Origin of the sequence: Novosphingobium sp. (assembly GCF_036820275.1) — a bacterium.
Taxonomy (GTDB): Bacteria; Pseudomonadota; Alphaproteobacteria; order Sphingomonadales; family Sphingomonadaceae; genus Novosphingobium.
This window is the reverse complement of sequence record NZ_DAISLT010000011.1, coordinates 17,271-73,374: the sequence shown is the minus strand read 5'-3', so window position 1 is coordinate 73,374 and position 56,104 is coordinate 17,271. Positions and strand designations below refer to the sequence as shown.

Genomic DNA, 56,104 nt, shown 5'->3' with positions numbered 1-56,104 from the left:
ACGAACCGCAGCTTGGGAAAACGCTCGAAAATCCCGCCGAAGATCAGGACAGCAATCGGCTCCGCCATCGACAGCTTGCTCATGAGCATGTCGGGCAGGAAATGGGCCTTCTCGCCAAATCGGGGGACACGCGCCCCAAGGTGCACGGTCACGGTCAGGTCGAGTTCGCATACTTCCGCCCAGAAGCGCTCGAACTCAGGGTCCAGATAAGAGCGATCGCCGGTCGGATTTCCGGTCAGGGCAGCCCCTTGCCCCGTGGATATCGCCTTGACCGTCGCCGTGGTGCTGATGCCGTCGGCCGACTGGGGAAACGCGGGTATGTTCACTGTCCGAAACCCGAGCTTCGCAGCCTGGCGCATCAGGCGGATCGTTTCGTCCACATCGCGCATGGGCAGGTAGGCAACGCCCTGGAGACGCTTGCGATCGGCCCCGCAGAAATCCCAGAGCCACCGATTGTAGGTTTCGAAGCTGGCGATATAGAGTTCGCTGTTCCTGGTCCCGAGCGGCCCCCCGCCGAAGATGACAGCCGCCTCGATGCCATCCTGATCCATGTCGGCAAGGCGCTGGTCGGGCAGCCAGGCGGCCCGCATCTCGGACCGCTTCACATTCACCTTGAAATCCTTGCCGGACTTTCCGGCAGTGTTGTTCAGTTGCTTGACCGGGCGCCGGTTGCCCTCGAAGACGACCCAGTCATGCTCCTCGCCCTCCTCTATGTACGGCGCGAGCGCACGCAGGTGCTGGGGCAGGTAGTCCTTCCACATTTCATGGGGCGGATCGAGATGCGCGTCCGCGTCGATCAGCGATCTGCGCGTCTGCGCCGCGCTGTGTTGACCAGGCTGTTCCTCAATCCTGGAGGACAGGGTTTCCGTGCGTTCCTTTACCGCCATCGTCGCAGCTCCTCATTCCCATAAGTTCTCTATTTCGAATTTATATTCTTCAATTAGAATTTTTCGCACAACTTGCCCGTTTGTCAAGGTCGCGCTCCTCAGCCCCGCTTCAGGAGCAGCGCGCCATATCCATATCCGCCGTTGGCGACGAGGCAGGTACGCGCCCGCGCAACCTGGCGAGCGCCGGCCTTGCCCCAGAGTTGCAGGCATGCCTCATGGAGGTGACCGTAACCATGGAAGCGCCCCGCCGAGAGCTGGCCGCCGCTCGTATTCAGCGGCAATTGTCCTTTCAGACTTATGCGCGAGCCTCCCTCGACGAAGCGTGCCGCCTCGCCCTGGCCGCACAGGCCCAGAGTTTCCAGCCACAGCAAGGTCAGGATGGAAAAGCCGTCATAGATCTGCGCGAGATCGACATCGCCGGGTCTCAGATCGGTTCGTGACCACAGCATCTTTCCCACGCCCTCGGCCGGAAGGCTCGTGAAGTCGCCGACATGCCGCCCGACCCCGAGCCCGCCCAAAGCCATTCCCATCGCCTCGATCTCGATCGGATCACGCGCCAGTCCTCCGGCGGCATCGCGATGAGACAGCAGGATCGCCGTGGAGCCGTCGATATGCGTGTCGCAATCATAAAGACGCAAGGGCGAGGAAATCAGCCGGGAATCCAGATAGTCGTCCAGGCTTATCGGCTTGCGATAGATCGCATTGGGATTCAGGCTCGCCATGGCGCGGCTGTTGACCGCGATCGCCCCCAATTGGGCCTCGGTCATTCCGTAGCGATGGCGATAGGCCTGCGCGTAGAGCGCATAAGTGTTCGCAGGCGAAAGCGCCAGGAAAGGCGCCGACCACATGTTCCCCCGCATTGCCCGTGCGGGCGAGGAGGCGCCTTTCGCGCCTGCCTGAATCATGCGTGCGCTGGCTTCGGCCACCGTCCGGAACACCAGGACATGGCGGCACATTCCCGAGGCAATCGCCTGGATGGCGCTGAATATCGCGCTCATGTGACCATGCCCCTCTGTCGAGGCCCCGACCCAGATCGGCCTCATCCCGGAAGCCAGCATCACTTCGGTGGCGCCTACCGGAGAAAATCCGGAGCCATCGCCTGCCGGCCCCGGGTAAGTCGTCAGCCCGTCGATCTCATCTAGGGCGATGCCGGCGTCGGCGATAGCCTCCGCGCAGGCATCGAGAGTGAGCTGCAAAGCGCTGCGGGCGGATGGCCGCCCTACCAGAGACTGGCCCGCACCCGTAATGCGCACCAGCTTTTCGGCATGGACTGTCACGCCTTGTCTCCGCGCGGCCTGAACAGGGGGAGCCAGACATCCTCATGCTGGACGAAGAAAACCTCCACCGGCATGCCGATCGCCACGTCTTCAGGATCGCAATCGACGATATTGGTCAGCAGGTAGAGTTGCTCCTGCTCTGCCAGTTCGACGGCGGCAAAGACATAAGGGACGGGCAGTTCTCTCCGCCAGGGTTGATGGTTGATCGTGAAGGTCGCCACCCGCCCGACCCCCGAAACGTCCACGGGAGATACATCCCCGCCGCCGCAGGCGAGACAACGCGGCATCGGTGGATGCTGGTAGCGACCGCAGGCGCAGCGCTGCACGCGAAGCGAGCCGGCTTCACCCGCTTTCCAGAAGAAACCGGAATCGGCATCGATCACCGGCAGCGGACGCGGCCCCCAGGCGGCAATCTCGCGGCGCTGTACCATATCAGCGCAGCAGGACGGGAAGAGCCGAGATACCGCGCTGCTCCAGCCCTCCGGTCAGGAAAGGCGCAGGCGCTTCAGGATCGAGGCGCAGATCCGGAAAGGCGTCCAGAAGCGCATTGATCCCGACGTTGATCTCGCTGCGCGCGACATTCATGCCCAGGCATTGATGCTGGCCGATACCGAAGCCCAGATGCGGCTTTGCTGCGCGGTGCAGGTCATAGTCATCGGGATTGTCCCAGCGCGACGGATCGCGATTGGCCGCCCCGGTGCAGAGTTCGACAACGGAGCCCTCCGGTATGGCGACCCCTCCCAGTTCGACGTCCTCGGTGACCAGGCGGCTGAAAACCGGTGCGGTAACATTCCAGCGCACCGATTCCTCGATTGCCGCGTCCACGAGCGAACGGTCGGCCTTTACCGCCTCAAGCTGTTCGCGGCGGCTTAGCAGCGCCCAGAGCGTGATGCCGAACTGGCGCCAGGAGGTGCCTCCGCCGGCAACCATGACGAGCCGGCTGTTGATCGCGATCTCGCGGTCGCTCAGTGGACGTTCGGTTCCGTCGGGCAATTGCACCGTTGCCTCGATCAGCTTGGACACGACATCGTCACCCGGCACCTCGCGGCGGCAGCCGATGAGTTCCGCCAGCATGCGCCACACCGTTTCGGACGCCGCGGCCCGTACCTCGGGCGCGATTTGGCTGATTTCGCTGCTGCGCATCAGTGCCTGACGGAACACGAGGGCGTCATCGCCTTCGAGACCGATGGCCCGCGTCACCGTATGGACGGGAACCCGCGCGCAGTATTCCAGATTGAGCTCGGCGCGATCCTGATGCTTCAGACGCTCTATAAGCGTCTCGACAATGTCGTTGATCCAGCGCTGCCGCCACCAGGTAAGTGTGCGCGGCTTGATGAACATCGGCTGGAGTGTCTTGCGATAGGCCAGATGCTGCAGACCATCCATCTCCAGGATCCCCATGAGCTGTTCGTCGGTGGGGTTGGGGTGATGAATGATATGGGAGGAGTATCTGCCGTTTTCACGAAACGCAGTTTCGCACTCTGCAAAGCCCAGTACCGTGTAGCTCTGCCTGTCGAGACCGACCTTGTGCCGCTTCACTTCGGGCAATCCCAGCAAAGAGCGCAGGGAGCCCTTATGGACAGATCCGTGTGCCCGCAGCTCAGCCAGCTTGGGATTGACGTCCTCCTCGATCAGATTTCCCATTTCCATCGCTTCGCGGCGGACATCGTAGAGTTCTTCGTAAAGCGGATCATCGCGCGTCAGAACATCGGCCATTGCAAACCTCCTGCTAATTGCTGTGCTCAGGCATTGAAGGGGATCGGCCTCAGGTCGGCGGACGGCTCTCCCGCAGCCTGAGCCCGCGCGGCACGGGCCGCGGGCGTTTCATGGCGAAGCCTGCGCGCCGCCAGATACAGAAGAACCAGCGCCAGGGGGACGAGTAGCTGGACGCTGATCATGCCCTTGGCGAGCGATCCCGTCGTCGTGCTGACTTTTCCAACCCAGTAGGGCCCGGCACCGGCGGAAATCACGATGTTGACCAGGGCGAAAGCCGAAGCTGCCCCGCCCCGCATGCGCGGCAGCACCAGGTCCTGGATCATGGCCGCGAAAGCGCCCGCCCAGCCTGCGGAAAACAGCGCAAACAGAGCAAAACCCGGTAGAAAATCAGCGGCGCTGGACGCTCGCAGCATGATCGCCAGTGCCGGCAACGTACCGATCGCACTGATCGCCGCAATCCAGACGGGCGCACGCCGATCATGCTGCTTCCAGCGATCCGCGATCCAGCCGCCACCGATCACGCCTACCGCCGAGGTCGCCGCCATGCTGAGTCCCAGGGTGCCGCCCGCCAAAGCGGGCGACATGCCGAGTATCCGGATCGCGTAAGCCGCGGTCCAGGCGCTGACCGCTCCCGTGGAGCACGCAACCAAAGCGCCGCCCAACATGGCAAGGACATATGTCGGACAGCCGAAGGTGAGCCGATAGAACGGCAGGTCCCGTGCCTTCTGCGCCTGACCCCAGCTGACGATCGCATAGGCGCCCAGTGCAATCGCACTCCACTGCGCCGCGTCTCCGGTCATCAGGATCAGGGCCGTTGCCAATGCCGCCAGAAGGAGGATCAAGGCCAGATTGGCGCGGAGGGCCGCTGTATTGCCGGTTCGATAAAGACTGATCAGAGTGAACGGCGGAATGGCCGCCCCGAACTCGCGGATCAGCAAGCGTGGCAGCGTGATCACTTCCTTGCCGGGGCGAGCCGGTTCCCGCAGGTTCGCCACCAGCACCGCCAGCGGCAGTCCGGGCAGGCCGACGATCAGCAGTGCAGCCTGCCATCCCTTGATGCCGCATGCGAACGCGCCCGGAACGCTGCTGCACATGGTCGGCCAATGCTGGAGAATATAGCCTCCCAGCACCAAGGCCGCGGCGCCGCCGAGATAGGCGCCCGCTACATAAGTGCCCAAGGCGGCTGCGCGATTTCGAGCCGGAAAGTAGTCCGAGATCAAGGCATGCGAACAGGGGTTCGCCGTGGCCTCACCCACGCCGACACCGATCCGGGCCGCGCCCAGCCCCGCGAAACTGGTCGCGCCTGCCCCGGCGGCGGTCATGATCGACCAGGTGACGAGACCCGTCGCCATCAGGCGCGTGCGACTGAGGACATCGGCGATCCGCCCCATCGCGATCCCGACGACCGAGTAGAAAACGGCAAACCCGGTCCCGAGAAGAAAGCCCAATTGCGCATCGGTCAGTTGGAGATCGACCTTGATGCTCTGCGCCAGAATGGACAGAATCAATCGATCGAGGAAATTCAGCAACCCTGCCAAAGTCAGGACAATGAGAACGTAATAGGCATGAGGCCGGATACGTTCTTCACTCGCGGACCTGGTGGTTGCCGCCTGTTCCGTCTCGGCCGACCTGGACGCGCGCGCCGCTTCCGCGCCAGCCAACGGCATGGCCCCTGCGGTGCCCCCGCCGCCAAGGCCTGACAGTGCCAGGGAAGGTTCAACTTCTCCCGATGATCTCGACATGCCTGCTCTCCCGTCACGCAAATCGCCATGCTTATAATTCTATATGGCGAATATATTATCTATATATAGAATAATTGAGTCAACCGAAGTCCCCTTGCCGGGCCAGCAAACGGTCTCGAACCGTGGCCAAGCGCGCGCTGTCCACGCCGAGTTGCGCTTCAAGGTAGCCGCGAAAACACTCCGGATCCGGGGCGATCCGATCGAGCGCCGCGCCTAGATAAGCAGGGTCGGCGCTCAGGATCGCCCGGATTACAGCCTCCGGCTGTCGCCCCAGTACGCCACCTTGCGCCCTGGATTGTAGGACCAGCCCTTCCAGCCCTCCGACAACATCGGTCGCGGCGAAATCGGCCATGATCTGCTCGCGGGAAACACCCAGGGCCAGGAGAATGATTGCAGCTGCGGTCCCGGCGCGGTCCTTGCCCGCCGAACAGTTGAACACCAGCGGCAAAGACCCTTCATGGAGCTGCCGGAACAGTTCCCGGTAGGCCGGGGCCTGCTCGAACGGCAGGCGCCGATACCCCTCGATCATGGCGGCTCGGGCGCTTTCCACATCCGGCAGGTCCGAGGTCATGAGACGTCGCAGTTCGCCAAAGCTCGTCTCATAATCTCGCGACCAATAGCGCAGGCCCAAGGCGGAGTACCAATCGACCGGAGCAGAAGCGCGCTCCTGCGAAGTGCGCAGATCGCAGAGGCTGCAAATGCCCAGAGAGCGAAGACTCTGCCGGCCCACTGAAGTCAGTCCGCCAAGACTTCCCGAGCGATAGAGCAGGCCATGACGCACCGGACGGCCGTCCAGTCCTGTATAGCCGCCGAGATCGCGGAAATTGCGGGCACCATCGAGCCGAATGACACGCGGACCGGCATGCGAACCAAGGGTCTGCCCCCTCACCGGCCCATCACTGGTCATCGGCGACCCGCACCACCAGCTTGCCGACATGGCTGTTGCCGCTGAATATGCCCGCGAATGCGGCGGGCGCCTGCTCAAGGCCTTCGACCACGGCTTCGGTCAGTTTGATCCGCCCTTCCCTGTACCATCCGGCAAGGTCTTCGAGTGCCTCAGGCCCAGCCGTAAGGGCCCCGCCGAAGCCTCGGACCTCCAGCCCTTTCGACATGATGGTACGCATGAACCCCGGGAGGCGATCGGGACCGGGGCCCTCCAGGCCGATACCATAGTAGGCGATGAAGCCGCATACCGGCATCCGGGCCTGGTATTTCAGCAAAGGCAGCACGGCGTCGGTTACAGGACCGCCGACATTTTCGATATAGACGTCGATGCCGCCGTCGCAGTGCGCCTTCAGTTTCTGCGGGAAATCGGGGGACTTGTAGTCGACACAGGCATCGAAGCCGAGGGCTTCCACCGCCCGGCATTTGGCTTCGCCGCCAGCGATACCGATCACCCGGGCGCCCAATATCTTGCCGATCTGGCCGGCAATGCTGCCGACGGCGCCAGCAGCCGCCGATATGACGACCGTCTCGCCCGCCTTGACCCTGCCGATTTCGATCATGCAGGCATGGGCAGTCTGCCCGGGCATGCCGAGCAGCCCCAAGGCAGCGGAAGGCGGCGCGGCCTGACAATCCAGCTTGCGCAGAGGTACGAGCTGCGGATCGATCGCGGCATATTCGCGCCACCCGATCCGCCCCTCTACCCAGTCCCCCACCGTCCAACCGGCAGCATTCGACGCCTCGACCCGCGAGACGGCTCCGCCATAAACGACTTCACCGGGACGCACCTGCGCGCGTCCGGTAAGCCGCTGTTCGTCCAGAGCGAAGCGGATGAGCGGATCCAGCGAAAGCCAATAGGTCTTCAGCAGGACTTCTCCCGCCGAGGGCTCTGGAATGGCCAGGGTTTCGACGGCGAAATCTTCGGCTCTCGGCGCGCCCTGCGGATAGGCGCGCAGTACGATCTGCTTCATCGGCTCTCCCTCCATGCATTCCGGTCGCTCCTCGCAGCGATCGAGGCGATCAACCTTCCTCACCTGCGCAGCGGCACGCCGGCCGAAAGGCCGCCGTCGACCGGCAGGTTGACGCCGGTTATGTTGGCAGCCAGATCCGAGGCCAGAAAAAGCGCGGCATTCGCACAGTCCATGGGATCTATGGGCCGCCCCAGAGGATGAGCCGCGCTCATGCCCTGGCGGACCTTCTCCGCATTGGGCCCGCCCATGTCCATTCCGCCATACCGCGTCGGCATTCCGGCAGGACAAACGGAATTGATCCGGATCGCCTTGCCGGCCACTTCCATCGCCAGCGTCCGCGTAAGGCCGACGACAGCGCCCTTCGTCGCCCCATAAGCGACGCCGCCATAGCCGATCAGACCGGCGATCGAAGCGGTGTTCACGATGACGCCTCCGCCGCCCTGCTGCTCAAATGCCGTGATCGCCGCCTTGCACCCGTACAGCACGCCGTTGACGTTCACGGCCTGCACCGCGCAGATTTCCTCGGCGGAGGTCGTCGTCAGCCGCTTCGGCCCTTCCCCCGGCGCCCCCATGACCGTGATGCCGGCATTGTTGTAGAGAATGTCGAGCCGGCCATAGTGGGCCACCGCGAATGCGATCAGGCGCTCGACCTCTGTCTCGTCCGCGACATCGCACCGCGCGGCACGGGCTTCCCCGCCTTCCGCCGCGATCAGCGCCGCGGTTTCATCGGCCCGGGCGGCATCGATGTCCGCGGCCACCACGCGTGCACCATGGCGCGCAAACAGGAGAGACGCGGCCTGTCCGACCCCGGACCCTGCCCCGGTGATGACGGCCACCTTCCCGTCTACCAAACCTTTCATGTCAGGCCCCCATGTTGATGCAGCTGAGTTGCTGGTAAAGGCGGATCCCTTCCACGCCGCGCTCGCGCCCGATGCCGCTCATTCGCTGGCCGCCGGCCGACACGTAGCTGCTCATCATCGCGCCGTTGACGTTCACGGTGCCGCTCTTGATCCGGAGGGCCACATCGAGCGCCTGACGCCGGTCCGCCCCAAAAACATAGCCCGAAAGGCCGTAGGCGGAATCGTTTGCCATCGCGACGGCATGGTCGAAATCCCGGTAACCGATCAGGCAAACGACCGGCCCGAAGATTTCCTCCTGCGCAGCCGGATTCCGGTTATCGGCGATATCCAGCACGGTGGGTTCGAAGTAGTAGCCCTTGTCAGCCAGTCCAGCGGGACGGCTGCCCCCGGTGATCAGCGTGGCACCGGCATCGAGCGCGGCCTGGACGAAATGCTCGCAGCGCGCACGCTGCGCGGCCGAGACGACAGGTCCCAACTGCGTCTGGGGATCTTCCGCCGCACCGATCCGGATCTGGGCGAAGGCAGACCGTATCCGCTCGGCTATGGCCGCCTTCTCCGCCTCCGGAACGAAGATGCGCGTTCCCAGCGCGCACCCTTGCCCGGCGTGCGCGGTACAGGCGCCGACCATGACCGGCACGACCTTCTCAAGCGCATCCGGCAGGAATATCTGCGCCGACTTCCCACCCAATTCGAGCTGAAGCCGCTTCATCGTCGGGGCCGCCTGCTGCGCGACCATTACGCCGACGGCCGTCGAACCGGTGAATGCGACCATATCGACGTGCTGGTGGGTGGTGAGCAATTGCGCGCCCTCGACACCCCCTTCCGTCACGATGTTCAGCACGCCGTGAGGCAGGCCCGCTTCCAGCGCCGCCTCTCCAAACACCACGGCCGACAAGGGGGTGAGCGGGCTTGGACGCAAGACAACGGTGTTGCCGACCGCAAGCGCGGGCATGACCTTCCAGAGCGCGGTAAGGAAGGGAAAGTTATAGGCTGCGATGGCTGCCACCACGCCGATCGGCGAATAGCGGCGCAGGCTCTGGTAAGCCTGCCCCATGGGATTGATCCGCTCGCTGATCGGGAGGGGATTATCCTCGCATTCCGGCAGTGATTGAACGAGGTCCAATATCTGCCCCGCCTGCGCAAGAGGGGTCTGCACCTGGCTTCGCATCGAAGGCGTAAATCGCGGGCAACCGGCCTCTCGGGTGATGAGATCGACGATCCTGTCCGCGCGCTTTTCCAGGGAAGCGGCAAAATCGCGCAAGATTGACAGCCGCGCACCCATGGCGAGTTCGCTCCAGCCCGGCCCGTCATAGGCACGCCGCGCCGCCGCTATCGCTTCTGCAACCTGCTCCAGAGAGAGACCCGTCGGCGTAGCGATGACTTCGCCCGTAGACGGATCTTCGACCGGGAAAGGCGTGCCGCATCCCGCGACGAACCGCCCATCGACAAACCCTTCGCTCATGCCTCTCGCCTATTCGCAATTTCGAACTATTATTCGATATTTGTAAATAGGCGCATTTTTCCCCGCGCGTCAACCACGCTGAGAAAGAGTGAATTCAAACTAAGCCCGAATGGGCGGCCGATCAGGCCTGACGGCCAGCCATGAAATCGGTGAGGCGATCAGCGGCGCTGCGGAGGCGGCGCCCCATCGCCAGGATCTGGCTGCCGTTGAAAGAACCGGCAATGCCGCTCAGCACTAGCACAAAGGCGATCTGCTTGCGGGCGTCGAAGACCGGCGCGGCCAGTGATGCGAGAGGATAGTCCTCCCCCTCTTCCAGGGTCGTGGCCACTCGAATGCCCGATACTGCGTCCGGCTCGTCGAACAGCCAACCGATCGACCCGCGCTTTGCGTCGGCGGTGTGCAGGATGATCTGAAACCCGAGGTCACGGCTGAGTCGGATGCCGGCATGCAATTCGGCACGATACTCATCCGATACGCCGGGCAACGTGGCATCGATGAAAGCGTCCGCGTCTTCCTGCGGCGACCAGCTCACCCAATTCGTACCCGCCGGCGGTTTCAGCGGCAGATGGGTTCCGCGCGGCACGGACCAGCCGAGGTTCGAGCGCGAGGCAGCCCGCTCCCGCACGACGATCTCATTCCCCTCCCGAAACACGGCAGCGCAGACGGCATCGTACTCGTCTGCAAGCAAACGCATTTCCGGCAGGGCTATCCGCACGGGGGACAGATACTCGTCCGCCACACGCCCGATCGCCACAAGCGCAGGCCCCAGCACGTAGCTCTTGTCGGTTGTCCGATAGAGGTAGTTCGCTTCGACAAGGCTCGTCAGCAGGGCGTGGCAGGTGGCACGGCTGAGCTTCAATCCCCGGACGAAATCGGTGAGCGTGAAAGCTTCACCCGGATGTTCGGCCATGAAGTTGAGAATGGCCACCACGCGCGCCACGCTGGGAGATGTACGAGTCATACAGCCTGTTCAGTATTTCGAATTCTCCGGATTTAGGGGGCGCAACTGTCATGGGTCAAGAGGCAGGCAGGCGTCGGGTCGATAAATGCCGATCCACATTTCGACATTATATTCGCTATTGCGACACATGATTCTAACTGATAGTCACAGCAAGACCTTCAAACGATAGAATCAGAAATGTTGAAGGCCCCAAGCGATAGGGAGAGCGCTTTGGCGAAATATCTCATGCTTGCCCTCAATGGGCCGACCGGCGGCGAAGGCGACGAGGAGCGTTGCAACCGCTGGTATGAAGATGTGCATATGCCGGATTTCCGGAAGATCGACGCGGTGACGAGCGCACGGCGCTATCATGTCGTCCGGGGCAACCTGCCCGGCATGGAGGCGTGGCCCTACATCACCGCCTATGAGATCGAGACCGACGATCTGGCCGCCGTCTCGAAGCGATTGGCGACCGAGGTCGGCCCGGCCGATCCCAGCATGGATCGCGACCGCTCCGCCCATATCTGGGCCATACAGATCAGCGGCGACGACTGAACACGTCGAGGGTGCGTCGAGCAGGACGGCCCGCGCCCTAAAGTGGAAGTGCAAAAGAGCCGGAACACCGGCGGCCCTGCCGGGCCTTTCATCGGATGGAGAGGGTATGACCATGACAAAGGCGTCCGCGTTGCGGGCTTGCGTCTCTGCGACCGCGTTAATCGGGTGGACTCCCGCCTTGGCTCAGGAAACGGGTGACATCATCGTCACCGCCCGGCGCGTCGAGGAGCGCCTGCAGGACGTGCCGATCTCCATGACGGTTTTCGACCAGCATCAACTCGACGACCGCAATGTGAACAGCGGGAACGACCTTGCCCTCTACACCCCGTCCCTCAGCGCCAACAGCCGCTTCGGCACGGACAACGCCAGCTTCGCCATCAGGGGCTTTTCCCAGGAATCGCGCACCACGGCCTCCGTCGGCATCTACTTTGCAGACGTCGTCGCGCCGCGCGGCGGCACCGCTTCGATCGGTAGCGGTGACGGAGCAGGCCCCGGCTCCTTCTTCGATCTTCAGAATGTCCAGGTTCTCAAAGGGCCGCAGGGAACCCTGTTCGGCCGCAATACGACCGGCGGCGCGGTCCTTCTGGTTCCCCGCAAGCCCAGCGACCTGTTCGAGGGATATGTCGAAGGATCAATCGGCAACTACGACTTGCGCCGGCTCCAGGCCGTGGTCAACACACCGCTCGGCGACCAGGCGAGGCTGCGCATCGGCGTCGACCGCCAGATTCGTGACGGCTTCCTGAAGAACATCTCGGGCATCGGCCCGGGCGACTTCGGTGATCTCGATTATTGGGCCCTGCGCGCAAGTCTGGTCGTGGATCTGACGCCGAGCATCGAGAACTACACGATCGCGTCCTACCTACACTCCCGCACGAATGGCCAGATCCCCCAGGTCACCGTTTGCAACAGCGCAGTATTCCCGCAGGGCGCTCCGATCTGCGACCAGATCGCGCGGCGGCAGGGTCAAGACAAGTTCGCAGTCCAGTCAGCGATTGACGATCCGCTCAGCCTGATGAGACAATGGCAGGCCATCAACACCACGACCTGGCAACTGAACGATCAGATCACCATCAAGAATATCGCCAGTTACTCGCAGTTCTACAACCGGATTCGTTCCGATTTCTTCGGAGTCGACGCAATCGTTCCGGCCTCCCAGACCAACCCGCGTACCGGCGCCGTCGTGGCAGGCGGTGCGCTGACCGGCGCCCACGGCGCGTTCAACACGTCCTTTACCCCGCCGAACGGTTCGCTCGCAGACCAGGAGAACTTCACGGAGGAACTCCAGGTCCAGGGACGAGCGATGGAAGGCAAGCTCGACTGGCAAGTCGGTGCCTACATGGAACGCAGCGATCCTCTGGGAGACAATACCGTCTATGCCGCCACACGATTGATCTGCGAGGACCGTTTTGCATTCCAGTGCACGAATTTCCCCGGCGGAACGGGATCGCTGACCATCCAGAAGTTCCGGGCCTCCTTCCACAACCACGCGCTTTACGGTCAGGCGTCCTACCGGCTGAGCGATCAGTGGAACGTGACCGGCGGTTTGCGCTACACCTGGGACACCTCGCGCGCGCAGGCGATCAATGCCCAGTATCTCTTCCCGGCGGGCGCAGCCCCGACCGGTCGCTGCGCCAATCCCACCTTGCGCCCCCCGGGCAATCCGCCAATCACCAGTATCACCCAATGCCTCGACCGCCCCGTCCAGAAGAGCAACGCCCCGACATGGTTGCTGGGCCTCGACTATACGCCTTCCGATAACATCCTCATTTATGGCAAGTACGCGCGCGGCTATCGCCAGGGAAGCGTCAACCCGCTCGCGGCCGGCGGCTTCACGACCTATGAGCCCGAGAAGGTCGATGCTTACGAAATCGGCATGAAAGCAAGCTGGCACGGTGCCGCGCCCGGCAATCTGAACATCGCGGGGTTCTACAACGACTTGTCGAACCAGCAGATCGCATTGGGCTTAACGTCGTCACCCGCGCGCGGCTCTGCGCCCCCTAACAATGCAATAGTCAACATAGGCCAATCTCGCCTGCAGGGCGTGGAAGTGGAAGCCGGAATTGGCCCCATCGCAGGGCTCCGCCTGGACGCAAGCTATGCCTATATCGACGCCAAGCTGCGCTCGACGGTCACGCCGACATTCCCGCCGGAGAGCCCCTACGACGGCTTCATTCCAATCAATCCCGGCCAGCCGGCGCCCTACACCCCCAAGAACAAGCTTTCGCTGACCGGAACCTACACTCTCCCCGTGCCCGAGCGCTTCGGGACGATGTCCGTGGCGGCCACATACAGCTATGTCGACGAGCAGGTCATATTCAGCACGAACTACGGAACACTGCCATCCTATGATCTGCTCAATCTCAATCTGAACTGGCGGCAGGTTGCCGGCAGTCCTGTAGATCTGTCGCTTTTTGCGACCAACATTACGAATGAACGCTACGCCGTTGCGGTCAACGACATGGAAACGAGCGGTGGTTTCGTGTCGCTCCAGTACGGCCAGCCTCGGATGTACGGGCTTCGCCTTCGCGTGGCATTCGGGTCCTGAACCGGGCGTCACGCGCCAGGCTGCACTCCCCGAAGCATTTCAGAATGAACAAATTGCTTGCCAGCTCGTATCTTCCGGCAACCAATCGCGGAACCGATCTGACCGGGTCAATGCGAATATTACCCGCATCGACCCGGCCTTTCCAAAGCTCAGTCTTTGCTTTCCTCTGTCGTTTCGAACGACTGAAGCGATGTGTCCTCACGCTTCTTTCCGAGTCCGAGCAAGCGCGCGATCTTCTGGCGGAGAACAGCGAAAGCTGCGATCACCGCGACGATCAGCGGCTTCAGGAACTTGAGCAGGATGGCCAGTAGGCCCAGCTTCTTGGCTGCGGCCACGCCCACGCCAGCCGCGATCAGCCCGCCGATGCCATATTCGGCCTTCTTGTCGGACGAGGCGTCGAAATCCTCGTAGCGCGAACCTGCGTCGAACGAGGCATGTTCGGCAAAGGCCTTCGCCGCGCCGCGTACTTCGCCAAGCTTGTCCATCGACGAGATGAGGTTGAGGCTGAGCACGCCCTTGCGGCCCAGCGTTCGCACATCATAGTTTAGCGAGTGGACAGATTGCTGCGCGATGTCGAGATCCTGCGCCCAGACCACCGAATGGGTGCCCGCGTCGTATTTGGGCTGTTCCGCCCAGCCTGCCAGATGCATGGCGGGATAGCCTTCGGACTTGCGCTGCTCGTTACGCTCGCCCTCGCCTTCCTGCATCTGGTTCAAGATTTCGGCATAGTCCACATCCGCCGCGTCCTCGTCGGACACGAAACCGCTGGGGTCGTACGATACGACTGCCCCCCAGGAATCACTGAACGGCGAAGCGCCGGCGGGCATCACGATCCCCAGCACACCATCGGCGGATCGCGCCGGATTCCCCCATATGTCGACGAGAATCCGACGGGCATCCGCCGGGCCGTAGAAGTCATAGGCGGAGCCAAGATCGAGCGTGGCATTGGCCTCGGCGACCCGGATTTTCCCCTGCTGCGGATGCAACGCCTTCAACGCTGCCGCAACCGCAGGCGGCACTTCCGTCGTCCGATCCTGCGCCACCGCAAGCGAGCCGGTAACGAAAAGGCCCGCGAGAGCCGCGGCCATCATCAATTTTCGCATTTTGAAATCCCACGTTTACACAATGACATAAAAGCCATCGACAACGAGCGTCAACGCCGAATGAGACTGGGTGGGCGCCGCTGCGCCCTCTACCGCGTTACCAGAGAAGCGCTTGTCGCATCAGGAAACCGAATTGGCCTAATTCGTCATGGTGAGGCATCCGCTGGAAGGTCAGCTTTTGGATCGGCCAGATAGGCGGCGGGATCAGCCGCGCGGAGGCCAGGGCCTGTCGGCACGGCGGATCCGCGCGATCAGGCGGCGGCGCGCCTGTTCCTCTGGCACGGAGGTCAGATGCAGTTCCTGGGAGATGCCGCGCGCGGGCGTGGTCCCGTTACTGTCCGCCTGCCAAGGATCGGCGCCCGCTTCGATCATTGCTTCGGCAACCTGCATCGAATCCATGTCCACGGCGGTCTGCAACATCGAAACGCCGCTGCTGTCCCGCCATTGGGCATCCGCACCGTGCCGCAGCAGCACGCGGGCCGCTTCGACATTGCCGTGCCGCGCGGCGGTGAGCAGCGGGACGATTGCCGCATCCGCAGCCACCGGATCGGCCCGTGCCCCGGCGCGCAGCAGGCGTTCGGCCAGCGCCAGATGGTCAAGCTCGATCGCAAGGTCCAGCGCCCTGCCCGCAATCGCGCCGTCCGGGGAAAGCCCGGCATCGAGCAGCACCTCCACCATCGCCGCATCGCCCCGACTGACCGCGAAAGTCAGCAAGTCGCCGAACTGACCGTCAGGCGCAAAATCGGGATAGGCGACCGGCGGGACATGGGTGTCGCGCAGGGCCGGATCGGCGGCAAGGATGCGCCGCACTTGCGATACGTCACCTTCGAACACGGCGTCGGCCAGCGCCTGTCCGGCGCCGCCATGATTCACCGAGCGACGGACCTTTGCGGGATCGGGTAACATGACGTGCGATTGTCCTTCGTGACCATCCGGGTGCTGTGAGCAGGCTCCTGCCAGCACCGCCATGACGAACAGCGCAAGATCCTGCAATCGCGCCATTCCTCAGTTCGGCAAGCTGCTCAGCACCCAGTCGATACCATGGCGCGAAACCGGATTGAAGCTGCCGATGAAACCCGTCCCCTCCGGCGCGACCGCGTCGATGACATGACGGTTTCCATAAGCCTCGGGCAAGTCGAGGAACGGGCTTATCAGCCGGTCCCCGCCGTCCTGTATCAACGACAGGATCTCGCCCTGGACCTGCCAGCTGTCCACCTGCGCCTCAGTCGGTGACGCGGCAGCGGCATGGATCGCGCGGGCATCGGCGATCGTGTCGTCGTGCAGGCCCGCCGCGTTGAAGGTGTCCGCCGGTCGGCCCGACGCGATCGCCGCCGCCGATGCCAGTCCTCCGCCCAGCGAATGGCCGGTGAAACGCACCTGCTCCGCCGCGTCGGACCGGGCGATGCGCTCACCGATCGCCAGCGCGGCGCGATAGTGGGCGGAATCGAAGCCCAGCCCCTGCTGCGCGTTGTTCACCCAGTCCGCCGCGCTCTGCGATCCGCGAAAAGCGATGGTGTATTCGGTCGAAGCGCCCTCGCCTGTCGCGTAGACGCGGGCGCGGAACTCTCCCTGCCCCAGCAGCGCGGGCGACAGGCCAAGCACTTGCAGGTCCGCCGCATCGGCCACGCGGTAGCCTTCGGGCGGCTGCGCAACATCGTTGTAGACGTCCTGTGCCAACAGCGCCTGCCCGCGCAAGTCGCCGCTCGATGCGGCAGTGCCCGGATCGTTCGCGGCAATCAGCGTCAGCGGCTGGGCACGCAATGGATCGGCGCGCAGCAGCTCGAAAGGGGTGACGCCCCCCGCGCCGGTGCCGCGACCCGCAATGGCGTTGGCGGAGTTGGCGGCGGCCATGGCCGTGTTCTGGTCGATCCGCATCGGCTTATCCCTTCACCCTGTCGAGCAGCGCCCGGTTGCGCAGGATCACCACCGGGATGACCGGCGCTTCCTGCGGATCAACGACCAACGCGCCGAAGAACGCCTTGCCCGAGGAGAATGCATAAAGTTGCGCGCCATCCGGAGCCAAGCCCTCCACGGGTTCGGCGGTCCAGCCCGGCGGCATCCCCTTGCGCAGTTCTTCGCCGAGACGCGCGCGGCTATCGGGCGCGATGGTCATGATGCGGGGCTGCAATGCGCCCCAGCGCGGCTCCAGCCGTACCGCGACATCGCGCGATGCGCGCACCACGCGATGGTTGAGCGCGCTGCCGATCGGCGGATCGTCGTGTGACAGGAGGATCGCGGGAAGCTGCGGCTGCGCCCCCGCACCGCCATCGACGCCGACCACGGGCAGCTTCTCGTCGCAGCCCGCAAGCGCGCCCAGCATGAGGAGACTGGCCATCGCGGCGCGCATCAGGGCTTAGCGAACTGGCTGGTGAAGGACAGCGCGTCCTCGAAGTCGCTCGTCACCGCAGAGCCGACGCCGGTTTCCTTCGTAGCGGGATCGACCGGGAGCGCGGCGTGGGCAAGCGTCGTCGCGGCGTCGGCATGGGGGTTGGTGATCGCCGCGTTGACGCCGAACTGCACCCACTCCTTGGCGACGCTGGCCGCCGTGCCCACCGCCGCCGCCGCCGGTCCGCCAACCTTGGCCTTGTCCACGACGGTCAGGACCGACTTGAGCACGGCGGTCGTCATCGCCTGCTGCTTCGCCACGTCGACATCGATCGCCTTCACGCCGGCGGCCACCCCGCCCACGAAGTAGCCGAGCGAGGCGGCGTTGGGCAGCCGCGACTGGCCGTCACTGTTGGGAACGATTTCGGTGCGGGCGAGCCGCTCGACCGGGTTCTCGTTCATGTCGTTGCCCATCTGAAGCCGCGCCATCTGCTCGCCAAGGTCCGCCTCGCGGCCCTGGTTCAGCATTTCCTTGGCATAAGCCGCAAAATCGCTGCCGTCACGCGTCGCGGCGTTGAAGGTGAGTTCGCGCATGACGCCGGTGGTGTCGCTGTCGACGATCTTGGCCAGCCCGTTCGTCATCTGGCCGAGCGTGTCGTCCTTGCCCACCACCGTGAGGCCGCCGATCACCCCGTTCGTATCCCGCACCGAGCGCAGGGTGCCGACCCCAGCGTCGAAGATCTGCGCCTTGAGATCGGCATCGGACATGGTCGCCGCCGCGCCCATGATCGCCTCGAACTGGTTGGCGTTCCACGTCATCGACGTGGAGCCGCCCGGATAGGTCGCCATCGTCGTCATCTGCCCGTCGACGGACGAGCTGAGCACGTCGGACAAGTGGCTGCCCACGCGGTTGAAGCCTTCTTCGGCGTTGGCGCCGCGCAGGCTGCCGAGAACTTCACCGGCAGCACTGGCCTCGGCGTCGGCGAACGTGGTGCTGCTATAGCCGAAGCCGTAGTCGGACTGATGCCCGGCCTCGATGCCCGAAGTGATGGCGGACAGGTAATCCAGCTTCGCCTGCGGCCCGGCATGAGTCGCGATCGCCGAGCCGAGTTCGGTGACCGGGGTGAAGCCGCCCGAACGATCGTCGGTCCGGACGAAGGCGTCGCTCAGCGCGCCCAGGCTGTCGCCGTCGAGCTTGCCTGCCATGTCGGCGAAGAACGCCTGCCGCTCGTCCCCGCTCAGCCCGCCGAGGCCGAGGATGGAGCCGTCCATGATCTCCGCCGCGACGCGGTCCAGCGTGCCGTCGGCCGCCAGCGCGTCCACCACCTTGTCGGCATCGGCGGCTGGAAGCGCGCTGATCTCGCGCACCACGTCCTTGATGTCGGCATTGGTGATGGGGTTGAGGAAGCCCGTCTCCATCCGGTTGTGGATGGTCTGGGTGGCGTTCTGGACGGGATCGGTCATGACGGCCTCTCTCTGCACTGCTTCACGATTGCCCCGGACGATGGCCCAGGCAAGCCGCAATGCCACTGCGCGATCCGATTAGCGGACTAGTCTTTTCGATTAGGCGCAGGCGGTGGAAGCCGTCCTCAGCGCACCAGACGGCGCTTGAGGATGACCTCTACCGTCTGCGCCGCGTTTTCAAAACGCTCCACCTCCTCGCCGGAGATCCTGTCGCGCAGGACCGCTCCGAACCCGCGCGACAATCTCCTCCGCGGCAGGCTCAGTCGTCGTATTCGACGTCGAACTTGAACTTTCCGTCAGGGAACAGAGAGAAGGTGCAGCGGTTCCACGGCGAATGGCCGGGCTTTTGCATCTGCTTTTGCAGTTCGAACAACGCGCTGGATATCGTGAAGGCGTGCATTCCCCGGATGCGCGGACGCTCCACCGCGCCGTCCGCCTTCCGGCATTCCAACTGCACGGTAGCGACGTCGCCATCCTCCAGCGCACCGCTCAGCCGTGCGCTGGCAAAACCGGGCGGACAATGCTGGATGATCTCGGTGGCAAGGGTCTGGTACGAAGGCGTCAGGTCCACGATCATCCCCCGGGACGGTTCATAAAGGTCTTGGTTTCCGGAACACCGTCAATGACATAGTCGACGACGAAGGCATCCGGGCGACCGCTGGCGCCATTGTAGATGACGTCGATGTTCACGTCCACCGTCTTGCCGCTTCCCAGCGCATCGGCGAACGTGTTCTCCAGCGTCTTCCACGCGCCCATGTTGAAGTTGCCGTCCATGGGGACGAGGTTCACCCGGTCGCCCGGACCGTTGAAGATCGAGGCGATCAGGTGGCCGCCCTGGTCGTCCGGCAGACGATCGTCGCGGCCGGAAACGCGCTGCTGATAGCCGTTGCGATCCGCCGTATTGAGGTTGAGCGAGCCTTCCACGGTGGTCACGCGGCCTGCATCGTCGGTCTTGTAGGTATAGCCGTTGACCAGATAATCGGTGTCCGGCTTGAGGTTGCGGGCGTTGAGCTCGGGGGACCAGTTGCCGGTGGTGCCCCCGTCCGCGACCACCTGATCGCGCTTGACCACTGCCGCCGCCGCATCGTCCACCACGGACGCGGGCGGCGCGGAAGGAGAGAAGAACTCATCCAGCTGGCGCTTCATGCTTTCCAGCGAAGCCTTGGCATCGGCAGGGAGAGCATCGAGCGCGGACTGCGGGATCTTGTCCACCGCATCGGCGATGGTGCGCAGCCCCGGCTCCAGTGTCTCACGCAGGGCGGGGTTGTGGGCGATGGCACTGACGCTGTCTGCCACCGTCTGCGCCCACTTGCCGATCTTGCCTGCCTTGGCCAGATCGCCGAGGCCGGGCAGGATCCCGGCGGTGGAAAGCCCGGCGTTGAGCAGGTGCCCACCCGCATCGCCCCACTCGCCCGAGAACGCGGAGCCGATCGAGCGGCCCACGGAAATCAGCGCATTGCTGCCATCAGCAAAGGGCGTCGGCTCGAAGATGCCGACGATATCAAGCCCCATCTGCGTGAGGTCGAGGCCGAGCTGCACCGGGTCAGGCCCCTGCGAAGTGGGCGGCGCGCTATTGTCGTTGGCCGCGATGTCCAGCGCGGCGGCCAGTTCACCGCGCTGAACCGGCGTCATCATGCCTTCCAGTTCGGCGAGGGCGAGCGCGGCTCCTTGCGGATCCTGCTGCTGCCGGGCTGTCACGTCCTGCGCAAGGGCCGCCATGTCCAGATTGCCGAGCCCGCCGTGCTGCCCGGCGAGCGTCGCCGCCTCGGTGCCGGAGCGGGAGGTGATCGAACCGGCACCAGTGTTTTCCGCTACAGAAGTCATTGCGAACCTCGCCGTACTGGAAGGGTCCGGGGCCGTATCGGAGGGGGCGCCCCGGACAGGAAGTGGCTTAAGCCTCGGCCGCGAACATGTTCGCAAACGGACGGGCGGCGGGGCTGAACCCATCGCTGACGGTCTCGATCATGCTGTCGACGACGCCGAAGAACAGGAAAGTCGAGAACACATGGCTCAGTTCGCCGAAGCTGGGCATCATGCTACCCGGACCATAGATCTCGCCGGGGCGCGTCAGGTTGAGGTCGGCCTGGGTCGCGACTTCGCCAGTCAGTTCCGAGCGCCAGCCCGAACCGGTCGCGTTCTCGTTCAGCACGAAGCCGTCGCGCGTCATGTAATCCAGCGCACGACCGTTGTTCGACATCGTGACGGACAGATCGCCCTTCGTCAGTTCGCTGACACCGTCGACGACGATCGCCTGATCGCCCTTGGTGATGGTCAGCGTCTCGGCATAATAGACGTTCGGATTGTTCGCCGCCGCCTCGGTGTTGATGGTGATCTTGGTGCCGTTTTCGAGCGTGAAGGTCGTCGTACCCCAGAAGTCGTAGACGTGCTGACCATCGACATCGACGTGCGGATCGCCCCAGATGCGGGTGGTTTCGCCGGTGTTGGCGTTGGTGATGACGACTTCGGACGCGTTCTCGTTGATGTCGAGGGTGTAGCCGTCACCCAGGTCGATCGCCGCCCGGTCCTGGCCCTGCATCTGCGCGTTCCACTGTTGCGCGGGCTGAAATGCGCCCTGCGCCCAGGTGCCGGCGGTCACGTTGACGAAGCTGGGCAGCGCGGGCGTCGCCCAGGGGCCGGAGGGAAGGCGCGCGGAATACATGCCGACGATCCCGGCGCCGAGCATCATGGTCATGCCTTCCACCGCACGGCTGAGCGCACCAGCGGCATTGAGCTGGGCATTGGCATTCGCGGAAGAGTTCGCACTGAAGAGAATGTCGGTCATCCCATCGGTCCTTTCGGCAAGTTAGCGGGCCTCGGCGAGCAGGTTCGCGAGGGTGTGAATGCGGTCGGAAACATGGGTGGGCGTTGCAGGCCCTTCGTCGGGGCCGAGCGCGCAGAGCGCGGTGTCCAGCCGGTCCAGCGTGCGTCCGTCAGCCAGCGCGGCGACATCGACGGCGACTGCGGTGGCGAGTTCGCCCAGCGCCCGTTCGAGACCGACCACGTCCAGCGGGCTTGCCCCGATGGCCTGACCGATCGCTTCGGCAAGCGCCTCGATCCCGTAAGCCGCCGGGGAGGAGGTCAAAGGTGAGGAGGTCAACGGGGGGGCGCCCCGTCCGGTGACTACCGGGCCGGACAGGGGGGCGAGCAGGTATCCGCCCACCTCGCTCGCGACGCCCAGCGCCAGCGAGCGCGCACCCGCCGCCGCCACCGCGCCGACCGTGGGCGAAACGCCCGACAGCGACGACAGCGTACCCGATGCGGATGAGAGGGGATTGATGGTCATTCCGGTGGTCCGTTGCTCCGTGTGTCGGGAGCATAAGACCACAGGAAGACCGGGAGATCGTTGCGCGATCCGACTATGCGCCTTAGTCGGATCGACTAGGCGCGAGGCATCATGGACGCAGGCCGCGTTCGCTCAGTTGCAGGGAGCGCAGATCAAAGCCGAAGGTGTTGCTCGCGCCTTCCGCGACGGCGCCCTGCACCGCGCCCATCAGGTCGGGCCGCTTCTTGGCGACTTCGACGTATTGCGAAACGAGAATGGCCTGGACGATCATCGCTTCCGCCAGTTCCTGCTTCTGCGCATCGGTGGCCGAGCGGAATTCGGGAGCGGCGACAATGGCGGAGGCCATCTGGTCGCGCACCGCGCTCATATGTGCGGGCTCCGGATCGTCCGCGCTGCCGCGCGTCGCCAGCCACGCCGACGTAAGGTAGACGGCCGCAGCATCGGCGACGTTGCTTGTGGAAAGGCCGTAAGGCTGCATCCATTGCTGCGCCAGCCCCATGACGTCGGTGGAGCGGAACAGCTCCGCAAGCTTGGCCGCACCGTCCGGATCGGCGGCGCGCGACTTCTCGACGAAGCGCGCGAAGTTGGCCTTGCGCACCGATGCCGAGGGTCGATAGACCAGCGCCGTCTCATCGACGGGGGCCGACGACGCAGTGCCTCTCGCGACATCGGCGCTGAAAGCGCTCGCCAGCCCCGCCGTGAGCGAGCGCGAGCCGCCGCGTCCGGGCAGCGGGTCGCCCTCCCCCTGTCGGATCGCCCTCTCGCGGCTCTGTTCGATGACGGGGTCCATCGCCGCAGTCCCGGTCATCACGCCCATGTCGAAGACGCCGCCGATATCCAGCGCACTGGCCGAATAGGGAAGTGCAACGGCACACGACAGCGCCGCCAAGGCGACGCGCGATGAATGTCGCATCCTCAGTAGCCGCCCTGCTCGCACAGCGCCAGCAACCGCGCCAGTCGCGCCTTCTCCGACGGCTTGGGGGTGATGGTCCGTGCATGGGCGCAAGTGGCGCGTGAGTTGGCCGCGCTGGCCGTGCCCTGACGCTGCGCCGGAGCGCGCTTCCTGGTGCAACGGTTGCCCGAGCACTGGTTGTTGACCACGGGATTCATCGTCCCGCTCACCATGTTCGGATTGAAGGTGGACGGCATCTGCGCCGCCGCGGGAGTAGCACCTGCCAGAGCAAGTTCTGCACAAGTCAGACCGGCCCATGCCAGCAGAGTTCTGCGGATCATCTTGGCTCTCCTTCTCGTCATCTTGAAGTCACAAAAGATTCGGAACGAATTCAATGCCGTCATCAGAGTTTTACATGCGATTCCGGAAGCTTTGAAAAAGTTCTCGGCAACCGGAGCCATCGCCGGGACAAAGTGAAACCGGAGCGCGGGATTTCCGCGCTCCGGTCCGTGTTCGCCATGGGAATGACGTTGCCAGACAGTAGTACCCGGCGATCAGCCCTTGCGTGCCAGCGTGGTGTTCGCTTCGCCGATCGACTTGATGGTGTTGCTCAGTGCGTTCGACAGCATGTTCACTTCCTGGCCAAGGCCCTGAAGTTCGCCGGTCAGCTGGCCGAGCTTCGACTGGTTGCCCTCGTCGATGGTGCCCAGCTGGCCGATCTCGTCGGTGCGGTCGGCCATGTCGGTCATCTTCTGGTCGAGCAGCTTGCCGAGGGCGACCGCGATCTTCATGAGCAGGCTGCCCTTGCCGCTGGTCGAACCGCCGCCGATCTCGTCGCTCTCTTCGCGGACGCGGTCGTTCATCGAGGAGATCAGGTTGTCGATGGCGTCGCGGCCCTGTGACTGGGCGGCGCCGATTTCAGCCGGGCTGGAGCCGAACTGCGCGCCGACGCCGGCGATGGCTTCGTCGAGGTTGGCGTAGACGTTCTGGAAGTCACCCATCGAACCGGCGAAGCTCGCCTGCGCCATGTCGATCATCGGCTGCGGCAGGCCCAGCTGCTGGCCGAACTGCTGGATGAACTGCTGGCCGAACGACGACATCAGCGTCTTGGCGGCAAGCGCGGCCCAACCGGTCGGCCCCATCGCCAACATGGCGAGGCTGGAGGGATTGGCGATGCTGGAAAAGATGCTTCCGATAGACATTTGACGTCTCCTCTGTCGACGCGCCCGGACACGTTGAAAGCGGGCGGGCCAAGTTCGCTTTGGGGTTTGCTCCTGGGATCTCGTGGCCGACGTTTCCGTCCGGCTGAGAGGACTAGACCACAGCTTGCCGCCGCTCTCCCTCCCCGATCCGACTAGTCGCCTAGTCGTTTCGCTTAGGTCGTAAACTCATAAATGGCAGCATCGAGGTTTGAGGCAAAATGGCTCAGCGCAAGGAGGCAGGGCGAAGGAATATGTCGATATTTCAAGACCTGCCGACGCGGCGCTGGGCCATTTTGGTCAAATCCCTTCAGGACGCCCGGATGACGGGCGCCTCGATGCTGCCATTTATGAGTTTACGACCTAATTCACGGGGTAGAACAGCAGTCCCGCAAAGGCGTTCAACTGCCGCACGCCGTCGAGTTCGAGCTTGTTGCACATGTTGTTGAGGTGTACGCGCACGGTGTTCTCGCTGATCGCCAGCAACGTGGCGATGTCGGCGTTGGCGCGGCCCCAGCCCAGGAAGCGCAGCACCGCGATCTCGGTCTTGGTGAGCGCGGCCATCCCCTCGGCATGGCGCTGCGGGATGCGGGCGGCGGGAATGCGGAATTCGCCGAGCGTATGGTCTTCGCCCGCTTTTTCGTCAGCCTTGCGCAGAAGGCGCATCAGTTCGCGCAGGCGGGCTTCCTCGTCGATGTCGACCTGTGGCACGGGGTGCATATCGTTCATCGCGCCATGCCTGCGATGACATGCTCGACAAGACCCGCGCGGGTGCCGAGATCACTGATGACGGCCTGCGCGAAAACCGGCAGCAGCATGATGAGCAGCAGCGTGGCCGCCCAGTTCTTGATCGACAGCGACAACGAAAAGACGTTCAGTTGCTGCGCGAAACGGTTGAGCAGGCCAAGGCTGGCGTCGATCACGTAGAGGAACACCAGCACCGGCGCGGCGAACAGCGTCAGCAGCGCCACCAGCCTGCCGAACTCGTTCTCGAACACGACGAGTTCGGCGGCGTTCAGGGTCGGCCAGTCGGCGGTCATCGGCCAGAGCGCGAAGCTGCCCATCACTGTGCTCACCAGCAGCAGGATGCCGCCCGCGCTGGCGAAGACCACGTTCGCCAGACGGCCCAGCAGCGCGCCGTTGAGCGACGTGGAATTGCCGCCCAGCGGCTCGGTCAGCTGGCCGATGGTAGCGCCGATCTTGGCGTCGATCACTTCGCCCGCCGCCTCCATAGCCCACAGGATCGTGCCGAAGAAGAAGCCGATGACAAGGCCGGTCGCGGCTTCCTTGAACAGCAGCCGCACCCAGGCGAAGGCGCCCAGCGCCGCCGGGTCGATCGCGGGCTGCATCGAATAGGCCGCCCACCCCAGCGTGACGATCACGCTGTTGCGCACCATCGGCGGGATCGCCTCATGCCCGAAGATCGGTACCAGCACGAAAGCGAAGCCGAACCGCGCGGACGACAGCCCGACAAGCAGCAGCTGGCTCAGCCATGTTCCCTGATCCGCGTCCATCTCAGGCCCGCACCATGCCAGGGAACTGCGTGAAGATCTGGTGCGCGAACTGGTAGAGCGTGCTGCCCAGCAGGGAGGCGGTGATGAACAGCGTCAGCACGATCGCGAAGAACTTCAGCGTATATTGCAGCGTCTGTGCCTGAAGCTGCGTGGCCGCCTGAAGTATCGACACCACCAGCCCCGTCACCGAGGCCGCAATGATCGGCGGGGCGGACAGCAGCAGCACCAGCCAGAGCGCCTCGGTGGTGATGCCGACGATATCGTGCGCCATCTGCCGCCCTCCTAAAGGTAGCTCAGCACGAGCCCGTGGCTGAGGTTCACCCAGCCGTCGACCAGCACGAAAAGCAGCAGCTTGAAGGGCAGCGATATCGTCACGGGGGACAGCATCATCATGCCCATCGCCAGCAGGATGTTCGATATGACGAGGTCGATCACCAGAAACGGCAGGAAGATCAGGAAGCCGATCTGGAACGCCATGGTCAGTTCCTTCACCACGAAGGCGGGGATGATGACCACGAAGTCGCTGGCGGCGGCAGGGACAGTGCCTGCCTTCCTGGCGACGCGCGCCTGGGTGCGCTGGAAGAACGAGCGCTCGCCCGGATCGCTGTGTTCGAGCAGGAACGTGCGCAGCGGCTCCTTGGCCTTGTCCGCCGCGGCGAATAGGGTGGCGTTGCCGCCCGCATCGACGGGCGCGACGGCGGCGCTGTCGGGCTTGGCGGCGGCCGCCTGCATGTTCTGGATCGTCGGGTACATCACATAGACCGACAGGATCAGCGCCAGTCCGTTGAGCACGATGTTCGGCGGCACCTGCTGCAGGCCTAGCGCATTGCGTACGAGGCTGAGGACGACGACGATCTTGGTGAAACTCGTCACCATGACCGCGAAGAACGGCGCCAACGCGATGAGGACGACGGTGACGAGGGCGGAACTGGGGGTGAAGCTGGAAAGATCCATCGGCTCACTCCGCCCCGCCGATCAGCACGCCGTAGCCCGGCCCCACGGACACCAGCGTGCCCCGCGCGATCTGGCGCGAGCCGACGAGCAGGCGCACCGGGATCGGCCCCTCCCCTGCCTCCAGCGGCAGCACCGCTCCCTGGCTCAATGCCTGAAGGCGGCCGAGCGGTATGTCCATGCGCTCCAGTTCGACGTGGAGCTGGACGGTGAAGCTGCCGGTCGCATTGGAGGGGGCGGCTTCGGGCCTGGCTTCGGGAATGCCTTGGGGCATGCCTTCGGGTTCGGCTGCGATGGTGTCGGTCATCGGGCGGGCTCCTGCTGGGCAGTCACGGGATGGAAGCGGCGCAAGGCGGGGTCGAAATGCCCCTGAACACGGGCGCGGCCCGGCACGTCGAGCGTGGCGGACAGCGGCCCGGAACCGAGCAGGACGAGATCGCCGGGGCCAAGGTCGGCGGCGTCGATCGGGGCGACACGGGGGCCTGCGAGCGCCAGCGTGACCGGCAGCGGCACGTGATGCAGCAGGACCGGTGCAAAAGGCGCGGGCACGGGTCTCAGCGCAAGGTCGCGTGGCAAGGCCAGGTAGAGAACCAGCCCCGGCGGCGCGGACACGCGCACGATCCAGTCTGCTCCATCCGGCGCGTCATCGCCGAGTGCCTCAGGCTCAAGCTCGATGCCAAGCGCCGTTTCCACCGCGCGCAAGGCGGGCTCCGCCGCATCTAGCGCTTCTCCCGCGCGGCCGGTGTCCGACGCCGCGAGACGCAGCGGCGTCCCATCGAGCAGGTCGAGCGCGAAGGCCGTCCCGCCCCGGCAACCGAACCACGCCAGCCCGGCGGGCGGCCCAGCCACGATGGCCGCGCCCATGACGCCGTCCTTCAGGACGCAGCCGTTGAGCGCCGCCAGCAGTTCAGTCCGCGTCTCCGCCTCCAGCGGAGCGATCTGCGGCAATCCCGTCATTTCCACGATCCGGCCTCTCGGTTTTCAACGGGCCGATTGTCGAATGATACCGGCCCCTCCTGCCCCTCGGGCCAGCGTGCAAGGAGGCTGATGCCGCCCGGCGTCACGCCCACCAGCATGACTTCGCCCTGCGCCTCGATCAGCACCACGCGCTCGCTTTGCCCCACCGGCATCGCGCGCAGGAAGCGGATCGGCTGCCCCGCGCTCTCGACGCCCTGCTGGAAGCGGTCCTGCCAGCGGCGCAGCAGCCTGATCGCCGCCCAGGCAAGGCCGAGCACCACGACCAGCGCCAGCACTACGGCCAGCAGGCTGGAAAAAACGGCTCCGAAACTCATGCAATATCCTCCCGCTCAAGCGGCGCCTGCCCGGCACGCGCGCGGCGCGCCCACAGGATGATTTCGGCGATGGCGTCGAAGTGATCGGGCGGCACCAGTTCGTTGACGCCCGCAGTCGCGAAGATGGTACGCGCCAGCGGCACGTTCCGCACGATCGGCACGCCTTCCTCTTCCGCCCTGCGACGCATCGCGGCGGCGAGCGGCCCCTCCCCCTTCGCAGTGATGACCGGGACCGGGCAGGCATCGGGATCGTAGTCGAGCGCGATCGCAAGGTGTGTCGGGTTGGTAAGCAGGACATTGGCCGCCCCCGCCGCGCCGACCGCGTTCTGGTTGGCCCATTCCTCGTGCATCTGGCGACGCTGTCCCTTCAGGTGCGGGTCGCCTTCGTTGTCCTTGTGCTCCTGCTTGATGTCGCGGCGGCTCATCATCATCTTCTTGATGTAGCGGTGATGCGCCCACACCCGGTCCGCCAGGCCGACGACCAGGAACACCGCCATCGTCCCCATGATGAGCTGGATCGTCAGTGAGCGCGTCATGTCGAGCGCCTCCGCCGCGACCACCGGCCCCATGCCGCCCAGCGGCCGCCAGCTGGCCGCATTCAGGATTTCCGCATAGCGATCCTGCGCGCCCAGCATCACCATGGCCCCCACGGTGAGGATCAGCGCGGCCTTGATCAGCGTCTTGCCCAGCTCGAACAGGCTGTCGAGGCTGAACATCTTCTTGAACCCTTCCATCGGGTTCAGCTTGTCGAGCGTAGGCTTCAGCTTCTCGGTGGTGACAAGCACGCCGACCTGAAGGAACTCGCCCGCAAGGCCGACCACCGCGGCAGGCACCAGCGTGAAGCCGGCCGCCAGCAGGGTCAGCCACGCCGCCTCCGCACCCAGCGCGCCGAGCGAGGGAAGAAACTCCCCGCGCGCCGCCTGCGTCACCGTATCACGCGTCAGCGTCGCCAGCCGGCCGCCGACATAGCCGGTCGCGCCGAGGGCGAGCACCAGCCAGGCGACCATGCCGATCCCGGTTCCGAAATCCTTGGACTTGGCGACATCGCCCTTCCTGCGCGCATCGCGCAGACGCTTGGGCGTCGGCTTCTCAGTCTTGTCACCACCGTCGTTCTTCTCGGCCATTCCAGGCTCCAGCAACGGCAATTCTGCCAGGAGGATGAAATGACGATGACTTGGATATGGTCCCGAAGTTCCACCTAAGGACAAGTCCCAGGAACAACTTCGAGCAAGAGCGGGCGACTCCGACCAGAGCCCTTATATAGCCCTATGATTATCTTCAAAGTCAATCGAGTCGGAAATTTTTACAGACATTGTCAGAGTGTTACTTAGGAACAATTCAGACCGTTTCGTCAAATCACCGTCACAGAGCAGTGCGCGAACGGCAAGAAACCAGACGCGTTTCAGCATTCATCCAGACGAGTGCACGGTTCGTCGCAAAGCGGGTTTTCAATTCACCGCATCCCAAGACAGGAAGCGCTCCGACTACAGAGCGCCAGTTCCGGCGCGTGCGCAATAACAGACGATGACGGAATAGGTTGGGCGAACCGACTTCACCAGCTGACTAGTTCGGCGAGTGAGGGGATATCTTGTCATGTCTTCCATAAAGTACCGAAATTCGCTTTTTTCGGCGGCTATTCTGTCCGCTTCCATTTTCGTTGCGAATGATTCGCTGGCAAATGATTTGAAGGACGAAACCTTTTTCGAGGATTGTCCGGTCGACAATACCGTCCGTGTTTCAAGCGCGCAATCGGCGCAGCGCTTCCAGGCGCTCGGCAATTGTTCGGACCGGCTCGTTCAGGCCGCGGTTCCCCGCGTGGAAGCGCAGCCTTCGGTCGTGCGGATCATCGGCGTGAAAGCCGAAGAGGACACTGGCGGCACAAAGAAGAAATCGCGCGCATCGGCGAAGAACGCACCGATCGACATCGAAGATCGCAAGATCACGCGACGTCCGATCGAGATACGTCCTTATGACGGAGAGATCCGGCAGGTCGCGGCGCGCTATCGCATCGATCCGCTGTTCCTTCATGCCATGGTCGCGCAGGAAAGTTCGTCGCAGCCCCGTGCGCGTTCGCACAAGGGCGCGCTCGGCCTCATGCAGATTATGCCCACGACCGGCGCAATGCTGGGCGTTGCGCCCGCCAGCCTGTTCGATCCCGCCACAAACCTAGACACCGGCGCGCGCTATCTCAAGAAATTGCAGAAGCGCTTCGGCACCGACTTCGCGCTTATCCTGAGCGCCTACAACGCGGGCGAAGGCGCAGTCGAACGCTATGGCAACCGCATCCCGCCCTTCGCCGAAACGCAGGCCTACGTCACCAGCGTGATGGGCCGCTACGGCAACTTGCGCCTTGCGGGCGGGCCAGAGATCGGGATCGGGCAATGACCGCCCGCGCGCTCCTGTCCCGCCTGCCGCTCGGGAAGCTGCGCCCGGCGGACATGATGCTGGTCGGCGTGGTCGTCGCAGTCGTCGCGCTGCTGATCCTTCCGCTCCCGCCGCTGATGCTCGACATCCTGATCGCGGCGAACATGACGCTGGGCGTCCTGCTGTTGCTAAGCATACTCTACGTCGCCAAGCCGCTCGATTTCTCGACTTTCCCGACGGTGCTGCTCCTCAGCACGCTGTTCCGCCTGTCCCTCTCCATCGCCACGACGCGCATGATCCTGGCCCATGCCGAGGCCGGGCACATCGTCGAACAGTTCGGCCAGATGGTGGCGGCGGGCAACCTCGTCGTCGGGCTGGTGGTGTTCCTCATCATCACCGTGGTGCAGTTTGTGGTGATCTCCAAGGGCGCCGAGCGCGTCGCCGAAGTCGCCGCGCGCTTCAGCCTCGATGCGATGCCCGGCAAACAGCTGTCGATCGACAGCGACTTGCGCTCCGGCCTGATCGGCAAGGACGAGGCCCGCGCCCGCCGCCGCACGCTGGAGATGGAAAGCAAGCTGCACGGCAGCCTCGACGGCGCGATGAAGTTCGTGAAGGGCGATGCCATCGCCTCGATCATCATCGTGCTGGTGAACCTGATCGGCGGGCTCGCGGTCGGCGTCATGTACCACAACATGTCCGCGGGAGAGGCCGCGACTACGTATTCGATCCTGACCATCGGTGACGGACTGGTCGCCCAGCTGCCCGCGCTGCTGAGCGCAATGGCGGCGGGCCTGCTCGTCACCCGCACCACCGACGAGGAGCAGGAGGCGAACCTCGGCCCCGCCATTGCCGCGCAGATCGCCGGCAAGCCGCGTGTGCTGTTCACCGGCGCGGCCCTGTGCGTGCTGCTCGGCCTGATCCCCGGCTTCCCGACGCTGGTGTTCCTCGGCCTCGCGCTCGGCCTCGCGGCGGGAGGGGCATGGCAGCAGCCGGTGTCGCACGCATGGATCGACGCGAAGCTGGCGCGTTGGCGCCCGGTCGAGACTACCGCTCCGGACACGATGACGGCCGAACCGGAAGCGCTGTGCCCGGTACGCCCCCTGGTGCTCGAAATAGCCTGCCCCAACCTTGCTCCGGCGCAGATGCAGTATCTTCGCAGTGGGCTTGTGCGCATCCTCGGCGCTCTTCAGTACCGCATCGGAGTCACCCTGCCGGCGGCCGAAATCGTGCAGGTTTCCTCGGGTTCACCGGCCTGGGCGCTCTATCTCTACGATGCGCCCGCCGGTGCCGGCACCCTTGCCGAAGACGGGTTCGAAGACCTCCTCTGCGCCGAAATCGAAGCGATCCTGCGGAGGAACATCGGCCGGTTCCTGGGCCTTCAGGAAGTCACCGCGATGCTCAACCAGCTGGGAACCACCTACCCGGACGTCGTAAAGGAAGTGGTCCGCGCCGTATCGGCGCCAAAGATTGCCGAAGTCATGCGCCTCCTCGCCGAAGAGGAAGTACCCATGCGCAACATGCGCGATGTAATGGAGGCTCTTGCAGAGGCCGGTCAGTCCGAACGCGCAGCGCTTCCACTTGCGGATCGTACCCGCGTTTCTCTCAAGCGCTACCTCACGCCGCCGCATTGCACCGATGGTCGACTGAAGGTGCTCATCGTCGGCCTCGAGCTTGAACGTTTCCTCAACGACAACGTGCGTCAGGTGGACGGCGTGGCGCGCCTTGCGATGGAGCCGGAACACGGCCGCATCCTCATCTCGATGATCGCCGACGAAGTCCGCGACAGCGGCGCCCGCGCCGTCGTCGTCGCCTACGACCTGCGCCGCCCGCTGCGACGCCTGATCGGCGGCGAACTGTTCGACGTGCCCGTCCTTGCCTTCAACGAACTCTCGCCGACGCTGCCCCTCGATGTCGTCGGCCAGCTCGACCGCACCCCCCTCGCCCTGGAAGAGAACCGGGGCCCGGACAACCGCATGGAGCCCGCCGAGTGAAACTGCGCAGCACCCTTGCCATGATTGCCCTGCTTTCCCATCCGGTCACTCTATTCGCGGCGGAGCCCCCCTTCACCGAGCGCACGGTGACGCTGACCGCGCGGGACCGTGAAATCGGCGAGTTCCTGCGCGATTTCTTCGCGGCGGCAGGCCAGAACGCCACCGTCGATCCGCAAGTGACCGGCAAGGTCAACGGCCGCTTCGACGGAAAGCCGGAGCAGATCTGGAAGCAGCTGGCCCAGGCCTTCAACCTCGTCGCCTACAGCGATGGGGCGACGACGACGGTCTACAGCGCCGCGCAAGTGCAGAGCCGCTCGTTCTCCGTGCCCTCCGGTCGCTCCGACGAACTGGCCGCCAAAGTGCAGGGTGCCGGGCTGCTCGACGGCAACAACCGCCTGCGTCGCGCCGCCCCGGATCTTGTCATGGCAACCGGAGTGCCTCGCTATCTCGATCAGGTGGAGCAGCTTGCCGGCTCGATCACGCGTCTTCAGCCGACGATGGGCACGCGCCAGATCGCGCCGCCGGGCACCGCCTATCCACGGCTGGTCGAGACCGGCATCAACACCATCGAGCCTTACGAACTGCGCGTGTTCTACTTGCGCTATGCCCGTGCCGACGACACCACGCTCAACGCCGGAGGCCGCCAGATCCGCGTGCCGGGCGTCGGGGCGACGCTCTCGCGCGTGATGGGCGACGGCGCCGTTACCGGGGGCATAACCGCGGGCTACAGCGACATCGCTATCCGCCAGTCGCAACCGCGCCTGCTTGGCCGGGGCCTCGACTCCGTAGCGCCCGACGCCAGCCGCTCCACCCCCTACGATGACGACGAATACCTTGGCATCCCGCCCCGCCCTCCGGCGGAAGACATACGCGGCCAGGCCGGGAACGGCGCGCAGAACCTGCCCCAGCGCGGCCCGCGCATCGCCATCGACCCGGCGCTCAACGCCGTTATCGTGCGCGACCGGCCCGAGAACATGCCCGCCTACGAAGGGCTGGTGCAGGCGCTGGACGTGCGCCCGCAGATCGTCGAGCTGGAAGCCACGATCATCGACCTCAACGTCGAGCGCCTCCAGGAACTGGGCATCAACTGGCGCTTCCGCTCCGAGGGTTTCAACTCGCTGTTCGGCGGCGACATCGTGACGCGCACCGGCAATCCGCTGACTGACATCGCCAACACTGGCGCGGCCAGTTCCGGCCTCTCGCTGGGCGGCGTCATCGGCTCAAACCGCGAGTTCATCGGCCGGCTTTCCGCCCTTGCCGAAAAGGGTGCGGCCCGCGTCGTCTCGCGCCCGCAGCTGGTCACGCTGTCCAACGTGGAGGCCGTGTTCGACCGATCCCGCACATTCTACGTTCGCGTTGCGGGGGACCGGCAGGTGGACCTGTTCAACGTCACCGCCGGAACCGTGCTGCGCGTGAACCCCCATGTTCTGTCGGAGAACGGGCGTCCGCGCATCCGCATGGTCATCGGCGTGGAGGATGGCTCCGTTCTGGACAGCCGGGTGGATCGCATTCCCGTGGTCGAGCGCGCCAGCGTCAACACGCAGGCCCTCATCAACGAGGGCGAGGGCCTGCTGCTGGGCGGGATGACGGTGAATTCCGACTATGACGCCGAGAGCGGCATCCCGCTGCTCAAGGACATTCCGGTCCTGGGCAACCTGTTCAAATCCCAGACCAAGCAGCGTCGCCGGATCGAGCGCCTGTTCCTCATCACCCCGCGCCTGATCGACCTCGACGCGGTGACCCCCGCGTCCGCTTCGGCAGGCGGAACGTCGTTCGGCGTCTCCCATCAGGGCTCGGTGCCCAACGCCGCACCGCTATCGTCCAAAGACCTGCCCACGCCCAATTTCGGAGGAGTGCAGTAAATGGCCACGCTCGCCAGGGACAACTTCACCCGTATCGACATTGCCGAAGATGCGGGGCAGCCGCTTGCGGTGATCGACGCCCATGTCGTCCGCGTCGTCGGCGGCCGGCTCGCCGGGAAGGATTACCCCCTGCGCGGCGGCGAACGGCTGTGCATCGGCCACGCGCTTGCCAACGACGTGGTGCTACGCGGCGCAGGCACGCGCGGGACGGTGGTGGAACTTCGGCGCGACGGTGACACCGCCATGCTGCGCGTCGTCGAAGGGCGCGTGGAACTGCTCGGCCGATGCCTGGAAACCGGCGAGGAGGCGCAGATTCCCGCCTATCTGCCGTTCCGCCTCGGAGAGTTCGTGCTGGCCCACGGCACCCGCGAGAGCGCGCGATGGGACGAGGCGGAGCGTGTCGCCACATCGCGCGCTACCGCGCCTGTGGCGCCCCTTCCCGCCCCCAGCCTGGCCGATCGCATCGCCCGCATGGGACGGGAACGCTGGCGCGACATGGAAGTGGAAGTGCGCGGCCCCCGCCTTGCGCTGGCGGCGGTATCAGGAATGCTCGTCGTTGCAGCAGCGGCGCTGCTTCACGCCGATTTCGCCGCCAGTCGGCACGAACCCGCGAGCTTCGAGGATCAGCTGGCAGGCGCAGGCATTCATGGCCTGACGGTAGCCAAAAGCGGCGCGGGCGGGCTGGTCGTCAGCGGCGTCGTCGGCGACAATGCGGATATCGAGCGACTGCGCGCACTGGCTGCCGATGCCTCCGTTCCGGTGACGCTCGATGTGGACACCAGCGCGGGCCTGGCCTCTTCCGCAAGCGAAATCCTTCAGGCTCAGGGCGTGGATGCAACCGTGGAGCCCACCATCGGCGCACCGCGCGCCCTGACCGTCGCCGCCGCCTTCATGCCCGCCAACAAGCAGGCCGAACTGACCGACATGCTCAAGCGCGACCTGCCCGGACTGGAGCGCGTCTCCTACCGCGTCGACGACGCGCGCGGCGGCAACCCGCTGCAGGCGTTCTTCGGCGCGGGCGCGACCGGCATGGCCACGCTGGTGCCGGACCCCGGCTACATCGTCACTGCCGATGGCGCGCGCTGGTTCCCCGGCGCGGTACTGCCCACCGGGCACACCCTCGTCTCTGTCGGCAGCGATACCGTCCGCTTCGAGAAGGACGGCCGCATGGAAGACCTGAAACTCTGATTGTTCCCCCCATTACCCCCGAAGGAAAGGACTTGAAGTCATGACCAATCTGACCGTCAATGCCGACACCTCGATGCTTGCCGCAACGCCGCTTACCGGCGACCGGATGCGTCAGGGCGATGCCCCCGACAACTGGTTCGAGGCCTTCGCCTCGGCATGGGGCAAGGCGCTCGACAACGAGGCCGCCAAGATCGAGCAGCAGTCGGACGTGATCTCCAACGGCGGCGGCGACAACCCCTCGCAGATCACCGAACTGACCGCGCAGTCGCTGCGTTTCAGCTTCATCTCGAACAGTTCGCACAGCTCGCTCGACAGCGTCGGCAAGGCGCTTGAGACGATGGCGCGCAAGGGCTGACCGTGGCGGTGGAAAGCATCGCGGCGGCCAGCGCCGCCCCGCCCCCGCGCGTCACCGAGCTTGGCCCGGCAACCGCGCCGGAGCCTGCCCCCGACCTTGCCGGGCGCTTCGATGCCGCGCTGACCAACGCGGTCGGCGGTGCGGGCGAAGTACCACCCGCCCTCCGCGACATGCTGGGCATGCTCGACAAGGTCAACGGCGAGGCGAGAAGCGTCACCGAATACGCCCGCACCGCCGAGATGTCCGGCAGTGAGATGACCCCCGGCGAAGTGGTGCAGCTCACCATGCGATGCCAGGAATTCATGTTCCACTGCCAGCTCACCTCCAACATCGCCAACCGCAGCGCGGAAGGTGTCCAGCAGCTGTTCCGGCAGCAGGGTTGAGGACCACGAAGATGCCCGCACGTCGTACATGGATGAGCGTCCCGGCGGCCGGACCGCACACACTGCCGCTGATGCTGTCGCTGACGCTCGCCCTGTCGGCGTGCGAGTCCCAGGAAGTCTACGGCAAGTTGCAGGAAAGCGAGGCCAACGAGGCCGTCGCAGTCCTGCAACAGGCCGACATCCGCGCTACGAAAAACGCAGCCGCCGAAGGCGAATGGAGCATTTCGGTCGACCCCGAGGACTTCCCGCGCGCCGTGGAAGTGCTCAAGGCCAAGGGCCTGCCGCGCGGCGATTTCGCGTCGCTCGGCCAGATATTCGAGAAGAAGGGTTTCGTTTCCTCCCCCACCGAGGAACGCGCGCGTCTGGTCTACGGCCTGTCGCAGGAACTGAGCCATACGGTCAGCGAGATCGACGGCGTAGTCCAGGCGCGCGTGCATCTGGCGATACCGGAACCGGATCCGCTGTCGGAGAAGGTCAAGCCATCCTCCGCCGCCGTATTCGTGAAGTACCAGCCAGGCTACGACTTGCGCGACCAGACCGGTGCGATCAAATCGCTGGTGACCAATTCCATCGAGGGCCTCGCTTACGAACGTGTATCGGTCGTCATGGTGCCCAGCCAGGCGGCGCCGGATGAAAGCACGGGCTCGATGGTGAAGATCGGATCGCCGATCGTCGCGGCGGGCCTTGGTCTTGCGGGTATCGGCGGCCTCGTCTTCGCGCTGTTCATGCGCAGGCGGACACCTCGCCGGGCCTCGGGTGGAACGTCGGGCCAGATCGCCGGGCGCGAACTGGCAGAGACGAGGCCGTGAGCCGCCCGGCAAGAGGCTCGGGCGCGAGGGCGCGGGCCAGGGCGGCACGCAAGATCGCCTTCGCCCGCCGCCACGGCCTCACGCCCTCACGCGGGGCAAGGTTTGCCATGCGCGGTGCCCCTTCTCCCAGTCTGGGCGAGATCGCGTTCTGGCCCTCGTGGCCCGGACTTGACGAGAAAACGCAGCAGGACGTGTTCGCGCTGACCGCCCTGCTTTCCGCGCGCGATGCACTGGGAGAGATCATCTCGGGCAGCGAACTGCGCGCTTATGCCGAGCCCTTCGGCGCGGACCTGTTCGAGCGTGCGCTGTCGCTGGACGGCACCGGCATGCACCGCCTGGTTCCCGCACAGCACCTGTCCGGCGAAGGCGAACAACTGGCGCGCTGCGGCCTGCCCGCCACGCTGGCCCGGTGCCTTGGTGAAAGCGTGGCCGCGGCACCGGACGCCGCCCGCCATGTCGCCGAAGCCGAAGGTCTTCTGCGCCTATGACGTTTCATCTCATCCATCATGACGACCACGCCATGATCGGCACCGACCGGCCGATCGTGAAGGCGGGCGATGCGCAGGGCCTGCAAGAGGCATCGCAGTTGCTGGCGCGGATCCGCACTCTGCACGCCGATGCCTCCACCCTCTGCGAAGAGGCAGAGCGTAAGGCGCGCGAGGACGGACAGCTCCACGGCGAGGCGCAAGGGCGGGCCGATTTCGCCGCCGCGATCGCCGACATCGCCCTGCAAGCGCGCGAGGATCGCCTTGCCCAGGAACAGCAGATAGCCGATCTCGCACTCGCCGCGCTGCGACGCATGGTGGACGAGATCGGCGATGAGGCGATGCTCGTCGGGGCCGCCCGCCGCGCGGTCGCCTCGGTGCTTCCGGCGGAGGAAGTGCAGGTCCATGTCGCTCCCGATCTCGCGCAGGCCGTCGCCAGCGCCCTTGCCGGGGACGAGCGGACCACCGGCGTGATACTGCGCCCCAGCCCCGAACTGCTGGCCCATCAGTGCCGCGTCGTCACCTCCGCCGGGCGGGTCATCGCCGATATCGACCGCCAGATCGCCGCCATCGAGGACCGCTGGAGCGCCGCCCATGTCGATTGACAGTCAGGTCCGCAACCTCCTTGGCCAGCTTGCCGAAGCGCCGCCGTTCGAGCAGCGCGGCCTCGTCAAGGGCGCGATCGGTACCGCCATCCGGGTGGGTGGCATAACCGCGCGGATCGGCCAGACCTGCGCCCTGCTGGACGGGGCGGGCGAGCCGACGCTGCTTGCCGAAGTCGTGGGCCTTGCCGACGGCGACGTGCTGCTGGCCCCGATGGGCGACTTGCGCGGCCTGTCGAGCGAAACCGAAGTGATACTGCGCGTCGGCGAGGATCAGGTGCCGGTCGCCCATGCGCTGCTCGGCCGCGTCCTCGATGCCCGGTTCGATCCGCTCGACGGCGGCCCTGCGATCGTCGCCGATGCCCGCCAGCCCCTCCATGCCCCCGCCCCCAACCCCATGGAGCGCGCCCGCATCGAAACGGCGCTGGAAACCGGGGTGCGCGCCATCGACGGGCTGCTGTCCATCGGTCAGGGGCAGCGCATAGGCGTGTTTGCCGCTGCGGGCGGCGGCAAGAGCACGCTGCTGGGCATGCTCGCCCGGCAGTCGCGAGCCGACGTCACCGTCATCGCCCTGATCGGCGAGCGCGGGCGCGAAGTGCGCGAATTCGTGGAGGATACGCTGGGGCCGGAAGGGCTGGCCCGCTCGGTGGTGATCGTTGCCACGTCCGACCGTCCCGCCCTCGAACGCGCCCGTGCGGCCCATGCCGCCACGGCGGTCGCCGAAGGTTTCCGGGCCGAGGGCAAGCATGTTCTGCTGCTGATGGATTCGGTCACCCGCTTCTCCCGCGCCCTGCGCGAGATCGGCCTTGCGGCGGGGGAACCTCCGGTGCGGCGCGGCTTTCCGCCTTCGGTCTTCGCCGAACTGCCGCGCCTGTTCGAGCGAGCAGGTTCCGACAGCCACGGCGCCATCACCGGCATCTACACCGTGCTGCTGGAGGACGAGGAAGACGATCCGGTGGGAGAGGAAGTGCGCTCGCTCCTTGACGGGCACATCTATCTTTCCCGCAAGCTGGCGGCGCGAGGGCACTATCCCGCCATCGACATTCTCGCCAGCCAGAGCCGTCTGTTCGGCCAGCTTGCCCCGCCGGCCCAGCAGCGCGCGGCGCAATCGCTGCGGGCCTGCCTCGCCAAGCTGGACGATATCGAACTGCTGCTCCAGCTGGGCGACTACAAGCCGGGGCAGGATACGCTGGCCGACAAGGCGCTGGAGGCACGGCCCGGCATCGAAGCCCTGCTGCGCCAGTCCAGCCACGACCGGACCCCGTTCGAAAAGACGCTAACCCTGTTGAGAGGATTGGAAACATGAGCCAGGCCATCGACCAGCTCGGCGTGCTCGTCCGCGTCCGCAGCCGCGAACGTGACCGGCGCGAGCAGGCGTTCATCGCAAGGCGCCGCGACCACGAGCGATGCGAAGCGCAACTGGCCCGGCAGCGACAGGAACTGGACGTTGCCGAGCAGCGCCATCAGGCGGCGACGCGCCTGCGCGCGTCCTCGCCCGCCGACGTGCTGCTGCATGAATACCTCGTCACTCAGCGGTGTGAAATCGAGGCGCTGACCCATATCGAGCAGCAGGCGCAGGAAGCCGTGCGGCAATCCTCCCACGATCTGGCGGAGGCACGCACCGACCATCACCGCGCCCAGGTGCGGCTGGATGTGCTGGAAGACCAACTCGGCGCCGCGCGTCGCAGCGAAATGCGGCGGGTTGCGCGCAAGAACGACAGCGCGCAGGCGGACGCCGCTCCTGCCGGAACCGGCGCAGGCAGGGGGATGCCGTGATGCTCTCCGCTGCCCGCCCTTCCCCGGCCCCGCAACCGGCAGCCACCCCGTCGCGCGACGCCGCCCCGGTCAAGCCGCAGACCGACGCCGACCAGACCGAGCGCTTCGCCTCGGCGCTTGCCCGGCAGAAAGGCGAAAAGGGCAAGGCGAAGACGGCAACCGGCACGTCCGACCTGACCACGGACACGTCGGCACCGGTCGTAGCGCCGCCGCAGCAGCTTCCCGTGCAGGATAGGCCGACAAAGCAGAACAGGCCGGAGAGCCCGGACATGCCCCTCTCCTCCGCCACTGCCGAGAAGTCCGGCCAGCAGGGCATGGCTTCTCCAGCTGATCTGCCGCCAGCCACAGGCGGAGGACAGGAGCTTGCCGCACAGTTCGCGGCACGAGCGGCGCTTCCGCAGGCAGGAACGGCCCAGAGCCAGATACATCTGGATGAGCGGCTCTATGCCGTTTCCCACGTCGTCATCGAAGGCGACAAAGGCGAAGGCCTGTCCATTTCCTACGAGAGTTCATCCGATACGGGCACAGGACATTCCGAAGCGGAAGACAACCTGCGGCGACGTCTGGAGGCGCGCGGGCTTACCATCGGCGCCATCTCATGGGAAACGTCTGCAGGAACCATCGCCGACCAGATCCCTTGATGGAACAGAGGTTCCAGAGAAGACTTACATGATCGGCAAGCTTATCGGAGCAATCGCGGGCAGCCAGGTCGCCAAGCACGTTCGCGGCGTAGACGGCACGGTCGCCTCACCCGTCAGCTGTGACTACGGCGGCGCAGATCTGGACTGCGCCGCCGGCACTCTTTGTTACAAAGCCGATCAATATGCGGCCGACAGGGTCAGGAACCACTGGCGTGGCGCGATCGGATAGGCCGAGTAGCTGTTCGTGGCGGATCCGATCGAAAGCGTCGAGACGCCCTTCTTGTCAGTGAGGTTGGTCACGTTGAGAGCAAGCTCCACCTTCTGGAGCGGCAGGACACCGTCCGGAACCCGCCCGGCGACGCGCAGCGAGGTCAGGAAGTAGGAGGAAACGCTGGCGTCGTTGGTGAACGTGGCGAAGCGGCGGCCGACAAAGTCCCCGATCGCCTGCAGCTCGAACGGACCGACATTCAGCGTCGCCACCGTCTTGTTCATCCACTTCGGCGTGCCGGGCAGCTGCTTGCCGCAAGTCGGCACGATGCCACCCGTGACGAGGTAGCCACCGATGCAGGTATCGGTGGCGGCACCGATGCCCAGCGCGGTGGAGGTGTAGTCGTTCTGGTACTTCGAGAGGTTATAGGAGATCGCGTTGTAGAGCGAGAAGATGTTCCCCATCCGCAGCGTGACGGCCGCGTCGACGCCGTCGGTCTTCACGTCGCCGACATTCACCAGGGTAGAGGTGCCGCCGGTGATGCCGCTGCCGGCGATGCCGCCCGGGTTGGTCGGGATGGCGAGCAGACGGTTGCTGAAATCGACGTGATAATAGTTGATCTGCGCCTGGAGTGCCCAGCCGTTGGCGAAGCTGCGGTTCGTGCGCAGACCGGCCTCGTAAGTCCAGCTTGTCTCAGGTTTGCCTTCGTCGGCAAATGCATCGAACGCGGCCTGGCTGCCGGTGAACCAGGGGCCTCCGCCGCCAGCAAGATAGGCCTGATACTGGCGCAGGTTCTTCTGGACGTTGAAGTAGACTTGCTCGTGCCCATTGAAATCATAGGTCGCACCGAAGGCCGGCAGGAACCAGTTCTTCGTATTGATCTTGCCTTCCGGCAGAGCCGTGGTGCCGCCCAGCGAGCCGAGGCGCGGCTGCACCGGGAACCGGCCGTTGGCCCACTGTGCGCTGGTCTTGACGCCGCCTTGGACGAGCAGTGCGTCGGTCACCTGCCAGGTGTCCTGGAGGTGAAGCTGCAACTGCTTGATCCGTGCCTCGCCCTGATACTGGGTGAAGAGCGGGTCCATGACATCGCGGGGGCGGACGTAGGGCGTGCTGAGCGAGGGATCGGAAACCGGCACGGCATACCAGCGCCGCCACTGGGTTGTGCTGTTGTGCTCGAACCAGCCGCCGAACTCGATCTTGTGGCTGCCGAGTTCGACGCTCGCCGCGGAAATCACGCCGACGCGGTCGATGCGATATTCGGTCGTGCGGGTAATCATGCCGGAGCCGCCGGTTGCTGCCACCAGCGCGGCGCCGGATGCGGCCGCCTGGGCGGTGGTCAGCGCGGTGCAAGCGGCCGGGCGAATGCCGTTGCCATTGGCGCCGAAGCGGCAATTGGCAGGCAGGCTGGCATAATTCGGATCGAGATAGGCCTGCGCCGTGGTGATCGACTGGCCGAGTGGGCCGGCCACCACGCCGGCACCGTCGTTGTGGTGATAGTAGCCCGTTGTCGACCAGGTGATCTTGTCGGACAGGCGAGCATCGTAGCGCGCATAGCCAAGATAGTCGGTTCGCTGCGCGTCGGAGTAGTAGTTACGATAGTTACCGCCTTCGGCGGTCGGGGAGTTTCCGAGCGCCGTCAGATACTCCGTCCGATAACCGTCGAAATCGGGATAGAAGAAGGGCTTCGTGTAAGGCGTGTAGAGTTGGACCGGCGTGGCTGTCCCGCCTGCCGAAGGCTTGAAGAAGACCGTCGCATCCTCGTTCGGCTGCGTCATGTCATTATAGTCGAAATAGAGCGTCAGCTTGCCGGCATCGCTATCGTGCACGAACTTTGCATTGGCCTGCCAGCCCTTCTGGATACCGTCGAAGTCCCAGGCCCGCGCCCGCTGGCGGACGCCCGATATATAGCCCGAATTCCCGCCGCCGATGTCGCCGCTGTCGACCCGCAGATAGGTGCGCGAGGTGCCGTAGCTGCCCACCGTCTGCGCGCCCCGAACGCCGAATTCGGCTTGGGGATCGGAGGAGAAGGTCTCGACCGTACCGCCGAGGTTGCTGTTCGAGGGCGTCGCCAGGTCGCCTGCGCCGGTGGCCACGACCACCCGGCCGACATTCTCGGAAATGACCGCTCGCTGCGGCGACAAACCATTGTAGTTCCCGTAGCTCTGATCGCCCAAGGGAATGCCGTCCATGGTGTAGCCGAGCTGGTTGCCGGCAAATCCGTGCACGAACATCTGCGCGTTCTGCTCGTTGTTTCCCCAGGGGTCGGCCGTAATGTAGAGAACACCGGGCAGGGTCTGGATAGCCTTCAGGGGTGAGACACCCGGAAGGATCTTCTGGATCTCGACTTCGGAAATCGCCGTGGCGGAGCGGGTTGTTTTGGCTCCAGTGACGATGATCGAATTGTTGCCGTCGACAGGAGCGGCTTCGTCTGGAATGGCCTCGGCCATCGCTTGTGTCGCCGAACACAGAGTAAACGCAGTGCCAGCGAGCATAACCCAGCGCGCAGCGCTAGCTGCCGATCGAATTCCAGTCATGTGATTGCCGCCCCAAACCTTGCAAACGGTGCTTTTCACCGAGCCGGACGGTCATTAGTCAAGCGTTGTGGCGATTTGACTTAACTTTGATTACAATTCGATTTCACGAAAAACCCGGTAAGTACATCTGAAGCCAATCTGGTATATTTCCCGATTTCAGACTTAGGGTTTTCTGGCGAAAGATCTAGGGCGCCGCGCAGACGATGAAGTGACGCCGTCATCCGCCCAGAATTTGGACAGGATTTCAATTCGGCGGTTTGCGCAGGGCCGCTGCCGAAAGCGCGAGCAGCACCAAAGCCGCCCATGGCAGAGAGTCCGAACCGCGTTGATGTAGCAGATAACCGCCGATAACCGCCCCTCCCGCCATGGCGAGGTTCCATCCCGTCACGAACATCGCCTGCGCGGCGTCGGCTGCGGCACCGGCGGCTTTTGCGCAGGCTGTTTGCAGAAGCGTCGGCGCACCGCCGAAGCCTAGTCCCCACAGGGCAGCCGCAGCATAGATGGCATAAGGCGAAGTGCTCGTGCCCAGGATGATGACCGATGCTGCGAACAGCGCGATGACGATGCCGCTCAACAGATAAAGATAGCGATCGATAAGCGCTCCGGCGGCGATGATACCGGCAAGTCCGGCCAACCCGAAAGTCAGCAGCACCTTGTCCGTCTGGCCAAGCATCGAAGCCTTTTGCAGGATCGGCGCGATGTAGGTGTAGAGAATGTTGTGGGCGAGCACGAATCCGATGGTCGTCAGCAACACGGGACGAACGCCGGGAAGAACCAGCACTTGCACAAGCGATGGCCGCTGCGTCGCCTTTTCTCCGGAGAAGTCCGGCAACCGCAGCAGCATCCAGACCGCCAGCACGACCGCAAACAGGCTCAATCCGCCGAATGCCATGCGCCAGCCGAGAACGTTCCCAAGTAGCGTTCCCGCGGGAATGCCAAGCGACAGAGCCATCGGCGTCCCGGCCATGGCGACCGCCATCGCCTTTCCGGCAAGATGCGGCGGGGCAAGCCGAATGGCGTACCCGGCGACGAGCGCCCACAGCAATCCGGCCGATACTCCGGCGACGAAGCGTGCAACCAGCGCCAGAACGAAATGGTCGGTGATGGCCGTTATGATATTGGCCACCGCAAAGCCGATGATCGCCATGAGCAACAGCGGCCGCCTGCGCCAATTCCGCGTCACAGCGGTCAGCGGTATCGCTGCCACCAGCGAGCCCAGTGCGAAGACGCTGATCCATTGTCCGGCAAGCGCCTCGTCAACACCGAAACTGCGACCGATCTGCGGAAGTAGACCGGCAGGCAGAGCTTCGGTGAGGATCGTGATGAAACCCGCCATCGCAAGGGTCAGGAGCGCAGCAAGCGGCAAGCGATCCCGGGGCGGATGCTCGGGTTCGACTTGGCTGAGCAACGGCGATGGATCAGCTTCGCTCGATCTGAACATGATTTGGCTTTCCGGTAGCTGGGGTAGAATGCCGCCCTACTCACCTCCTACGTGCGGAAAAATGAGCCTTTGTTCCGATGACTACGGAATAAATTTCCGCTATCAGGTTCGCCATGGATCAACTCGGCGCGCTCGGCGCTTTCGTGCAAACCGCTGAAACCGGAAGCTTCGTTGCGGCGGCCCGCAAGCTAGGATTAGGCGCGTCCGCCGTCGGCAAGGCGGTTGCCCGGCTTGAGGCGCGCCTGCAGGTGCAGTTGTTCCATCGCAACACGCGGAAGATGGCATTGACGCAGGAGGGACGCCTGTTCCTGGAGCGCTGCCAGCGGATATTCGCGGAGATTGAGGCCGCCGAAGAGGAACTGGCACAGACACACGTCGCGCCCCGAGGAAAGCTGAAGGTAAGCCTGCCGCTGGTCGCCATGCTGCTGACCCCCGTGCTGGCCGACTTCATGACCGCCTACCCCCAGATCCAGCTCGATCTCGATTTCAATGACCGCCTGGTGGATGTTGTCGAGGAAGGCTTCGATGTCGTTCTGCGCACGGGGCAACCCTCGGACAGCCGGCTGATGAGCCGAAACGCCGGCCGCTTTCGCCTCATGATCGTGGCCGCACCCGGCTATCTCGCGGAATACGGCACGCCGTCCTGTCCGGCGGACCTCGTCGTGCATCGATGCCTGAGGGGGCGCTCGCCAACCACCGGTAAGCTGCGTCCCTGGCCCATCACGTCAGACGTGGGGCAGCGGATCGTCATCCCCGAAACCATGAGCGCCAGCGTCATCGATCCGTTGATTGATCTGGCAGTCAGCGGCCATGGCATAGCCTGCCTGCCGCCTTTCGCGATCCGCAGGGAAATCCAGGACGGCCGTCTCGTCTCTCTGCTCGACACTTACATGCGCGAGACCGAGCAGTTCAGCATCCTGTGGCCGGCAAGCCGAAAGGTAACGCCAAAGCTCAGGGCATTCATCGATTTCATGGCCGCCAATCTCACCCCGAATGTCAAAGAGGTGACCACACCTTCAAGTTCGCCATGGGGCGATCGGGGAGAACCTTCCTGACCAAGCGTCGTGCGATGAGAAAGCCAAAAGATCAGGAGTTGTCGGAACCGGACGGTCCGCACCTGGCAAGCTGAAATCGGCTGCTGAGAGTCCGGGAAGGTCGGCACGCCCGCAGATTACCCCGCGCTGGTTTTCGTTGTCGCCAGCAGTTTCGCAAGCAATTCGCTGAGTCTCTCCTGCTCGCGCAGATCCAGGCCGCTGACAATCTTGTGCTGGTTGGCGACGTGGAGGGCGATGAGCGCGTCGATCAGGTTCAGCCCATCAGCCGTCAACGCCACCAGGGTTCCGCGTTTGTCAGCCGGGTTGGGACGACGTTCTACGAGGCCGGTCTTCTCGAGCCGATCAATCCGGTTGGTCATGCTGCCGGAGGAGATCATCGCCGCCTCGTAGAGATCGGTGGGCGTCAGCGCATGGGGGGCACCGCTGCGCCGCAAGGTGGCCAGGACATCGAATTCTCCGGGCTGCAATCCATGCTCGGCAAAAAGCGGGTTTAGATGGTCCCGCGCCGTCCTCAGCGCCGCCTCGGCCAATCGCCCCAGCAGGATCATCGGCTTGGTATCGAGGTCTGGTCGTTCCTGCGCCCATTGGCCTGCTGCCAACTCTGCCCTGTCCATCGTCGCTCCATGTATCTTGACGTCAAGACATTTGCCTCTACGTAGAGTTATATCAGAGGGAAGCCGTGCTGCAAGTACGGCCGCCCTATCGGAGTAGCACCATGATCAGACCTCCCAGTCGGCTGCTGTTTGCGGTCTTAATCCTGCTCGTCGGCATCAACCTGCGTCCCTCGCTTGCCTCGATCGGGCCGCTGCTGGACCAGATCCAACACGACACGGGGATGGACGATATGCAGGCCAGTCTACTGACCAGCGTGCCGGTCCTGCTCATGGGCCTGTGCCTGCTAGGCACCGGGCGGGTCCAGGCGCTGCTGGGGCAGCGGGGCGGGGTGGCGGCCGGACTCGCGGCGCTCGTCCTTGCCGGGCTGATGCGCGGGCTGTGGCCAGTAATTCCCGTCCTTCTGGCGAGCGCCGTGATCGGTGGCATAGGCATTGCCGTGGTGCAGGCGATGCTGCCGACGATCATCCGGCACCGCGCCGGTCCGCAAACAGCGATTTTGATGGGCTTCTACTCCACCGCGATCATGGGCGGCGCGGCCGTGGCCAGCTTTACCGCTCCGCGCATCGCGCTCGCGCAAGGGTGGGCGCTGGCAACGGGTATTTGGGCGCTGCCCGCACTCGTCGGCGCGGCCGCATGGTGGCGGGCGACGGGCACCATGAATACAGCCGCGCCCGCGGAACCCGGAGGCGCGGTATCCAGTCATCCCAGGAGCTGGCTGCTGCTGGCCTTCTTTGGCTTGGGTACCGGAGCCTATACGCTCGTCCTCGCTTGGTTGCCGCCATATTACACGGGATTGGGCCTGTCCGCACAGGACGCCGGCATGCTGTTGTCCGCTCTGACGCTTGCCGAAGTTGCCGCCGGTATCGGCGTTGCCATGGCGGTCGGGCGCTGTGCGGACAGGCGGCCGATCATCCTGCTGGCCATCGGCGCCCTGGTGGCCGGACTTCTGTGCCTTTCCCTCGCGCCGTTACCGCTGGCAGGATGCGCGGTATTGCTTTGTGGCCTTGGTATCGGCGCGCTGTTCCCCCTCGGGTTGATTGTCGCCATGGACCACGGCCGAGATGCCGCGGAAGCCGGACGGATCGCCGGTTTCGTGCAGGGCGGCGGCTACGTGCTGGCCGCGATCCTTCCCCTGATCGCGGGAATTCTGCGCCAGCATCTTTCCGATCTCACGCTTGCGTGGTGGCTGATGGCCGCCCTGTGCCTCATTCTCGCGCTCATGGCCTTCCGACTGCGGCCCGGAGCACGCCTCTCCTGAACCCTCGAAAGGAAACACACATGGCTTTCTACTCCGTGCAGGGTCGCACCAATTACTATGTCGATATCGGGGAAGGACGGCCGGTGCTGCTGCTCCATGGCATCAGCAATTCAGGACGGGCCTGGGCACCTCAGGTTCCCGAGCTGAAAGCCGCAGGCTATCGGGCAATCGTTCCGGACCATGCGGGACACGGCGCCTCCGGCGCACTTAAGGCACCGTTTGGCGTGCAGGATCTGGCCGACGATACCCAAGCCCTGATCGCGCATCTGGGCTTGGACGAATTCGATCTCGTCGGCCTGTCGCTGGGGGGAATGGTCGCACTTGAACTGGCGCTGCGCCATCCCCGGCGCGTTGGCCGGCTGATCGTGGCCAACAGTTTTGACCGGACCGCAACGCCGCAGTTCAAGGCCATGGCCGAAGGCTGGGCGAGGACGTTCGAACAGCCCCACGGCCCGGTCCTGCGACTGGAACAGAATTGGCCCACGCTGGTCTCTCCGGCATTCCAGGAGACGGCGGAGGGCCTACGCACCTGGCAGGTCTGGCACGGCATTGCCGCCAGTGCCGATGGCTCGTCCCTGGCCCATGTCGCGCGCGGCATAACGAATTTCGACCGTGCGAACGGCATAGGAGAACTTGCCATGCCAGCCCTGTTCATTGCGGGCGAAGGGGATCGCATGTCTCCACCTGGCCTAAGCCTCGCCATGGCCGAGCGTGCTCCCAACGGCATCTGTCAGGTGATCGCAGGTGCCGCGCACATTTCGAACGTGGACAGCGCCGACGAATTCTCCCGCATCATGCTGCAATTTCTTGGCGGTGCGAGGGCCCGTTCAGTTTAAAGTGTGAAGTCCGGCTATCGAATGTCCGCACTAGCAATGATGCCCTCTGCCTCATCATTAGCCTATCGTACGATCTCCCCGATCCTATACCATTTCAGGGCTTGGGGGACGTGACGGCGAACAGGTTGCGCACGATTTGCGCGAAGGCCTTCGCCGCAGGCGACTGCACCTGAATAGGCGGCATGATCAGGTGGATGGTTCGGGGCGACGGTTGCGGGACCAGCGGGCGGAACACCACCCCTCGCGCTTGTGCTCCAATGTCGTGAGACCGGCCGGGCAGGATGGTCACGCAGGCATTGATGCCGACCAGGTTCAGGATCGCCGCGAACGTGTCGAACTCGACGCGGCGCGGCGCTATCCCATTCTCGCGGAAAAACAGGTCGAGGGCGCGGCGGGTATCGAACTCGCCTGTCAGCATCGCGATGCTCTCATCTCCCAGCGTCGCCACCGGCACCTGAGGTCTGCCGGCCAGCGGATGATCGGGAGAGCAGGCCAGCATCAGCCGGTCCTCATAAATCGCCTCCGCCCGAACCGCGCCCTCGAACGGACCAAAAGCGATGCCGAGGTCGAGCACACCGCTCTCCACGCCTGCAGCAATGTCCGCATTGGCCCATTCCAGCGCGGTGACATCGATGGCCGGATGGCGCGCCAGAAAGGTGGCGAGCAGTTCTGGCATGTGCAGCGTCCCGAAACTCTGGATCGCCGCGATGCGCAGCTTGCCGCGCTGGAGACCACGAAAGGCGCCGACCTCCTGCTTCAGGCGCGCGGCGGCCTCCAGAGTGCGGCGGGCATGATCCACCACCAGTTCGCCGCCCCGCGTCAGCGCGACCTGATGGGATGTCCGCGCGAATATCTGGAGGCCCAGTTCCTCCTCCAGTTGCCGGATCTTCTGCGACAGCGCGGGTTGGGACACGTTGAGGTCGCGCGCTGCGCTGGTGAAGTTCAGCCGCTCGGCCACGGCGACGACATATTGGAAGGCTCTTAGATCCATGGCGATAGGTTTGTCTTATAGTTGAAAGCAGATCAAGATATTGGCGTTATCGCGGCTATCGGCGGAAAAGGCGCTCACCCCTTCAAAAGGAGCCAGTCATGAGCGCACAATCCCGCTTTCACTCCGCGGACTTCGACAAGACGCCGCCCAATCTCTCGGTCACGCTGCCGGAACGCCTAGCCCATCGCGCGGTCGAAGCGGACGGTGCACAAAGCGCCTATTCCATCGAACGCAAGCATCCCGTCGCTTTCGTCGATCTGCCCAGCCATGCGATCAGCATGACCATCGGTGGGCTGAACCCCGGCGGGCGGTCCAACCGGCACCGGCATACCTATGAAACCATCCTGTTCGTGCTGGAAGGACGCGGCTACTCGATGATCGAGGATCGCCGGGTCGAATGGTCGGCCGGTGACGCCGTCTACATCCCTGTCTGGGCCTGGCATCATCATGTGAACGCCGATCCGGCGGCACCTGCACGCTATCTGGCTTGCGAGAATGCACCGATGCTCCAAAACATGGGCCGACTGGCCATTCGGGAAGAAGCGGGCGCAAAGGAGACGGTCGATGCAGGCTGAGGCATTGAAGGGCATCATCGCCTATCCCGTCACGCCCTTTCTGCCGGACGGGTCGGACCTGGACGAGGCCGCCTTTCGCGCGGTGATCGCTGCGTTGCTGGCGTCGGAGCCTGCCGCCATCGCCATTCTCGGCAGCGCGGGCGAGAGCGCCTATCTGCGCGACGAGGAGTGGCAACGCGGCGTCGAAATCGGTGTGGAGGCGGTCGCGGGCGCGGTGCCCCTTATCGTTGGCATCGGCGAACTGACGACAGCGGCGGCCGTCGCCAAGGCGCGCTTTGCGGAGGTGGCCGGGGCCGACATGCTGATGGTCATCCCGGTGTCCTACTGGAAGCTGACCGATGCCGAGATCGTCGAGCATTTCGCCGCCATCGCGTCGGCCACAGCCCTGCCGATCATGGTGTACAACAATCCCGCAACCAGCGGTGTGGACATGAATCCGGCGCTGCTGGTCCGTCTGGTCCGCGAGTTCGCGACCGTCCGGCTGGTCAAGGAGAGCAGCGGCGACATCAACCGCATGCATGCCATTCGCGAACTGTCCGAGGGCACCATCCCCTTCTACAATGGCGCGAACCATCTGGCGCTGGAGGCGCTGGCCGCTGGAGCTTCGGGCTGGTGCACCGCCGCGCCCAATCTGCTGGGCGGGGAGCCGGGACGACTGGTCGACCTGATGGCGGCGGGCGATCTGGAGGAGGCGCGCACGCTCTTCTACGCCATGTTGCCGCTGCTCCGCTTCATCGTGCAGGGTGGCCTGCCGACCACTGTCAAGGCGGGGCTGCGGCTGAAAGGGCTGGAAGCGGGCGATCCGCGCAAACCCCTGCTGCCGCTCTCGGGCGAACCGCTCGAACAGCTTCGCCGCCTGATCGGCTGACATGATCGGGCGGGAGGGGGCGGCGGATATCGTCGCCCTGCTCGACGGCGCGCCACTGACCTGCACGGAAATCGCCGCGAGGCTGGGCCTGCCCGTCGCCGATGTCGCTGGCATTGCCGGAGAGCTGTGGGCGCGCAAGCTGCTTCAGGGCGAGGTCGGGGACGGCTGCTGTCAGGATCCCTGCAGCGCCTCCTGCATCGTCGCGGGGAGCATCGACCGGCGCTGGCGGCTCAGCCGCAAGGGGCAATCCGCCCTGCGCCATTGGCGTGCCGGGGTGCCCGACGCCTGAACAATCCATCACCACAAGAAGGAGAACGCATATGGCCCATGTCGATCTTGTCGATCCCGCTTCGTCCGCCGCCGCCGTCAGGCCGGTGCTGGACCAGATAAATGGCGCATTCGGCGTCGTGCCGAACATGTTCAGGGCGGTGGCCAACTCACCCGCCGCGCTGGCCAGCATGTGGGGCAGTTTCGGCGCTCTGGGCCGCGGCACGCTGGGCGCGCGTCTGGGGGAGGAGATTGCCGTTGCAGTCGCCAACGCCAATGACTGCCACTATTGCCTCGCCGCGCATACGGCGCTGGGCCGCAAGGCAGGCGCATCGGCAGAGGACATGGCGGCGGCGCAGGTAGGTCGGTCCGCCGATCCGCGCACGCAGGCCGCGCTGACCTTTGTGCTGAAAGTCGTGCGGGATCGCGCGGCTGTGAGCGCGGAGGATATCGTGGCGCTGAAGGCTGCGGGCTTCGATGATGGGGGCGTGGTGGAGATCATCGCTCATGTCGCGCTGAACCTGTTCACCAATTACATCAATGTCGCGCTCGACGTGCCGGTCGACTTCCCTGCTGTCGCCCTGAAGCGTTGATCGCGCGGGCCGGACCCCTGTTTCCCCCATCCCTCTCACCGGGGTCCGGCCGCATGAGGAGTTTCCTGCCATGATGATGACACCCCATGACGCGCCGCCGCTGGACACCAGCGACTGGCTGAACAGCGACAAGCCGCTCGACCTTGCCGATTTCCGGGGCCGGGTGCTGGTGATCGAAGCTTTTCAGATGCTTTGCCCCGGCTGCGTGGCGCATGGCCTGCCGCAGGTGCAGCGCGTGGCGCAGATGTTTGCGAAGGACCGGCTGGCAGTCATCGGCCTGCACACGGTGTTCGAACATCATGAGGCGCAGGGGACGCGCGCAGCGCTGGCCGCCTTTGCCCATGAATATCGCCTCGGCTTCCCCATCGGCATCGACCGGCAGGACGGTCGCCTACCCGCGACGATGACAGCCTATCAGATGCAGGGCACGCCGACTTTGGTGATCATCGACGCCCTGGGCCGCCGCCGCTTCCAGCATTTCGGTCATGTCGACGATCTGACCTTTGGCCATGTTCTGGGCACACTCCTGACCGAGCGGCTGGAAGGGCCCTCTACGCAGCAGGCGGGCTGCGACCCTGACGAGGGCTGCGCGATAAAGGCGGCGCCAGAATAGCTGACGGTCTGTTCGTGGGAGAGAGATCTGGCGGCTGAATGTCTCATAAGGGTCTGATTTTACTGGACCCGATCGCCGGAATGTAGGGCGTTTCCGCGATTCACGAGCATGAGAGACAATGTCGTCTTTCTAGCAGGCTGGGCTTTAAATCTATTATGTCGTTTATCTTCGGGACCGGCAATACTGGTGGGAAAGAGACCGGCAGCTTGCAGATTCCGACCTAACAACGGTTCGCGTTCCGCTATCGGCTGCGCTTCCGTCGCACGGTTGTCCCGGACTCACCTGCTTCGACTATGAGGCGTGGCGCAAATCTACAGCGCCTTGCCGCAGGCGGTCTGCGGTAGCTGGAATGCCGGGTTGGTCAGGAATGCATGATCAGTCAGGCTCGCGAGGAACGCGGCTACCGCGCCGCGCGCCTGGGCCGGGAGCGGGGTGATGCGATTGTGGGCTGCGATCGCGGCATCCAGTGTCGGGGCAAAGCCATCGTGCAGGTACGGCGCGCTGACGGTGATATTGCGCAGGCTGGGCGTGCGAAATCGGCCACGGTCTCGTGTCCGGCCGGTGACTTCGGCAAGGCCGGGATCGGCGGCATCCGGCGGCGGCACGGCTCCAATGCGGTGATAGCGTGAATCGGTGAAGTTCACCCCGCTGTGACAGCCTGCGCAGTTGCGCTGGAAGATCAGCGCACCTTCCAGGGCCTGCCCCTCCAGATGGGACTTGTCCCAGTCGCTACCGCGCGAGACGAGCGCGCGTTCGAAGGCGGCAAGGGCGGTGGCGACGCCAGGATAGTCGATCGTGCCATCGCTCTCGGGAAAGGCCTCTGCGAACTGTGTGCGGTAGCAGGGATCGCGGTTGAGACGCCGGGCGATTTCGGCCTCGTGCCCCTTCATCGCCATTTCCACCGGGTGGTCGCCGAACATCGGCACTGCCACTTGCGCTTCAAGACTGGTGAGGCGGGGATCGGCCCAGGTCAGGCGCGGGAAGTCCCCGACATTGGCAAGCGTGGGCACATTTCGCCGCCCCGGATCGTCGAGCGCGCCGGCATGGGTGCGATTGCCGTCGGCGAAGCCGTGGTGCTGCTCATGGCAGGTCGCGCAGGACATGGTGCCGTTGATCGAGAGATCGGCATCGTAGAACAGCCGCCGTCCCAACTCGATCCGGGCTGCTTTCGCGCGCTCGGAAGGCTGCGTCGCCGCGCGGGAGACTGCCATCACTCCGGAAAACGCGGTGACGATCAGCAGCAGCCCCGTAAGGGCATGACGCATCACAGCCTCAGGGCAGGCGAGTGACGAGCAGCGGTAACTTCGCGTCGGCGTTGGCCGAGATCTGCAGGAGATAGTCCCCCGGTTCGAGCGCGAAATCGACCATCTTGCGAATGCCTGAGCAGTCCGGACCATGCCCATGGGCGATCGAGGTCAGGCCCTTTGTTGTGTCGCCGGCCTTGATCACATCGATCCACGCCGCCGATCCGAGCGCCACGCGGTAATGGCCCGCCTCAGGGATGTTGAAAGCATAGAGGCCGCCGAAACTTACCGATCCGCCCGGCTTTTCCGGCCGCAGGGCATAACGGACCTCGGGCGTGGGATGGAGCACGGCGTCGATGGCCGCGCCCGTCTCCAACTTCGCGGCCGTCCCCGGATCGCGGCCAGCGGCCAATGATCCGCGCTGGTCCCAACCGGACAGTTCGCGCGGCAGAGCGGCAGGCGCAGTGGAGCAGGCAGCGCCCTTCCCCATGTCTTGCATATCCTGCGCCCGGACGCCTCCGAAAGGCGCCAGCGCCAGCAATGCGACTATGCCCAAACCGCCTTTCGAAACGTGGACTTTGGCGCCGCTTACGATGAAGCCCTTCATTTCGCATCGCTTTCATACAAGGTCATTTACAGTCATAACTGTATACGGGCGGATATAGCGATTCGTCGCAGCGACAACAGCACAAACTTCAGGGGCTCAATTTTATGCGTTTCGCATCCGTGTATGCGGTTACTCTTTCCTGCATTCTTGCCACTCCCGCCTTTGCGCAGTCCGAGGCGCCCGCCGATCAGGACGCGCAGCGCGGCGATGCCTTCACGCTTGGCCAGATCATCGTCACCGCACCGGCAGCGGGCGGCCCTTCGATTACGTCCTCCACGCTCGATGCCGAGGCGATCGCGCTGTTCCAACGCAACAGCCTGGACGATGCGGTGAACCTGATGCCGGGCGTCTCCTCGTCGAACAGCGGCGGTTCGCGCAACGAGCGACTGATCAACGTGCGCGGTTTCGATCGCTATCAGGTACCGCTCTCGATCGACGGCATCCGCGTCTACCTGCCGGCCGACGGGCGGCTCGACTATGGTCGCTTCCTGACTTCCGACATCGCCCAGGTGCAGGTGGCCAAGAGCTATGCTTCGGTGCTCGACGGGCCGGGGGCGATGGGCGGCGCGATCAACCTCGTCACCCGCAAGCCTACGGAGCCGATCGAGGCCGAGGCGCGCGGCACCCTGAATCTCGGGCGCAAAGGCGAGTACACCGGCTACAACGTCTTCGCCCTGCTCGGCACCAAGCAGGACATGTGGTACGCGCAGGCGAGCTATACCCGCAATTTCACCGATCACTGGGACCTTGCCGGCGGCTATGAGCCGATTCCCGGATCGGCTGAGGACGGCGGCCATCGTGACTTCTCGCGCACCGCCGACTGGCGCGTGAACGCCAAGCTGGGCTTCACGCCGAACGCGACCGACGAATATTCGATCAGCTATACCCGGCAGGAAGGCTCGAAGAACGCGCCGCTGCACATTACCGATGGGCCTGCTACCCAGCGCAACTGGTCGTGGCCTTACTGGAACATCGACAGCATCTACTTCCTCTCCACCACCGCGCTGGGGGACCGGGCGACGCTGAAGACCCGCGTCTACCGCAACAGCTTCGACAACCTGCTGCGCGCCTTCGACGATGCCAGCCAGACAACGCAGAGCAAGGGTCGGGCCTTCAACAGCTATTATGCCGACAAGGCGTGGGGCGGCTCGGCGCAACTGAGCGTCGATGTCAGCGATATCGACCGGCTGAGCATCGCAGCCCACTATCGGCGCGACAAGCATGTCGAATGGCAGCAGGCATTCCCCTCGGGCGACACCGAACCAAAGCAGACCAGCATCGAGGAAACCTATAGCCTCGCCGCCGAGAACAAGCTCGACCTTACTTCGGCATTGGCCTTCACCGCCGGCGTCAGCTTCGACTGGCGCAACCTCTCGCGGGCGGAGGACTATGCCGGCAACGCCCTGATCGATTACCCGCTGCATAACGGGCAGGCGTTGAACGGACAGGCGCAGTTGGTCTGGGCTGCCGATGCGCAGACCAGCCTGCACGCCAGCGTTTCCTCGCGCGCGCGGTTCCCGACCATTTTCGAGCGCTTCAGCTCCCGCTTCGGCGGCGCCACCTCGAACCCGAACCTCAAGGCCGAACGGGCGACCAATTACGAGATCGGCGGCGCGCGCGACTTCGGCCCGCTCCATGCCGAGGCAGCCGCGTTCTATTCGCACCTCGACAACGTGATCGTGGCTTTCCCGACGATCTACGAGGATCCGGTGACCCACGTGCAGCAACCGGTCACCCAGAGCCGCAACCTCGGCAGCGGCAACTACTACGGTGGCGAAATCGCGCTGACCGCACGGCTTGCCCGCACGCTGAGCCTTGGCGGAAACTACACCTACACCCACCGCGATCTCGACGATCCGACCAACACCGCGTTCCAGCCGACCGGGGTCCCGACGCACAAGGCCTTCTTCTGGGCCGACTGGTCGCCGCTCGAAGGGCTGCATGTGCTGCCCAATGCCGACATCGCCTCAGACCGCTGGACGGTGAACACGGCGGGCACGCGCTATTACCGTACCGGCAGCTA

At 64.8% G+C, this 56,104-nt stretch carries 59 protein-coding genes (1 of these 59 running past the window's edge); 23 read left to right on the top strand and 36 right to left on the bottom strand.

Annotated elements, in window-relative coordinates; genetic code table 11:
• From V7066_RS11050 to V7066_RS11005, 10 genes are all read right to left on the bottom strand, one after another.
• A protein-coding gene (locus tag V7066_RS11050; protein ID WP_334183095.1) for an amidohydrolase family protein crosses the window boundary here: on the bottom strand, positions 1-887 show its 5' portion. It extends 340 nt beyond the left edge of the window; only the first 887 of its 1,227 coding nucleotides appear in the window; its start codon is at positions 885-887; its stop codon lies beyond the left edge, outside the window.
• Positions 888-985: 98 nt separating this feature from the next.
• Positions 986-2,164, bottom strand: a complete 1,179-nt coding sequence (locus tag V7066_RS11045) for a thiolase family protein (RefSeq protein WP_334183094.1) — start codon at positions 2,162-2,164, stop codon at positions 986-988.
• A complete protein-coding gene (locus tag V7066_RS11040) occupies positions 2,161-2,595 on the bottom strand; it encodes a Zn-ribbon domain-containing OB-fold protein (protein ID WP_334183093.1) in 435 nt (144 codons plus the stop codon). Before V7066_RS11040 ends, V7066_RS11045 begins: the two co-directional genes overlap by 4 nt.
• 1 nt (position 2,596) lies before the next feature.
• Positions 2,597-3,880, bottom strand: coding sequence for a cytochrome P450 (locus tag V7066_RS11035; RefSeq protein ID WP_334183092.1), 1,284 nt, complete (start codon positions 3,878-3,880; stop codon positions 2,597-2,599).
• A 26-nt stretch (positions 3,881-3,906) separates the two neighbouring features.
• Positions 3,907-5,622 carry an MFS transporter gene (locus tag V7066_RS11030; RefSeq protein WP_334183091.1) on the bottom strand — a complete coding sequence of 572 codons (1,716 nt, stop codon included), beginning with the start codon at positions 5,620-5,622 and terminating at the stop codon, positions 3,907-3,909.
• Between the two features lie 79 nt (positions 5,623-5,701).
• The gene (locus tag V7066_RS11025; RefSeq protein ID WP_334183090.1) at positions 5,702-6,511 is read right to left on the bottom strand and encodes a tyrosine-protein phosphatase; all 810 of its coding nucleotides are present in this window, start codon (positions 6,509-6,511) and stop codon (positions 5,702-5,704) included.
• Positions 6,512-6,518: 7 nt separating this feature from the next.
• Positions 6,519-7,535: an NADP-dependent oxidoreductase gene (locus V7066_RS11020; protein WP_334183089.1), complete on the bottom strand. Its 1,017-nt coding sequence runs from the start codon at positions 7,533-7,535 to the stop codon at positions 6,519-6,521.
• Positions 7,536-7,594: 59 nt separating this feature from the next.
• Positions 7,595-8,395 (bottom strand): SDR family NAD(P)-dependent oxidoreductase, encoded by an 801-nt coding sequence (locus V7066_RS11015; protein WP_334183088.1) that lies wholly within the window; start codon positions 8,393-8,395, stop codon positions 7,595-7,597.
• A gap of 1 nt (position 8,396) precedes the next feature.
• On the bottom strand, positions 8,397-9,857 hold the full coding sequence (locus V7066_RS11010) for an aldehyde dehydrogenase family protein (protein WP_334183087.1): 1,461 nt from the start codon (positions 9,855-9,857) through the stop codon (positions 8,397-8,399).
• Positions 9,858-9,978: 121 nt separating this feature from the next.
• Positions 9,979-10,818: an IclR family transcriptional regulator gene (locus V7066_RS11005; RefSeq protein WP_334183086.1), complete on the bottom strand. Its 840-nt coding sequence runs from the start codon at positions 10,816-10,818 to the stop codon at positions 9,979-9,981.
• A 210-nt stretch (positions 10,819-11,028) separates the two neighbouring features.
• Here V7066_RS11005 and V7066_RS11000 point away from each other — a divergent pair, with 210 nt between their 5' ends.
• Entirely contained in the window at positions 11,029-11,352 is a 324-nt protein-coding gene (locus V7066_RS11000; protein WP_334183085.1) for a hypothetical protein, read from the top strand.
• A 178-nt stretch (positions 11,353-11,530) separates the two neighbouring features.
• Positions 11,531-13,897: a TonB-dependent receptor gene (locus V7066_RS10995; RefSeq protein ID WP_334183084.1), complete on the top strand. Its 2,367-nt coding sequence runs from the start codon at positions 11,531-11,533 to the stop codon at positions 13,895-13,897.
• A 149-nt stretch (positions 13,898-14,046) separates the two neighbouring features.
• Here V7066_RS10995 and V7066_RS10990 read toward each other — a convergent pair whose 3' ends face one another.
• From V7066_RS10990 to V7066_RS10895, 20 genes are all read right to left on the bottom strand, one after another.
• Positions 14,047-15,000, bottom strand: coding sequence for a DUF2167 domain-containing protein (locus tag V7066_RS10990; protein WP_334183083.1), 954 nt, complete (start codon positions 14,998-15,000; stop codon positions 14,047-14,049).
• A 204-nt stretch (positions 15,001-15,204) separates the two neighbouring features.
• On the bottom strand, positions 15,205-15,993 hold the full coding sequence (locus V7066_RS10985) for an ankyrin repeat domain-containing protein (protein ID WP_334183082.1): 789 nt from the start codon (positions 15,991-15,993) through the stop codon (positions 15,205-15,207).
• 12 nt (positions 15,994-16,005) lie between these two features.
• On the bottom strand, positions 16,006-16,875 hold the full coding sequence (locus V7066_RS10980) for a hypothetical protein (RefSeq protein WP_334183081.1): 870 nt from the start codon (positions 16,873-16,875) through the stop codon (positions 16,006-16,008).
• Positions 16,876-16,879: 4 nt separating this feature from the next.
• Positions 16,880-17,335 carry a hypothetical protein gene (locus V7066_RS10975; protein WP_334183080.1) on the bottom strand — a complete coding sequence of 152 codons (456 nt, stop codon included), beginning with the start codon at positions 17,333-17,335 and terminating at the stop codon, positions 16,880-16,882.
• Positions 17,336-17,346: 11 nt separating this feature from the next.
• Positions 17,347-18,789, bottom strand: a complete 1,443-nt coding sequence (locus V7066_RS10970; protein ID WP_334183079.1) for a hypothetical protein — start codon at positions 18,787-18,789, stop codon at positions 17,347-17,349.
• A 259-nt stretch (positions 18,790-19,048) separates the two neighbouring features.
• The gene (locus tag V7066_RS10965) at positions 19,049-19,360 is read right to left on the bottom strand and encodes a hypothetical protein (protein ID WP_334183078.1); all 312 of its coding nucleotides are present in this window, start codon (positions 19,358-19,360) and stop codon (positions 19,049-19,051) included.
• A 2-nt stretch (positions 19,361-19,362) separates the two neighbouring features.
• Entirely contained in the window at positions 19,363-20,613 is a 1,251-nt protein-coding gene (locus tag V7066_RS10960; RefSeq protein WP_334183077.1) for a DNA/RNA non-specific endonuclease, read from the bottom strand.
• A gap of 67 nt (positions 20,614-20,680) precedes the next feature.
• On the bottom strand, positions 20,681-21,571 hold the full coding sequence (locus tag V7066_RS10955; RefSeq protein ID WP_334183076.1) for a DUF1521 domain-containing protein: 891 nt from the start codon (positions 21,569-21,571) through the stop codon (positions 20,681-20,683).
• A 21-nt stretch (positions 21,572-21,592) separates the two neighbouring features.
• On the bottom strand, positions 21,593-22,072 hold the full coding sequence (locus tag V7066_RS10950) for a hypothetical protein (RefSeq protein WP_334183075.1): 480 nt from the start codon (positions 22,070-22,072) through the stop codon (positions 21,593-21,595).
• Positions 22,073-22,181: 109 nt separating this feature from the next.
• Complete coding sequence (locus V7066_RS10945) at positions 22,182-22,985, bottom strand: DUF6683 family protein (RefSeq protein WP_334183074.1); 804 nt, start codon at positions 22,983-22,985, stop codon at positions 22,182-22,184.
• A 2-nt stretch (positions 22,986-22,987) separates the two neighbouring features.
• A complete protein-coding gene (locus tag V7066_RS10940; protein ID WP_334183073.1) occupies positions 22,988-23,305 on the bottom strand; it encodes a hypothetical protein in 318 nt (105 codons plus the stop codon).
• A gap of 213 nt (positions 23,306-23,518) precedes the next feature.
• Positions 23,519-24,166, bottom strand: coding sequence for a hypothetical protein (locus tag V7066_RS10935; protein WP_334183072.1), 648 nt, complete (start codon positions 24,164-24,166; stop codon positions 23,519-23,521).
• Positions 24,167-24,526: 360 nt separating this feature from the next.
• Positions 24,527-24,892, bottom strand: coding sequence for a helix-turn-helix domain-containing protein (locus V7066_RS10930; RefSeq protein ID WP_334183071.1), 366 nt, complete (start codon positions 24,890-24,892; stop codon positions 24,527-24,529).
• Positions 24,889-25,677: a type III secretion system export apparatus subunit SctT gene (gene sctT, locus V7066_RS10925; RefSeq protein ID WP_334183070.1), complete on the bottom strand. Its 789-nt coding sequence runs from the start codon at positions 25,675-25,677 to the stop codon at positions 24,889-24,891. The genes V7066_RS10930 and sctT overlap by 4 nt, the downstream gene beginning before the upstream one ends.
• A 1-nt stretch (position 25,678) precedes the next feature.
• Entirely contained in the window at positions 25,679-25,948 is a 270-nt protein-coding gene (gene sctS, locus V7066_RS10920; protein WP_334183069.1) for a type III secretion system export apparatus subunit SctS, read from the bottom strand.
• An 11-nt stretch (positions 25,949-25,959) separates the two neighbouring features.
• Positions 25,960-26,631, bottom strand: coding sequence for a type III secretion system export apparatus subunit SctR (gene sctR / locus V7066_RS10915; protein ID WP_334183068.1), 672 nt, complete (start codon positions 26,629-26,631; stop codon positions 25,960-25,962).
• Between the two features lie 4 nt (positions 26,632-26,635).
• Positions 26,636-26,935, bottom strand: coding sequence for a FliM/FliN family flagellar motor C-terminal domain-containing protein (locus V7066_RS10910; RefSeq protein ID WP_334183067.1), 300 nt, complete (start codon positions 26,933-26,935; stop codon positions 26,636-26,638).
• Entirely contained in the window at positions 26,932-27,585 is a 654-nt protein-coding gene (locus tag V7066_RS10905; RefSeq protein WP_334183066.1) for a hypothetical protein, read from the bottom strand. The genes V7066_RS10910 and V7066_RS10905 overlap by 4 nt, the downstream gene beginning before the upstream one ends.
• The gene (fliO, locus tag V7066_RS10900; protein WP_334183065.1) at positions 27,582-27,920 is read right to left on the bottom strand and encodes a flagellar biosynthetic protein FliO; all 339 of its coding nucleotides are present in this window, start codon (positions 27,918-27,920) and stop codon (positions 27,582-27,584) included. Before fliO ends, V7066_RS10905 begins: the two co-directional genes overlap by 4 nt.
• The gene (locus V7066_RS10895) at positions 27,917-29,044 is read right to left on the bottom strand and encodes an EscU/YscU/HrcU family type III secretion system export apparatus switch protein (protein WP_334183064.1); all 1,128 of its coding nucleotides are present in this window, start codon (positions 29,042-29,044) and stop codon (positions 27,917-27,919) included. Before V7066_RS10895 ends, fliO begins: the two co-directional genes overlap by 4 nt.
• Before the next feature lie 559 nt (positions 29,045-29,603).
• Here V7066_RS10895 and V7066_RS10890 point away from each other — a divergent pair.
• The 12 genes from V7066_RS10890 to V7066_RS10835 are packed head-to-tail and all read left to right on the top strand — an operon-like array spanning position 29,604 to position 40,376.
• Complete coding sequence (locus V7066_RS10890; protein ID WP_334183063.1) at positions 29,604-30,305, top strand: lytic transglycosylase domain-containing protein; 702 nt, start codon at positions 29,604-29,606, stop codon at positions 30,303-30,305.
• A complete protein-coding gene (locus V7066_RS10885) occupies positions 30,302-32,275 on the top strand; it encodes a flagellar biosynthesis protein FlhA (protein WP_334183062.1) in 1,974 nt (657 codons plus the stop codon). The genes V7066_RS10890 and V7066_RS10885 overlap by 4 nt, the downstream gene beginning before the upstream one ends.
• Positions 32,272-34,137, top strand: a complete 1,866-nt coding sequence (gene sctC, locus V7066_RS10880) for a type III secretion system outer membrane ring subunit SctC (RefSeq protein ID WP_334183061.1) — start codon at positions 32,272-32,274, stop codon at positions 34,135-34,137. The genes V7066_RS10885 and sctC overlap by 4 nt, the downstream gene beginning before the upstream one ends.
• Positions 34,138-35,325, top strand: coding sequence for a hypothetical protein (locus V7066_RS10875; RefSeq protein ID WP_334183060.1), 1,188 nt, complete (start codon positions 34,138-34,140; stop codon positions 35,323-35,325).
• Between the two features lie 40 nt (positions 35,326-35,365).
• Positions 35,366-35,680 carry a hypothetical protein gene (locus V7066_RS10870; protein WP_334183059.1) on the top strand — a complete coding sequence of 105 codons (315 nt, stop codon included), beginning with the start codon at positions 35,366-35,368 and terminating at the stop codon, positions 35,678-35,680.
• Positions 35,681-35,682: 2 nt separating this feature from the next.
• Positions 35,683-36,063 (top strand): hypothetical protein, encoded by a 381-nt coding sequence (locus V7066_RS10865; protein WP_334183058.1) that lies wholly within the window; start codon positions 35,683-35,685, stop codon positions 36,061-36,063.
• Between the two features lie 11 nt (positions 36,064-36,074).
• Complete coding sequence (sctJ, locus tag V7066_RS10860; RefSeq protein WP_334183057.1) at positions 36,075-36,872, top strand: type III secretion system inner membrane ring lipoprotein SctJ; 798 nt, start codon at positions 36,075-36,077, stop codon at positions 36,870-36,872.
• Positions 36,869-37,360: a hypothetical protein gene (locus V7066_RS10855; RefSeq protein ID WP_334183056.1), complete on the top strand. Its 492-nt coding sequence runs from the start codon at positions 36,869-36,871 to the stop codon at positions 37,358-37,360. Before sctJ ends, V7066_RS10855 begins: the two co-directional genes overlap by 4 nt.
• A complete protein-coding gene (locus tag V7066_RS10850) occupies positions 37,357-37,962 on the top strand; it encodes a FliH/SctL family protein (protein WP_334183055.1) in 606 nt (201 codons plus the stop codon). Before V7066_RS10855 ends, V7066_RS10850 begins: the two co-directional genes overlap by 4 nt.
• Positions 37,952-39,265, top strand: coding sequence for a FliI/YscN family ATPase (locus tag V7066_RS10845; RefSeq protein WP_334183054.1), 1,314 nt, complete (start codon positions 37,952-37,954; stop codon positions 39,263-39,265). Before V7066_RS10850 ends, V7066_RS10845 begins: the two co-directional genes overlap by 11 nt.
• The gene (locus V7066_RS10840; protein WP_334183053.1) at positions 39,262-39,735 is read left to right on the top strand and encodes a hypothetical protein; all 474 of its coding nucleotides are present in this window, start codon (positions 39,262-39,264) and stop codon (positions 39,733-39,735) included. The genes V7066_RS10845 and V7066_RS10840 overlap by 4 nt, the downstream gene beginning before the upstream one ends.
• Positions 39,732-40,376: a hypothetical protein gene (locus tag V7066_RS10835; RefSeq protein WP_334183052.1), complete on the top strand. Its 645-nt coding sequence runs from the start codon at positions 39,732-39,734 to the stop codon at positions 40,374-40,376. The genes V7066_RS10840 and V7066_RS10835 overlap by 4 nt, the downstream gene beginning before the upstream one ends.
• Before the next feature lie 177 nt (positions 40,377-40,553).
• On the opposite strand, the gene V7066_RS10830 is transcribed toward V7066_RS10835, so the two are convergent.
• Positions 40,554-43,118 (bottom strand): TonB-dependent receptor, encoded by a 2,565-nt coding sequence (locus V7066_RS10830; protein WP_442947321.1) that lies wholly within the window; start codon positions 43,116-43,118, stop codon positions 40,554-40,556.
• Between the two features lie 244 nt (positions 43,119-43,362).
• On the bottom strand, positions 43,363-44,559 hold the full coding sequence (locus tag V7066_RS10825; protein ID WP_334183050.1) for an MFS transporter: 1,197 nt from the start codon (positions 44,557-44,559) through the stop codon (positions 43,363-43,365).
• 113 nt (positions 44,560-44,672) lie between these two features.
• Between V7066_RS10825 and V7066_RS10820 the strand changes: the two genes are divergently transcribed.
• Positions 44,673-45,614, top strand: a complete 942-nt coding sequence (locus tag V7066_RS10820; protein ID WP_334183049.1) for a LysR family transcriptional regulator — start codon at positions 44,673-44,675, stop codon at positions 45,612-45,614.
• Between the two features lie 116 nt (positions 45,615-45,730).
• On the opposite strand, the gene V7066_RS10815 is transcribed toward V7066_RS10820, so the two are convergent.
• Positions 45,731-46,228 carry a MarR family winged helix-turn-helix transcriptional regulator gene (locus V7066_RS10815; protein WP_334183048.1) on the bottom strand — a complete coding sequence of 166 codons (498 nt, stop codon included), beginning with the start codon at positions 46,226-46,228 and terminating at the stop codon, positions 45,731-45,733.
• A 101-nt stretch (positions 46,229-46,329) separates the two neighbouring features.
• Here V7066_RS10815 and V7066_RS10810 point away from each other — a divergent pair, with 101 nt between their 5' ends.
• Both V7066_RS10810 and V7066_RS10805 read left to right on the top strand, forming a co-directional pair.
• The gene (locus tag V7066_RS10810; RefSeq protein ID WP_334183047.1) at positions 46,330-47,487 is read left to right on the top strand and encodes an MFS transporter; all 1,158 of its coding nucleotides are present in this window, start codon (positions 46,330-46,332) and stop codon (positions 47,485-47,487) included.
• 20 nt (positions 47,488-47,507) lie between these two features.
• Positions 47,508-48,323 carry an alpha/beta fold hydrolase gene (locus V7066_RS10805; protein WP_334183046.1) on the top strand — a complete coding sequence of 272 codons (816 nt, stop codon included), beginning with the start codon at positions 47,508-47,510 and terminating at the stop codon, positions 48,321-48,323.
• A 94-nt stretch (positions 48,324-48,417) separates the two neighbouring features.
• Here V7066_RS10805 and V7066_RS10800 read toward each other — a convergent pair whose 3' ends face one another.
• Entirely contained in the window at positions 48,418-49,314 is an 897-nt protein-coding gene (locus V7066_RS10800; RefSeq protein WP_334183045.1) for a LysR family transcriptional regulator, read from the bottom strand.
• Positions 49,315-49,412: 98 nt separating this feature from the next.
• Between V7066_RS10800 and V7066_RS10795 the strand changes: the two genes are divergently transcribed.
• From V7066_RS10795 to V7066_RS10775, 5 genes are all read left to right on the top strand, one after another.
• Entirely contained in the window at positions 49,413-49,889 is a 477-nt protein-coding gene (locus V7066_RS10795; protein ID WP_334183044.1) for a cupin domain-containing protein, read from the top strand.
• Complete coding sequence (locus V7066_RS10790) at positions 49,879-50,757, top strand: dihydrodipicolinate synthase family protein (protein WP_334183043.1); 879 nt, start codon at positions 49,879-49,881, stop codon at positions 50,755-50,757. The genes V7066_RS10795 and V7066_RS10790 overlap by 11 nt, the downstream gene beginning before the upstream one ends.
• Before the next feature lies 1 nt (position 50,758).
• Positions 50,759-51,046: a hypothetical protein gene (locus V7066_RS10785; protein WP_334183042.1), complete on the top strand. Its 288-nt coding sequence runs from the start codon at positions 50,759-50,761 to the stop codon at positions 51,044-51,046.
• A 31-nt stretch (positions 51,047-51,077) separates the two neighbouring features.
• The gene (locus V7066_RS10780; RefSeq protein WP_334183041.1) at positions 51,078-51,617 is read left to right on the top strand and encodes a carboxymuconolactone decarboxylase family protein; all 540 of its coding nucleotides are present in this window, start codon (positions 51,078-51,080) and stop codon (positions 51,615-51,617) included.
• 70 nt (positions 51,618-51,687) lie between these two features.
• Complete coding sequence (locus tag V7066_RS10775) at positions 51,688-52,230, top strand: redoxin domain-containing protein (RefSeq protein WP_334183040.1); 543 nt, start codon at positions 51,688-51,690, stop codon at positions 52,228-52,230.
• Positions 52,231-52,541: 311 nt separating this feature from the next.
• Here the strand turns inward: V7066_RS10775 and V7066_RS10770 are convergent, their stop codons facing one another.
• Both V7066_RS10770 and V7066_RS10765 read right to left on the bottom strand, forming a co-directional pair.
• The gene (locus tag V7066_RS10770; protein WP_334183039.1) at positions 52,542-53,495 is read right to left on the bottom strand and encodes a cytochrome-c peroxidase; all 954 of its coding nucleotides are present in this window, start codon (positions 53,493-53,495) and stop codon (positions 52,542-52,544) included.
• A gap of 7 nt (positions 53,496-53,502) precedes the next feature.
• Positions 53,503-54,081 (bottom strand): homogentisate 1,2-dioxygenase, encoded by a 579-nt coding sequence (locus V7066_RS10765; RefSeq protein WP_334183038.1) that lies wholly within the window; start codon positions 54,079-54,081, stop codon positions 53,503-53,505.
• Between the two features lie 104 nt (positions 54,082-54,185).
• On the opposite strand from V7066_RS10765, the gene V7066_RS10760 reads away from it, so the two are divergent.
• On the top strand, positions 54,186-56,104 hold a 1,919-nt coding region (locus tag V7066_RS10760), incomplete at its 3' end, for a TonB-dependent receptor plug domain-containing protein (protein ID WP_334183037.1).

Bases quoted from the DNA above. Each gene is read 5' to 3' on its own strand.
- V7066_RS10780 (WP_334183041.1), top strand. From the start codon at position 51,078: ATGGCCCATGTCGATCTTGTCGATCCCGCTTCGTCCGCCGCCGCCGTC.
- V7066_RS10975 (WP_334183080.1), bottom strand. From the start codon at position 17,335: ATGGCCAGTCTCCTCATGCTGGGCGCGCTTGCGGGCTGCGACGAGAAG.
- V7066_RS11030 (WP_334183091.1), bottom strand. From the start codon at position 5,622: ATGTCGAGATCATCGGGAGAAGTTGAACCTTCCCTGGCACTGTCAGGC.
- V7066_RS10935 (WP_334183072.1), bottom strand. From the start codon at position 24,166: ATGTCTATCGGAAGCATCTTTTCCAGCATCGCCAATCCCTCCAGCCTC.
- V7066_RS10830 (WP_442947321.1), bottom strand. From the start codon at position 43,118: ATGACTGGAATTCGATCGGCAGCTAGCGCTGCGCGCTGGGTTATGCTC.
- V7066_RS10885 (WP_334183062.1), top strand. From the start codon at position 30,302: ATGACCGCCCGCGCGCTCCTGTCCCGCCTGCCGCTCGGGAAGCTGCGC.
- V7066_RS10840 (WP_334183053.1), top strand. From the start codon at position 39,262: ATGAGCCAGGCCATCGACCAGCTCGGCGTGCTCGTCCGCGTCCGCAGC.
- V7066_RS10785 (WP_334183042.1), top strand. From the start codon at position 50,759: ATGATCGGGCGGGAGGGGGCGGCGGATATCGTCGCCCTGCTCGACGGC.
- V7066_RS10990 (WP_334183083.1), bottom strand. From the start codon at position 15,000: ATGCGAAAATTGATGATGGCCGCGGCTCTCGCGGGCCTTTTCGTTACC.
- V7066_RS10825 (WP_334183050.1), bottom strand. From the start codon at position 44,559: ATGTTCAGATCGAGCGAAGCTGATCCATCGCCGTTGCTCAGCCAAGTC.
- V7066_RS10940 (WP_334183073.1), bottom strand. From the start codon at position 23,305: ATGATCCGCAGAACTCTGCTGGCATGGGCCGGTCTGACTTGTGCAGAA.
- V7066_RS10810 (WP_334183047.1), top strand. From the start codon at position 46,330: ATGATCAGACCTCCCAGTCGGCTGCTGTTTGCGGTCTTAATCCTGCTC.
- V7066_RS10795 (WP_334183044.1), top strand. From the start codon at position 49,413: ATGAGCGCACAATCCCGCTTTCACTCCGCGGACTTCGACAAGACGCCG.
- V7066_RS10895 (WP_334183064.1), bottom strand. From the start codon at position 29,044: ATGGCCGAGAAGAACGACGGTGGTGACAAGACTGAGAAGCCGACGCCC.
- V7066_RS11020 (WP_334183089.1), bottom strand. From the start codon at position 7,535: ATGAAGCAGATCGTACTGCGCGCCTATCCGCAGGGCGCGCCGAGAGCC.
- V7066_RS10955 (WP_334183076.1), bottom strand. From the start codon at position 21,571: ATGACCGACATTCTCTTCAGTGCGAACTCTTCCGCGAATGCCAATGCC.
- V7066_RS10930 (WP_334183071.1), bottom strand. From the start codon at position 24,892: ATGAACGATATGCACCCCGTGCCACAGGTCGACATCGACGAGGAAGCC.
- V7066_RS11010 (WP_334183087.1), bottom strand. From the start codon at position 9,857: ATGAGCGAAGGGTTTGTCGATGGGCGGTTCGTCGCGGGATGCGGCACG.
- V7066_RS10870 (WP_334183059.1), top strand. From the start codon at position 35,366: ATGACCAATCTGACCGTCAATGCCGACACCTCGATGCTTGCCGCAACG.
- V7066_RS10775 (WP_334183040.1), top strand. From the start codon at position 51,688: ATGATGATGACACCCCATGACGCGCCGCCGCTGGACACCAGCGACTGG.
- V7066_RS10970 (WP_334183079.1), bottom strand. From the start codon at position 18,789: ATGACCGATCCCGTCCAGAACGCCACCCAGACCATCCACAACCGGATG.
- V7066_RS10800 (WP_334183045.1), bottom strand. From the start codon at position 49,314: ATGGATCTAAGAGCCTTCCAATATGTCGTCGCCGTGGCCGAGCGGCTG.
- sctT (WP_334183070.1), bottom strand. From the start codon at position 25,677: ATGGACGCGGATCAGGGAACATGGCTGAGCCAGCTGCTGCTTGTCGGG.
- V7066_RS10820 (WP_334183049.1), top strand. From the start codon at position 44,673: ATGGATCAACTCGGCGCGCTCGGCGCTTTCGTGCAAACCGCTGAAACC.
- V7066_RS11035 (WP_334183092.1), bottom strand. From the start codon at position 3,880: ATGGCCGATGTTCTGACGCGCGATGATCCGCTTTACGAAGAACTCTAC.
- V7066_RS10950 (WP_334183075.1), bottom strand. From the start codon at position 22,072: ATGACCATCAATCCCCTCTCATCCGCATCGGGTACGCTGTCGTCGCTG.
- V7066_RS10960 (WP_334183077.1), bottom strand. From the start codon at position 20,613: ATGACTTCTGTAGCGGAAAACACTGGTGCCGGTTCGATCACCTCCCGC.
- V7066_RS11040 (WP_334183093.1), bottom strand. From the start codon at position 2,595: ATGGTACAGCGCCGCGAGATTGCCGCCTGGGGGCCGCGTCCGCTGCCG.
- V7066_RS10910 (WP_334183067.1), bottom strand. From the start codon at position 26,935: ATGACCGACACCATCGCAGCCGAACCCGAAGGCATGCCCCAAGGCATT.
- sctS (WP_334183069.1), bottom strand. From the start codon at position 25,948: ATGGCGCACGATATCGTCGGCATCACCACCGAGGCGCTCTGGCTGGTG.
- V7066_RS10815 (WP_334183048.1), bottom strand. From the start codon at position 46,228: ATGGACAGGGCAGAGTTGGCAGCAGGCCAATGGGCGCAGGAACGACCA.
- V7066_RS10845 (WP_334183054.1), top strand. From the start codon at position 37,952: ATGTCGATTGACAGTCAGGTCCGCAACCTCCTTGGCCAGCTTGCCGAA.
- sctJ (WP_334183057.1), top strand. From the start codon at position 36,075: ATGCCCGCACGTCGTACATGGATGAGCGTCCCGGCGGCCGGACCGCAC.
- V7066_RS10765 (WP_334183038.1), bottom strand. From the start codon at position 54,081: ATGAAGGGCTTCATCGTAAGCGGCGCCAAAGTCCACGTTTCGAAAGGC.
- fliO (WP_334183065.1), bottom strand. From the start codon at position 27,920: ATGAGTTTCGGAGCCGTTTTTTCCAGCCTGCTGGCCGTAGTGCTGGCG.
- V7066_RS11005 (WP_334183086.1), bottom strand. From the start codon at position 10,818: ATGACTCGTACATCTCCCAGCGTGGCGCGCGTGGTGGCCATTCTCAAC.
- V7066_RS10945 (WP_334183074.1), bottom strand. From the start codon at position 22,985: ATGCGACATTCATCGCGCGTCGCCTTGGCGGCGCTGTCGTGTGCCGTT.
- V7066_RS10805 (WP_334183046.1), top strand. From the start codon at position 47,508: ATGGCTTTCTACTCCGTGCAGGGTCGCACCAATTACTATGTCGATATC.
- V7066_RS10875 (WP_334183060.1), top strand. From the start codon at position 34,138: ATGGCCACGCTCGCCAGGGACAACTTCACCCGTATCGACATTGCCGAA.
- sctR (WP_334183068.1), bottom strand. From the start codon at position 26,631: ATGGATCTTTCCAGCTTCACCCCCAGTTCCGCCCTCGTCACCGTCGTC.
- V7066_RS10980 (WP_334183081.1), bottom strand. From the start codon at position 16,875: ATGCGGATCGACCAGAACACGGCCATGGCCGCCGCCAACTCCGCCAAC.
- V7066_RS10905 (WP_334183066.1), bottom strand. From the start codon at position 27,585: ATGACGGGATTGCCGCAGATCGCTCCGCTGGAGGCGGAGACGCGGACT.
- V7066_RS10770 (WP_334183039.1), bottom strand. From the start codon at position 53,495: ATGCGTCATGCCCTTACGGGGCTGCTGCTGATCGTCACCGCGTTTTCC.
- V7066_RS11015 (WP_334183088.1), bottom strand. From the start codon at position 8,395: ATGAAAGGTTTGGTAGACGGGAAGGTGGCCGTCATCACCGGGGCAGGG.
- V7066_RS10850 (WP_334183055.1), top strand. From the start codon at position 37,357: ATGACGTTTCATCTCATCCATCATGACGACCACGCCATGATCGGCACC.
- V7066_RS10790 (WP_334183043.1), top strand. From the start codon at position 49,879: ATGCAGGCTGAGGCATTGAAGGGCATCATCGCCTATCCCGTCACGCCC.